The sequence below is a fragment of the Chromobacterium haemolyticum genome, from assembly GCF_002081825.1.
Lineage (GTDB): Bacteria > Pseudomonadota > Gammaproteobacteria > Burkholderiales > Chromobacteriaceae > Chromobacterium > Chromobacterium fluminis.
Map to the genome: position 1 here is coordinate 1 of NZ_MUKU01000040.1, position 48,543 is coordinate 48,543.

At 64.0% G+C, this 48,543-nt stretch carries 47 protein-coding genes and 1 pseudogene; 28 read left to right on the forward strand and 20 right to left on the reverse strand.

What is annotated here, in order from left to right; translation table 11 throughout:
* Positions 1-138: 138 nt before the first annotated feature.
* The 7 genes from B0T39_RS20920 to wecB all read right to left on the reverse strand — a co-directional run bounded on the left by B0T39_RS20920 (position 139) and on the right by wecB (position 8,414).
* Complete coding sequence (locus B0T39_RS20920) at positions 139-924, reverse strand: hypothetical protein (protein WP_081550083.1); 786 nt, start codon at positions 922-924, stop codon at positions 139-141.
* On the reverse strand, positions 921-1,718 hold the full coding sequence (locus B0T39_RS20925) for a YaiO family outer membrane beta-barrel protein (protein WP_176219621.1): 798 nt from the start codon (positions 1,716-1,718) through the stop codon (positions 921-923). Before B0T39_RS20925 ends, B0T39_RS20920 begins: the two co-directional genes overlap by 4 nt.
* A gap of 61 nt (positions 1,719-1,779) precedes the next feature.
* Positions 1,780-3,657: a polysaccharide deacetylase family protein gene (locus B0T39_RS20930; RefSeq protein ID WP_081550086.1), complete on the reverse strand. Its 1,878-nt coding sequence runs from the start codon at positions 3,655-3,657 to the stop codon at positions 1,780-1,782.
* Entirely contained in the window at positions 3,654-4,619 is a 966-nt protein-coding gene (locus B0T39_RS20935) for a hypothetical protein (protein WP_081550088.1), read from the reverse strand. The genes B0T39_RS20930 and B0T39_RS20935 overlap by 4 nt, the downstream gene beginning before the upstream one ends.
* The gene (locus tag B0T39_RS20940; protein ID WP_081550090.1) at positions 4,616-5,629 is read right to left on the reverse strand and encodes a hypothetical protein; all 1,014 of its coding nucleotides are present in this window, start codon (positions 5,627-5,629) and stop codon (positions 4,616-4,618) included. Before B0T39_RS20940 ends, B0T39_RS20935 begins: the two co-directional genes overlap by 4 nt.
* Positions 5,626-7,230, reverse strand: coding sequence for a glycosyltransferase family 2 protein (locus B0T39_RS20945; protein WP_081550092.1), 1,605 nt, complete (start codon positions 7,228-7,230; stop codon positions 5,626-5,628). Before B0T39_RS20945 ends, B0T39_RS20940 begins: the two co-directional genes overlap by 4 nt.
* Positions 7,230-8,414, reverse strand: a complete 1,185-nt coding sequence (wecB, locus tag B0T39_RS20950; protein WP_081550094.1) for a non-hydrolyzing UDP-N-acetylglucosamine 2-epimerase — start codon at positions 8,412-8,414, stop codon at positions 7,230-7,232. The genes B0T39_RS20945 and wecB overlap by 1 nt, the downstream gene beginning before the upstream one ends.
* Positions 8,415-9,015: 601 nt before the next feature.
* On the opposite strand from wecB, the gene B0T39_RS20955 reads away from it, so the two are divergent.
* Positions 9,016-9,486, forward strand: coding sequence for a hypothetical protein (locus tag B0T39_RS20955; protein ID WP_141111334.1), 471 nt, complete (start codon positions 9,016-9,018; stop codon positions 9,484-9,486).
* An 18-nt stretch (positions 9,487-9,504) separates the two neighbouring features.
* Here the strand turns inward: B0T39_RS20955 and B0T39_RS20960 are convergent, their stop codons facing one another.
* Entirely contained in the window at positions 9,505-10,968 is a 1,464-nt protein-coding gene (locus B0T39_RS20960; RefSeq protein WP_081550098.1) for a 2-hydroxymuconic semialdehyde dehydrogenase, read from the reverse strand.
* 268 nt (positions 10,969-11,236) lie between these two features.
* A complete protein-coding gene (locus B0T39_RS20965; protein WP_081550100.1) occupies positions 11,237-12,214 on the reverse strand; it encodes a LysR substrate-binding domain-containing protein in 978 nt (325 codons plus the stop codon).
* Positions 12,215-12,386: 172 nt separating this feature from the next.
* Between B0T39_RS20965 and B0T39_RS20970 the strand changes: the two genes are divergently transcribed.
* From B0T39_RS20970 to B0T39_RS21000, 7 genes are all read left to right on the forward strand, one after another.
* On the forward strand, positions 12,387-13,199 hold the full coding sequence (locus tag B0T39_RS20970; protein ID WP_081550102.1) for a 2-keto-4-pentenoate hydratase: 813 nt from the start codon (positions 12,387-12,389) through the stop codon (positions 13,197-13,199).
* Positions 13,196-14,134, forward strand: a complete 939-nt coding sequence (locus tag B0T39_RS20975) for an acetaldehyde dehydrogenase (acetylating) (RefSeq protein ID WP_081550104.1) — start codon at positions 13,196-13,198, stop codon at positions 14,132-14,134. The genes B0T39_RS20970 and B0T39_RS20975 overlap by 4 nt, the downstream gene beginning before the upstream one ends.
* 10 nt (positions 14,135-14,144) lie before the next feature.
* A complete protein-coding gene (dmpG, locus tag B0T39_RS20980) occupies positions 14,145-15,164 on the forward strand; it encodes a 4-hydroxy-2-oxovalerate aldolase (protein WP_081550106.1) in 1,020 nt (339 codons plus the stop codon).
* A complete protein-coding gene (locus B0T39_RS20985) occupies positions 15,161-15,940 on the forward strand; it encodes a 2-keto-4-pentenoate hydratase (RefSeq protein WP_081550108.1) in 780 nt (259 codons plus the stop codon). Before dmpG ends, B0T39_RS20985 begins: the two co-directional genes overlap by 4 nt.
* A complete protein-coding gene (locus B0T39_RS20990) occupies positions 15,937-16,353 on the forward strand; it encodes a RidA family protein (RefSeq protein ID WP_081550110.1) in 417 nt (138 codons plus the stop codon). The genes B0T39_RS20985 and B0T39_RS20990 overlap by 4 nt, the downstream gene beginning before the upstream one ends.
* Positions 16,354-16,383: 30 nt before the next feature.
* Complete coding sequence (locus B0T39_RS20995) at positions 16,384-16,947, forward strand: 3-hydroxyanthranilate 3,4-dioxygenase (RefSeq protein WP_081550112.1); 564 nt, start codon at positions 16,384-16,386, stop codon at positions 16,945-16,947.
* A 246-nt stretch (positions 16,948-17,193) separates the two neighbouring features.
* Positions 17,194-18,177 (forward strand): amidohydrolase family protein, encoded by a 984-nt coding sequence (locus B0T39_RS21000; RefSeq protein WP_081550114.1) that lies wholly within the window; start codon positions 17,194-17,196, stop codon positions 18,175-18,177.
* 6 nt (positions 18,178-18,183) lie between these two features.
* Here B0T39_RS21000 and B0T39_RS21005 read toward each other — a convergent pair whose 3' ends face one another.
* Positions 18,184-19,092, reverse strand: coding sequence for an aspartyl/asparaginyl beta-hydroxylase domain-containing protein (locus B0T39_RS21005; protein WP_217806305.1), 909 nt, complete (start codon positions 19,090-19,092; stop codon positions 18,184-18,186).
* A gap of 278 nt (positions 19,093-19,370) precedes the next feature.
* Here B0T39_RS21005 and B0T39_RS21010 point away from each other — a divergent pair, with 278 nt between their 5' ends.
* The 4 genes from B0T39_RS21010 (at position 19,371) to B0T39_RS21025 (ending at position 22,748) form a co-directional block, all read left to right on the forward strand.
* Positions 19,371-20,132, forward strand: a complete 762-nt coding sequence (locus B0T39_RS21010) for a dimethylarginine dimethylaminohydrolase family protein (RefSeq protein ID WP_081550116.1) — start codon at positions 19,371-19,373, stop codon at positions 20,130-20,132.
* Positions 20,133-20,376: 244 nt separating this feature from the next.
* The gene (locus B0T39_RS21015) at positions 20,377-21,135 is read left to right on the forward strand and encodes a transporter substrate-binding domain-containing protein (protein ID WP_081550118.1); all 759 of its coding nucleotides are present in this window, start codon (positions 20,377-20,379) and stop codon (positions 21,133-21,135) included.
* A gap of 199 nt (positions 21,136-21,334) precedes the next feature.
* Positions 21,335-22,009 carry an ABC transporter permease gene (locus tag B0T39_RS21020; protein ID WP_081550120.1) on the forward strand — a complete coding sequence of 225 codons (675 nt, stop codon included), beginning with the start codon at positions 21,335-21,337 and terminating at the stop codon, positions 22,007-22,009.
* 10 nt (positions 22,010-22,019) lie between these two features.
* On the forward strand, positions 22,020-22,748 hold the full coding sequence (locus tag B0T39_RS21025; RefSeq protein ID WP_081550122.1) for an ABC transporter permease: 729 nt from the start codon (positions 22,020-22,022) through the stop codon (positions 22,746-22,748).
* Here B0T39_RS21025 and B0T39_RS21030 read toward each other — a convergent pair.
* A complete protein-coding gene (locus B0T39_RS21030; protein WP_081550124.1) occupies positions 22,740-23,213 on the reverse strand; it encodes an Lrp/AsnC family transcriptional regulator in 474 nt (157 codons plus the stop codon). The genes B0T39_RS21025 and B0T39_RS21030 overlap by 9 nt on opposite strands.
* 120 nt (positions 23,214-23,333) lie before the next feature.
* Between B0T39_RS21030 and B0T39_RS21035 the strand changes: the two genes are divergently transcribed.
* Positions 23,334-24,449 carry a succinylglutamate desuccinylase/aspartoacylase family protein gene (locus B0T39_RS21035; protein WP_081550126.1) on the forward strand — a complete coding sequence of 372 codons (1,116 nt, stop codon included), beginning with the start codon at positions 23,334-23,336 and terminating at the stop codon, positions 24,447-24,449.
* A gap of 103 nt (positions 24,450-24,552) precedes the next feature.
* A complete protein-coding gene (locus tag B0T39_RS21040; RefSeq protein WP_081550128.1) occupies positions 24,553-25,563 on the forward strand; it encodes an arginine deiminase-related protein in 1,011 nt (336 codons plus the stop codon).
* A gap of 56 nt (positions 25,564-25,619) precedes the next feature.
* Here B0T39_RS21040 and B0T39_RS21045 read toward each other — a convergent pair whose 3' ends face one another.
* Together B0T39_RS21045 and B0T39_RS21050 are read right to left on the reverse strand one after the other, a co-directional pair.
* Complete coding sequence (locus tag B0T39_RS21045; protein WP_081550130.1) at positions 25,620-25,919, reverse strand: DUF1484 family protein; 300 nt, start codon at positions 25,917-25,919, stop codon at positions 25,620-25,622.
* Between the two features lie 31 nt (positions 25,920-25,950).
* Positions 25,951-26,223 (reverse strand): hypothetical protein, encoded by a 273-nt coding sequence (locus B0T39_RS21050; RefSeq protein ID WP_081550132.1) that lies wholly within the window; start codon positions 26,221-26,223, stop codon positions 25,951-25,953.
* A 446-nt stretch (positions 26,224-26,669) separates the two neighbouring features.
* Here B0T39_RS21050 and B0T39_RS21055 point away from each other — a divergent pair, with 446 nt between their 5' ends.
* Positions 26,670-27,143 (forward strand): hypothetical protein, encoded by a 474-nt coding sequence (locus B0T39_RS21055; protein ID WP_081550134.1) that lies wholly within the window; start codon positions 26,670-26,672, stop codon positions 27,141-27,143.
* A 51-nt stretch (positions 27,144-27,194) separates the two neighbouring features.
* Here B0T39_RS21055 and B0T39_RS21060 read toward each other — a convergent pair whose 3' ends face one another.
* Entirely contained in the window at positions 27,195-28,784 is a 1,590-nt protein-coding gene (locus tag B0T39_RS21060; protein ID WP_439896898.1) for an ABC transporter substrate-binding protein, read from the reverse strand.
* A gap of 597 nt (positions 28,785-29,381) precedes the next feature.
* On the opposite strand from B0T39_RS21060, the gene B0T39_RS21065 reads away from it, so the two are divergent.
* The 6 genes from B0T39_RS21065 to B0T39_RS21090 are packed head-to-tail and all read left to right on the forward strand — an operon-like array spanning position 29,382 to position 35,524.
* On the forward strand, positions 29,382-30,371 hold the full coding sequence (locus B0T39_RS21065) for an iron-containing redox enzyme family protein (protein ID WP_081550138.1): 990 nt from the start codon (positions 29,382-29,384) through the stop codon (positions 30,369-30,371).
* A gap of 9 nt (positions 30,372-30,380) precedes the next feature.
* Positions 30,381-31,382, forward strand: a complete 1,002-nt coding sequence (locus B0T39_RS21070) for a hypothetical protein (RefSeq protein ID WP_081550140.1) — start codon at positions 30,381-30,383, stop codon at positions 31,380-31,382.
* Positions 31,383-31,424: 42 nt separating this feature from the next.
* Positions 31,425-32,915 carry a hypothetical protein gene (locus B0T39_RS21075; protein WP_081550142.1) on the forward strand — a complete coding sequence of 497 codons (1,491 nt, stop codon included), beginning with the start codon at positions 31,425-31,427 and terminating at the stop codon, positions 32,913-32,915.
* Positions 32,899-34,176 carry a class-III pyridoxal-phosphate-dependent aminotransferase gene (locus tag B0T39_RS21080; RefSeq protein ID WP_081550144.1) on the forward strand — a complete coding sequence of 426 codons (1,278 nt, stop codon included), beginning with the start codon at positions 32,899-32,901 and terminating at the stop codon, positions 34,174-34,176. The genes B0T39_RS21075 and B0T39_RS21080 overlap by 17 nt, the downstream gene beginning before the upstream one ends.
* Positions 34,173-35,096 (forward strand): EamA family transporter, encoded by a 924-nt coding sequence (locus B0T39_RS21085; RefSeq protein WP_081550146.1) that lies wholly within the window; start codon positions 34,173-34,175, stop codon positions 35,094-35,096. Before B0T39_RS21080 ends, B0T39_RS21085 begins: the two co-directional genes overlap by 4 nt.
* A complete protein-coding gene (locus tag B0T39_RS21090) occupies positions 35,093-35,524 on the forward strand; it encodes a GNAT family N-acetyltransferase (protein ID WP_081550148.1) in 432 nt (143 codons plus the stop codon). Before B0T39_RS21085 ends, B0T39_RS21090 begins: the two co-directional genes overlap by 4 nt.
* Here the strand turns inward: B0T39_RS21090 and fabG are convergent.
* Positions 35,521-36,294, reverse strand: coding sequence for a 3-oxoacyl-ACP reductase FabG (gene fabG / locus B0T39_RS21095; RefSeq protein WP_081550150.1), 774 nt, complete (start codon positions 36,292-36,294; stop codon positions 35,521-35,523). The genes B0T39_RS21090 and fabG overlap by 4 nt on opposite strands.
* A 39-nt stretch (positions 36,295-36,333) precedes the next feature.
* Positions 36,334-37,215 (reverse strand): LysR family transcriptional regulator, encoded by an 882-nt coding sequence (locus B0T39_RS21100; RefSeq protein WP_254894620.1) that lies wholly within the window; start codon positions 37,213-37,215, stop codon positions 36,334-36,336.
* Positions 37,216-37,691: 476 nt separating this feature from the next.
* On the opposite strand from B0T39_RS21100, the gene B0T39_RS21105 reads away from it, so the two are divergent.
* The 4 genes from B0T39_RS21105 to B0T39_RS21120 are packed head-to-tail and all read left to right on the forward strand — an operon-like array spanning position 37,692 to position 41,200.
* Complete coding sequence (locus B0T39_RS21105) at positions 37,692-38,408, forward strand: ABC transporter permease (RefSeq protein WP_081550152.1); 717 nt, start codon at positions 37,692-37,694, stop codon at positions 38,406-38,408.
* 53 nt (positions 38,409-38,461) lie between these two features.
* Positions 38,462-39,382 (forward strand): glycine betaine ABC transporter substrate-binding protein, encoded by a 921-nt coding sequence (locus tag B0T39_RS21110; RefSeq protein ID WP_081550154.1) that lies wholly within the window; start codon positions 38,462-38,464, stop codon positions 39,380-39,382.
* Positions 39,383-39,392: 10 nt separating this feature from the next.
* Positions 39,393-40,052, forward strand: coding sequence for an ABC transporter permease (locus tag B0T39_RS21115; RefSeq protein WP_081550156.1), 660 nt, complete (start codon positions 39,393-39,395; stop codon positions 40,050-40,052).
* Positions 40,052-41,200, forward strand: coding sequence for an osmoprotectant ABC transporter ATP-binding protein OsmV (locus tag B0T39_RS21120; RefSeq protein WP_081550158.1), 1,149 nt, complete (start codon positions 40,052-40,054; stop codon positions 41,198-41,200). Before B0T39_RS21115 ends, B0T39_RS21120 begins: the two co-directional genes overlap by 1 nt.
* Positions 41,201-41,217: 17 nt before the next feature.
* On the opposite strand, the gene B0T39_RS21125 is transcribed toward B0T39_RS21120, so the two are convergent.
* A complete protein-coding gene (locus B0T39_RS21125; RefSeq protein WP_081550160.1) occupies positions 41,218-41,454 on the reverse strand; it encodes a helix-turn-helix domain-containing protein in 237 nt (78 codons plus the stop codon).
* Between the two features lie 430 nt (positions 41,455-41,884).
* On the opposite strand from B0T39_RS21125, the gene B0T39_RS21130 reads away from it, so the two are divergent.
* Entirely contained in the window at positions 41,885-42,433 is a 549-nt protein-coding gene (locus B0T39_RS21130; protein ID WP_081550162.1) for an NADAR family protein, read from the forward strand.
* Between the two features lie 64 nt (positions 42,434-42,497).
* On the opposite strand, the gene B0T39_RS21135 is transcribed toward B0T39_RS21130, so the two are convergent.
* Positions 42,498-43,505 (reverse strand): class 1 fructose-bisphosphatase, encoded by a 1,008-nt coding sequence (locus B0T39_RS21135; RefSeq protein ID WP_081550164.1) that lies wholly within the window; start codon positions 43,503-43,505, stop codon positions 42,498-42,500.
* Between the two features lie 192 nt (positions 43,506-43,697).
* On the opposite strand from B0T39_RS21135, the gene B0T39_RS21140 reads away from it, so the two are divergent.
* Positions 43,698-44,471 carry a substrate-binding periplasmic protein gene (locus B0T39_RS21140; RefSeq protein ID WP_081550166.1) on the forward strand — a complete coding sequence of 258 codons (774 nt, stop codon included), beginning with the start codon at positions 43,698-43,700 and terminating at the stop codon, positions 44,469-44,471.
* A gap of 34 nt (positions 44,472-44,505) precedes the next feature.
* Here B0T39_RS21140 and gcvA read toward each other — a convergent pair whose 3' ends face one another.
* Positions 44,506-45,399, reverse strand: coding sequence for a transcriptional regulator GcvA (gene gcvA / locus B0T39_RS21145; protein ID WP_081550168.1), 894 nt, complete (start codon positions 45,397-45,399; stop codon positions 44,506-44,508).
* Between the two features lie 216 nt (positions 45,400-45,615).
* Here gcvA and acnB point away from each other — a divergent pair, with 216 nt between their 5' ends.
* Complete coding sequence (gene acnB, locus B0T39_RS21150) at positions 45,616-48,201, forward strand: bifunctional aconitate hydratase 2/2-methylisocitrate dehydratase (RefSeq protein ID WP_081550170.1); 2,586 nt, start codon at positions 45,616-45,618, stop codon at positions 48,199-48,201.
* Between the two features lie 113 nt (positions 48,202-48,314).
* On the opposite strand, the pseudogene B0T39_RS25970 reads toward acnB, so the two are convergent.
* Positions 48,315-48,543 (reverse strand): annotated as a pseudogene (locus tag B0T39_RS25970) (hypothetical protein); the annotation flags it as partial.

Below are 48,543 nucleotides of genomic sequence, written 5' to 3' on the forward strand. Positions count from 1 at the left end.
ATACCACCAGCAGTGTTTGCGGCACGCTATCGCCAGCAGCGGACCACCGAACTATCAAGCAGTACCACTACCATGCAAACCTAGGACTTCTCTCCTTATCGCTGGTATGGCTGGAGGGGGAAGATCAATTCGCCGCCCTTACTCCCAACTCATCGCCCAAGCGTATAGCGCAATCATCATCATGACCTCCATCATCAGGCTGCCCAGTATGAAGAGCAAGGGCATGAACAGCAGAGAACCATAGTGCAGCACCAGAGCGGCGGCGAAATAATGCAGCGGAGCCTCCAGCAGCAGGTAGGCCAGGGAGACCCCAGTGAGGGCAAGCTTGTGCCAGATCGGCTTTTCCAGCACGTGAAAGGTCAGCGCGTGCACCCAGGGCATCAAAAACAGCAAGGTCAGCACAAAGGTCAGACAGGAGCTGTGATATTCGGGAAGAGAATGGTTGAAGGCTGCCGGCAATAGCGCGAAGTACACGCAGGAACAGCCCTGGATGATGACGAACAAGCGCAACAGGTAGCGCACCGGCATGTTTTCCGGGCTGATCAAAAACGACAGCAACAGCAGCAGCAGGCCGATGAGGCCGTTGCCCCACCATTGCCAGAACGAGGGCACCGAGGCCGGCAGGTCCAGCCAAGGCAGCCATAAACCCGGTATTTGCCCGTTTAGTATCTCCAGGCTGGAAAGCTGGGCCGGTACGCCGGTTACCTCTATGCTCCATTGCGTGACGAGCCGCCATAGTGCGAGCGTTTGCGGCAGGAAAGCGAGTAGCAACAGGTTGAACAGCAGCGGGATGCCGATGATCTCCAGCCAGCGAAGACGTTGGAAGGATTCGGTGCGCATGGCCCGGTGCAGGGAGATGAGTTCGCCCCCATGGCCGGTGTGGCGCAGCGCCTTGAAGTGTTTTAGACGTTCTTGAAGGCTCATGGCAGATTCCAGAACACGGCGGTGGTGATGCCGGAGCGATCGTAATAGGGGCTGTGATAGCGTTCAACGGCGGCATGGATGCCCCAATGCTTGCCTATCCACTCCCTCCAGCTCAGTTGATAGAGCTGACTGTCGAAGCTTTGCTTGGGCTGGTCGACCCCGATGGGCATATAACCCTCGCCGCCGGCGTTGACCGCCAGGGTGATCAGGCGCCAGCGGTCGCGCCCATAAGTCACCGCGCCGTAACCTTGCATGGAGCTTACGCTGCCGGGGTTGCTCAAGGTGCGGTGCACGCCGCCTTCCACCACCCAGGGCGCGTCGAAGTAATAGGCCATGCCCAAGGTCAGAATGCGGTCGCTATAGCCCTGGCGATTGTCGTTGTAGGCCAAGCCGAAGGTGGTGACCAGGTTGCGGTTGGGCAGCCATTTGCGGTTGAGAGCCGCGCCGTAGTGGGTGCCTGGCCAGAAGGTGCCGCCGCTGCTGCGTCCCAACTCCAGCCTGCCGTACCAGTCCGGGTTGATGTCGTGGTTCCAGCCGCCGTTCAAGGCCATGCCCCGTTCGCCGAAACGGCTGTCCTGCTCTGCGGTCCAGTCGAAGACGTTGCCGGCGTCGGTCTGCCAGACGCCGGACAGATAGACGCCATCCCAGGCAGGGTTGTCCCCTGTGAGGCGGGAGTGCTGTGCGCCGATCTCGATGCTGCGTGCCCATGAATACGGCTCCGGCGCCGATGGCGGGGCCTCGACCTCGGTATCCGCGAGAGCGGACGCCGTTTCCGGCGTATCAGGGGCCGCCATTTCGTCGGCGCGGGCATGCCCGGCAAGAGACAGGGCCAAAAGGCAGATTTGCGCTAATCGTTTACTGAGCATGGCTGCTCTCCAAAGTGTTGCTCGCTGTTTGCACGTATTCAAATCTAAGGTCCTGCCCGGATCGGGCGGTGACTCTCCAAGCGTCCGGCAGCGCTTCGATATCGGCCTGGCCGGACCGCAGCACGGGCGGCGTTGGGGTTTTGGGCAGCAGCCAGCTTTGCCGCGCCAAGGTTTTTGGGTTGTGCGCGCTGACGCTGATCCAGGAGGCGTCCCGGCCTTCCGCCGGCGCGGCTTGCCACTGGGTCAGTTCTCGTTGGGACAGGAAACGCGACAGGTCCGTCATCGTGTACCAATGAAACACCCCTTGTTTGCCCAAGGTCCGGGTTTGGGCCAGCCATTGGCGGACGGTCTGTTGATAGAAATAAACGCCCGGAGGGTGGAAATAGACTAGGCGCGCCACTCGTTGTTGTACCGCGAAGCGCGTCATGTCCTGCAGCCAAAGCGTCATCTGAGCGCTAGGCAATTTATTGCGCACGGCTTCTTCGAAGGAGGCGATGCCGCCGTTGGCCGATACCGGGAAAGCCCAGGGTCGACCATGCATGTTGGCGGGGTCGATATAGGCTCGGGTGGGCCCCATGGACAGGTCGCCCACGTAGTAATAAGCCAGTACGCCGTGTTGGCGCAGCCAGGCGGTTACCCAGTCCGGATGGTGGCCGTTGGGCGCGGAATACTCGGTGAGCGGTTGTTGGGTGAGTTTTTCAAGGTCTTGCTTGTTATTGGCGAGATAGGGCTCCCATCGTTTGCCGTTATGCTCATTGATGTTGAAGGCGAAGTAGTTGTGCGCCCAGCCGCCGTGTGCGCCGATTTCGTAACCCCGCTCGCTCAAGCGACGAACCCAGTCCTGAGCCCGCGGGTTGTGGGCAAGGTCCATGCCTCGGTGGTCGCCGGGCTGATTGGTGTCCGGCCCGGTGGTGAAATGGACGGAATAAGGGCCTTGCTCGAGAAAACCCAGTTTTTTGAGCAGGTCCAGATAGGGGATGGCGTTGGCGTCGTCGACGTGCCAGTTCATTACCAGGCCGCCGACGCCGTCCGGTACGGAAGCCAACTGGGGCAGATGCAGAACTTGGCTGTTGAAGAAGTTTAGATAGGAGTGCAGCCACAAGCCGTCGGTGCGTATTTTGAGAAAAGTGATCGGCAGGTTGACGAACAAGACCTTGCCGCGGCCATAGTCGCGCACGCCGGCAATCAAGGTGCCGTCCGGCCCTTCGGCCAACACGCGCCCCGGGAAGCGGCCGCGGGTAGCCAAGTAGCTGAAAGCCGCCTGGTCGTAGCCGTAGGTCGAGGCTTGCAGCATGAGGGACTTGCCGTCCGGATAGGGCTGGAAGCGGCCGGGCGTGATGCCGAGTTCGGCGACGGCGGACGGCGGCATCAGCATCAAATCCTTGCGCACCATCTGCTTGCCCAATTCCCGGTACAGCAGATAATCCACGCCCACCAGGCGTGATAGCGCCGGCTTGTCCAAAAAGCGGCCGCCGGCGTTTTCGCTGGCGGCGTCGTAATTGATCCATAAAGCGCCGCCGGCCTGCACATACTCCTCCAGCACCCCGGTCAGCGCCGCGTCGACGTAGCGGTGTATGGTGTCCGGCAAGATGATGCCGCGGAGGCGGGCGCGTTGTTCCGGTTCCATGCCCACCAGTTGGCTGGCGGTGATCTGCATCATCGCCACGCCGCCTTCGCTGGCGGCGTCTTGCCACGCCAGCGCGTATTTGCTGCTGGCCGGTTTGTCCGGCAGCAGCAAGGCGATGAAGGCCTGGGGCGGCGGCGTTTGCCTTGCGCGCCAGCTGTGCCAGATCGCGCTTGCCGCCAGTAGGAGTCCCAGCAGCAGGATGATGAACACCCAGCGGGGACATGATCGAATCTTATTCATTCTTCTAGCCTTTGCTCTTGCTCCGCCGTTGTGGCCAGGCGGTGCTCCAATCCTTGAAAAACCGCTTCCTCCAGCACATTCCAGCGCGGTGTTCCGCGCGCGGGAGCGGCCTTCTGCAACCAGGCACGCGCGGCGTCCTCCCGGCCGTCTCTTAACGCGGCCAGGGCCAGCACGCCCCAGGGAAAGTCCAGCTGCGCCTTGTCCTGAGCAAGCCAGGGCCGGCCTTCGCCCTGCAGCCAGGTGTCGAAGGAGGCTTGCCCCGGCATTGCCGGCATGCCCTCCATTTTGGGGAACAGTTGCGCGGCGGCTTCCGGGTAGAAGGCGACAGGGGGAAGGTCGCGGCTGGCGACGCGCCAGCGTCGGGTTTTCGTCTCCCAAAACGCTTTGGGAAGCGCCACGGCTAACTGCCGCATCCTCCGGCAACTGGCGCCTGTTCTGGCGCAGTCGTCGCGCAGCGCGGCGTAAACTTCGACGTTGTCCATCAAGTAGCCCAGCTTGACGCCCGCGGCATAGTCATAAATGCCGCTGCGGGTTTGCCTCAGCCGCCACAATGCCCGCCTGGCGCGCGCCAGCGATGCCTGAAGCGGCGGGGGCATGTCCTGTTGCCCATACCGCCGGCTCAGCAGGGAAATCCACATGGCCAGCGTGGAGTCGTCGGCGTCGGCGTCGGCCGTTCGGCGCCAGACACCATCCGTCTGGCGCTCGAAGCGGGGAAAGCTGCCGTTGCGTTCCTGCCTGGGTGCCAGCCACGCCACCCAAGCGTCCGTGGCCGGAGCGATGGATAAGCCCAGCTCCTCGGCCGTCAGCAAGGCTTTCATCGCGAAATAGGGGTCGACATGCCGTCCATGCGCTTGCAGCAGAATGGCGCCGTCCTCGTTCTGGTAGTCAGGCAGCTTGAACGCGCCGTCCGCGGCCTGGCTTGTTCCGCAACACAAGGCCAGCAGTAAATAGAGATGCTTCATCGGCCGCGCACCTTGCCGCGGACGCGGGCCCAGATGGTGCCGTGCGCGATCAGGGGCGGTGTTAGCAGCACCAAGCGCGAGGAGACGGTATTGGGCGAATCCGGCGCGCCCAATACCGAATGGGCGCCGATGACGACGAGCCGGTCCGCGACAACAGGGCCCAGCAAGAGACAGTTCTCCCGGCAGACGATGGAGTGATCGGAAACGACGGCGCCGTCCACGACCACCCCGCTGGCCAAGCGAACCGGTCCGCTAGCTTTGACGCTGCCCTCGATCCGGCAGCCGGGGCCGATGCTCAAGCCGCCGCGCACCACCAAGTGTCCGCGCAGCAAACTGTTTTCCGGCAACAGGAAATCGCCGTCGATTACCGTGCGGCGCATTTCCGCGTTAAAGGGGTGGGGGGTTTTCAAGTTTTCGATATTCACCTCCCGCAACAGCTTAGCCGGGGGAGGCTGGCGCGAAGGTTCGCCCATGCGGATGGTTGCCGCTTGAACGCGTTGGAAGCGGACAGGCCCCGAAATGTCCAGCGTGTCCTCGGCCACGGTGCGCCCGAACAACAAGCTGTCCGGCGCGATGCGGATGTTCCGGGCGCCGGCCCAACGTAGAATCGAACTGCTCCGCCCCAGGTTCAGATCGCCGTCGGCCAAGACGCTGCGCAGGATCACGCCCGGGCCGGTGACGACGTTGTCGTCGCAATGGATTTCTTTCAGGAAACTGAAGCGCGCCGGAATGCGCAACTCGCCCGCGGCCAAGACCTCCTCGTCCACGACCGGGCGGTTTTCCGGGCCGATGGCGTCCAGGCGAGCGTTCCAGTCTTGCCGCCGCTCGCCCAAGTCCAGCGTTTCCAGCCGTTGCCGGTAGTTGCGGGCGAAGACATCGGCGGTGCCGGTGTGCAGCCGGTTGATGCCCAGCGCGGAGGCGTCGGTCTTGCGCAGCAACTCCAACAGACCGGGCAAGAGCGGCAGCGCGATCAGCGGCGCCACGCCAAGCACGTAAAGTATGGCCATCATCCCGGCTGTCTCCGATACCGCTTGGTTTTATCCCAATGCAGCGTTCTGTTTTTCTTGAAGGGCTCGACCAGCGACTGCTGCAGCGTGGCTCGGGAAATGGTGACCAGACTGACCAAAAAGCCAAGAATGGCGAAAGGCAAAATACGCAGTCTCTTGCCGTTGCCGTCCAGATAGCAGGCGGCGCCGATCTCGAAAAAGGCAGCGAAATTGCCCATCGCGCTGTAGCAGACCAGGGCCAGGATCAGCAGGAGGCCGGGGGATGGCAGCATGCTGTCGAAAAAGAACAGCACCAAGGTGATGGCCCAGCCGAGCAGCAGCAGCGGGGACATGGCGTAAGTGCCCAACAGCAGGAGCCCGTCCAGTTTTTCCCGCCGCGGCACACCTCGGGTGCTCAGCAGCCGGCCGACATGCCGCGCCAGCGCCTGATTATGGCCGCGCGTCCAGCGCATCAATTGCCGGATGCGAACCGGCCAGCTCTCCGGCACCTCCTCGTAGCACTCGGAGCGGTTGGTGTAGACCGTGAGCCAGCCGCCGATTAGCAAGCGGTAAGTCAAATCGGTGTCTTCCGCCAGTACGTCGTCGTGCCAGCCGCCGACGCTGTTGAGCGCGGCGACGCGGATGCCGCCGACCGTGCCGCCGTACTGCGGCACCAGCTTCATATTCATCCTGGCCTGCTGGTCCACTTGGTAACCGCCCGCGCGTTCCATGTCCAGCATGCGGGTCAACAGGTTGGCGCCCGGGTTCAAGGGCACCACGCGGCCCATCACGGCGCCCACTTCCGGATCGAAGAACGGCGCGATCAATTGTTTGAGCAGGCCGCGGCTTGGCAGGTAGTCGGCGTCGAAGACAATGAACAGCTCGGTGTCGATTAAGGCCGTCGCATCCTTCAGCGCCGCGGCTTTGCCGGGCTTGCCCTGGGTGCGGTGAAACGGCCTGATCGCGTCCGGTCTGCGCGCCGCGATACGGTCTATGATGGCGCGCGTGCCGTCCGTGGAGCGGTCGTTGACGGGCATGATGATCATTTGTCCCGGCGGATAGTCGGACTCAAGCAGTGCCTCCATTGCATCGGCAATCACGGCCTCTTCATTGTGCGCCGCGATGAAAACCGTGACCTTGGGCCATTGCGCCGTTTCAATGTCCAGATAGGGGTGGCGCTGATGGCCGAACAGCCGATTCAAGGTGAACGCCATATGCCGTGCCGCGTACACCACGACCAAGAGCACCACGCCGTACAGTACGAAGCTCAGCGCGCGCAAAGGCCAGATGAAGGGCTGAGCGTTTGTGCGCATCAGCAAGGGGTCATCCTCTTGACTGACGGTGCGATGTCGCGCTTCTTCGATTTGGTCCATGATCAACTGCTGGGTATGGCGCAGATCGACGTTTTCCGAAGCGCCCTTGATGCTGATGGAGGGGTGAGGGGCGGCGGGCGAGTCCGGGTCTATGGGCAAGGCCTCCATGGCGGCCTTGCTGTCCGCAGAAGCGGCCGCAGTGTGGCGGCGCGTCTGATGGCCGGCGGTTTCAGCCTGATCTTTGGCGGACCAGGCCGGCGAACAGCAAACCAGCAAGCTCAGCCAAAGCAGAATGCCTTGCGCCAACTTCATCACTCTTCTCCTTGCAGGGCGGGAAGAGCGACGGCGGCCTGGCTTTCTTTGTCTGCCGACTGCGACAAGGATGAGAGAATGGCGGCGATGCGCCTGCCGGCGCAACCGTCCCCATAAGGGTTGTGGGCCTGGGACATGCTGCGGTAAGCCGCTTCATCATCCAGCAGTTCGCTGGCGTGCTGAACGATAAGCGCCGTTGTGGTCCCCACCAGCTTGGCGGTGCCGGCCGCAAGCGCCTCCGGCCTTTCCGTGGTGTCTCGTGTCACAAGCACCGGCTTGCCCAGCGCCGGCGCTTCTTCCTGTATGCCGCCGGAGTCGGTGATGATGAGGTGGCAGCGGGCCATCAGGTAGACGAAGGGCAGGTATTGCTGCGGGTCGATCAAATGAATGTTGCTCACCTGGGACAGCAGCGCATACACCGGTTTGCGCACATTGGGGTTCAAGTGCACCGGATAGACGATGTCCACGTCAGGGTAACGCTCAGCCAGCCGCACCAGAGCGCGGCAAAAGCTTTCAAACCTTTCCCCTAAATTTTCCCGGCGGTGGCCGGTGACCAGTATCACTCTCGCCTCCGGCCGCAGGAAGGCAAACTCGGAGGCGATGCCGGCCTTGAGGTCCGGCTGTTGTTCCAACTTCTTCACTGCCAATAGCAAGGTGTCGACAACGGTGTTGCCGGTGATGAAGACCCGATCTGGATCAACTTTTTCATTCCGCAGATTGAGGCAGGACTCCTCCGTGGGAGCGAAATGCCAGGATGCCAGAATGCCGGTGACGCGGCGGTTCATTTCCTCCGGCCAAGGCGAAGACAGGTCTCCGGTCCGCAAGCCCGCTTCAACATGTCCAATCGGAATCCGGCGGTAAAACGCGGCCAGGCTGGCGCCAAGCGTGGTGGCGGTGTCGCCGTGAACCAGCACGACGTCGGGCTGGACCTCCTCCAGGACTTTGTCTACAGCGTCCACCAGCCTTGCGGTCAAAGACGCCAAGCCCTGCGCCTGTTGCATCAGTTTCAGGTCGAAATCCGGTCGGATCCCGAAAAAGTCCAATACCTGATCCAACATCTCGCGATGTTGGCCGGTCACGCATACCTTGGACGCCACGCCCGGGCAGTCTTGCAGCGCGTGGATGACAGGCACCATCTTGATGGCTTCCGGACGGGTGCCAAAGATTGTTAGTACGGTAAACATATTATCTCCATCACAGCGATTCACGAGCACACAGCAGGGCTTGGTTTTGTTTGTTTTGTTAAAATCACTATAGTACGGTAGACATATCATATCTATCGCAGCTATTCACAAGCACTTAGCGAAGCTTAATTTTGTTTGTTTTGTTAAAACTACTGATTCACATTGTTTAAACTAAAGTAGCACACCCCCCATAAGAAATAAAGTTAAATATTTGTTTTAATTAAACGGTTTAATATGAGCGCGCTTTGGGCAGCCATTCACAAGCCTGCTGGAGCGCCATTGCAAGCCCCGGTCAGGTGAGTGCGCGCCGGCAAGCAATCCCATTGGATTGCACCTGGCCAAAGCGCTAGTGCAAGAGTCGCGACGGCGATGTGAAACTGCAATGGCATTTCTTTGTTAGCATGTCAGGACGTACGCATGGGGAGCGTTAATCATTTGGGAAGCAGACCTAAAGCGCCGGCGAGCGTGACTGACTTCCACCTGGGGAGAAGGGCCAATGGAAAAGAAGTGCCTAAAATGCGGATACCTGCGCGGCGATTCTCCGCGTGACCAGAGGACCCCGCATTACGCGTGTCCGCTGTGCCAGGCACCTTATCTGGAAATGTATCCGCAACCACTGCCGCGGCAGGAGCTGGAGCCCGTATCCCGGCTCAAATGGACGCATGCGGGCGCGGTAATCATCGTCTTGCTGACCGGCGCGGCGGGCTTGGCGTACACGGTCTGGCCCAGCCAGCAACAGGCGGAGGCCAGGAACGAGGCGGAGCTGAAGGAGGTCGCCGGCGTAGTGCTGCCGGGTGCGGAACAAGCCGCGGGGGAGTTGTGCGGTTCCGAGTCTTTCGCCGGCGGCGCCTTTTGCGCTTGGGCGCCGGCGCTGACGGATGTGGGACGTCAAGCGGCGCTGGTGCGCGACTGCATGGAAGTGACGTCGGTCAGGCTGCACCCCGGCAGTACGAGTCCGGAGCGGCCGGACTTCGCGGTGAGCTGCCGGGACGCCGCCGGGGAAGTGATGGAAATGAGCTTCAACGAGGGGGATTTGGCGGCTGGCGGGGGGGCCGCCGCGCAGGCTAGATGAGAGCGGCGTTTTCCCGCGTCACATCTTGACGCAGACATTGCTGATTTCGGAGTAGAAATCCAGCGAATGGCGGCCGCCTTCGCGGCCGAGGCCGGACAGCTTGCTGCCGCCGAAGGGCGTGCGCAGATCGCGCGCGTACCAGGCGTTGACCCAGACGATGCCGACCTGGACGCGCCGCGCCAACCGGTGGGCTCGGTCCAGCCGCTGGGTCCAAAGCGCGCAGGCCAGGCCGTAGGGACTGTCGTTGACGCGGCGCAGGACCTCCTCGTCGTCGTCGAACGGCGCGATGTGGCAGACCGGGCCGAAGATTTCCTCGCGCACGCAGCGCGCGTGGTCAGGCAGGCCGGTCCAGATCGTCGGGCGCACATAAGCGCCTTGGTCGCGCGCGTCGCCGAACTGCGGCGTTTCGCCGCCGGAGACCACCACCGCGCCTTCCTCGCGCGCCAGCGCGAAATAAGACAGCACCTTCTCGCGGTGCTGGCGCGACACCAGCGGGCCCAGGTCCACGCCGTCCTCGTCCGGATAGCCCAGTTTCAGGCCCTCGGCGCGGGCTTTCAGCGCGGCGACGAAGCGATCGAAGATAGGGCGTTCCACATAGACCCGCTCGGTGCACAGGCAGACCTGCCCGGTATTGAAGAAGGACGAGCGGGCCACGCCGGCCACCGCCGCGTCGAAGTCGGCATCGGCGAACACCACGGCGGCGTTTTTACCGCCCAGCTCGAAGGAAATGTCTTTCACGTCGTCGGCCACCGCCTTCATGATGGCGCTGCCGGTGCGAGATTCGCCGGTGAAGGACACGGCGCTGATTTGCGGCGCGCGGGTCAGGAATTCCCCGGCGGAGCCGGGGCCGAAGCCGTGAACCAGATTGAACACGCCGGCGGGGACGCCGGCATTGTCCATGACTTCGGCCAGCAAGGCGGCCGACGACGGGGTCTCCTCGGACGGCTTGCACACCACGGTGTTGCCCATCGCCAGCGCGGGGCCCAGCTTCCAGGTCAGCAGTAGCAGCGGCAGATTCCACGGCGCGATCACCGCCACCACGCCCAGCGGCTTGCGCACGGTGTAGTTGAACAGCAGGCTGCCGTCGGCTTGCGGGGTTTCGCAGCAATCGTCTACCTGAGCGACAGCGAGGTCGGCGAAAGTTCTGAAATTGGCGATGGCGCGCGGCAGGTCCAGCGTGCGGGCCAAATGCAGCGGGCGGCCGGTGTCCGCCACCTCGGCGGCGACGAAGTCGTCGAAGCGCGCCTGGATGCCGTCAGCCACCTTGTGCAGCAAGGCGGCGCGTTCCGGCGCGCTGTAGCAGCCCCAGGGCCCTTGCATCGCGTCGCTGGCGGCCTGGACGGCGCGAGCCACCTGAGCGGCGTCGGCTTCTACCGCCTGGTTCAGCAGGCGGCCGTCCACCGGGCTGATATTGTCGAAGCGTTGGCCTTCCTCTTCGAATCGGCCATTGATGTACAGCGGCAGCAGGGCGGGGCGGCTCATGGTTTCTATCCTCGTCAACGGGGGGGGGACGCCGCGGTCTTAGAACCTGTTTACGATCTGCTGTGCGTCGGCGATACGGCGTTGAAAATGGTTTCGAAATGCTCATGTACCGTCTGTACACTCCGCTGTCTCAACCGTTTTCGCCTTGTCTCGCCTTAGCTCGCGAGATCGTAAACACGTTCTTAAGGGGCGACGCAATATTGGCGAGTGTAGGAAAGGCGGCCTTGGGCGCGAAAATGAATAAATCGAGTCTTGCTATTCCCCGAGCTTATACCTGATCCGCCGCGTCCAGAGCGGCGGCGGCCAGTTTCAGACTGTCTATCATCTGCCGGGCAGCCGGCGTCAGCGGCTTGTCGGCGCGCACCGAGTAGCCGACGGCGGTGGGCGGCCCCACCTCGTCCAGCGGCAGCACCGCCAGCAGCTTGGCGGCGGCGAAGCGGCGCGCCGCCAGCCGCGGCATCAGGCCCAGGCAGTCCGAATCCACCAGCAGATTGACATTGGTCAGCAGGGACAGCGATTCCAGCAGATTGTCCGGCAGCGGGAGGCCGGCGTCGTGGAAGAACTGCTCGGCCACCAGGCGGGCCGGCGAATCCGGCGGCGGCAGAATCCACGGCCAGTCGCGCAGTTCGGCCAGGCTGGAGGGCGGCGCGGTCAAAAGCGGGTGGTGGCCGCCGGCCACGATGCACAGCCGGTTCAGATAGAGCGGTTGGTGGCGCAAGGGCAGTTTGCGGGTGAGCGGCGCTTCCGGGTCCGGCAGGCGGCCCACCACCAGATCCAGTTCGCCGGCGGCCAGCGCCGGGAACAGATAATCCTGCGGTCCCTCGCGCACGGTGACCAGCAGCTTGGGCGCATGGGCCTTCAGCCGCAGTATGGCCTGCGGCAGCAGGCTGGCGCTGGCGGAGATCTGGGTGCCGATGATGACATGGCCGCAAATGCCGCCCTTGAAGGCGTTGATCTCGTCGGTCAGATAGCGCAGCTCGGCGATCACCGACTTGACGCGCTCGCCCAGCAGCAGCCCATATTCGGTGGGCGTCACGCCGCGGTTGCCGCGCAGGAACAGCACGGTGTCCAGCTGCTGCTCCAGCTCGCGTATGGCCTTGGTCACCGCCGGCTGGGTCAGGTGCAGCTCGCGCGCGGCGCGGGCGATGGACTGGCAGCGCAGCACCCGGTCGAACACCAAGAGCGGCCGCAGCTTGAGCCGGTTCAACACCATATCGTGAACGGAAAAAGGCGTCAGAGGATCCATCGTCGCTCCTGTGAGGTTGGGACGGCGCGGCAGAAGACTATGGCATAACTTTAGGGAATAGCAGAAGCCCGGATATTCATTTTCTCCTTATCGTCGCGCTCCATAGACTGGACGCGTCCCACTGATACGGCCGGTTTAGTCCGCGCCGGAGCGCTTGATTAAGGAGAACGCCTTGAGCCCAGTTTCACCATCCGCACTGCAAGCCGCCGCCGAGCAGCTGCGCCGCGCCGCCGACGCCGGCCAGCCCTGCGCGCCGGTGCGCGGCCTGCTCGGCGAGAGAGACGTCGACGCCGCCTACCAGGTGCAAACGCTGAACGTCCGCCATGCCCAGGCCCAAGGCCGGCGGCTGGTGGGCAGCAAGATCGGCCTGACCTCGGCCGCGGTGCAGCGGCAGTTGGGCGTGGCGCAGCCGGATTTCGGCCGCCTGTTCGCCGACATGGCGGTGTGCGACGGCGAGGAGATAGACAGCCGGCGGCTGCTGCAGCCCAAGATAGAGGCGGAAGTGGCGCTGCTGCTGGGGCGCGATCTGGACCACGACAAGCACACGCTGGCCGATCTGTTCCGCGCGGTGGACGCGGTATTGCCGGCGCTGGAGATTGTGGACAGCCGCATCGCCGGCTGGGATATCCGCATCAGCGACACTATCGCCGACAACGCGTCCAGCGGCCTGTTTGTGCTGGGCAACCGGCCTCGGCGGTTGGCCGACGTCGATCTGCTCGGCTGCGGTATGACGATGGAGTTGCGCGGCGAGCCGGTTTCGGTGGGCGTCGGCGCGGCTTGTCTGGGCAACCCGCTGCTGGCCGCGCTGTGGCTGGCGGACACGATGGCGCGGCGCGGCGAGCCGCTCAAGGCAGGCGACATCGTGCTGACCGGCGCGCTGGGACCGATGGCGCCGGCGAGGGCCGGCGACGTGTTCACCGCTCGCATCCAGGGCTTGGGCGAAGTATCGGCCCGCTTCGCCTCACTTCAGGGAGCCTCCTCATGAACCATTCCGCTCGCGTTAAAGCCGCCATCATCGGTTCCGGCAATATCGGTTGTGATCTGATGGTCAAACTCTTGCGCCACGGCCGGCAACTGGAACTGGCCGCCATGATAGGCATCGATCCCGATTCCGACGGCCTGGCCCGCGCGCGCCGCCTGGGCCTGGCCACTAGCCACCAGGGCGTGGAAGGGCTGCTGGCCATGCCTGGCGCCGCCGACATCCGCCTGGTGTTCGACGCCACCTCGGCCGGCGCCCACGCGCGCCACGAGCGGCTGTTGCGTCCGCGCGGCGTTCGGGTGATAGACCTGACGCCCGCCGCCATCGGGCCCTACGTGGTGCCGGCGGTGAATCTGGACGCGCACCTGGACGCGCCCAACATCAATATGGTCACCTGCGGCGGCCAGGCCACCATTCCGATCGTAGCGGCGGTGGCGGTGGTGACGCCGGTGTTCTACGGCGAAATCGTCGCCTCCATCGCCAGTCAATCGGCCGGCCCCGGCACCCGCGCCAATATCGATGAATTCACCGAAACCACCGCTCAGGCCATCGTTGGCGTCGGCGGCGCGCGTCACGGCAAGGCCATCATCATCCTCAACCCGGCGGAGCCGCCGCTGATGATGCGGGATACGGTGTTTTGCCTGACCGCGCCAGCGGACCGGGACGCCATCGCCCGCTCGGTGGCCGCGATGGCGGACAAGGTGAGCGCCTACGTTCCCGGCTACCGGCTGAAACAGGAGGTGCAGTTCGAGGCGGTGCCGGCGGAAGCGCTGGCGGCCTACCCGGAGCTGGCACAGAGCGGCGGGCTCAAGGTGTCGGTCTTCATCGAGGTGGAAGGCGCGGCCCACTATCTGCCGGCCTACGCCGGCAATCTGGACATCATGACATCAGCGGCGATGGCCTGCGGCGAACGCGTCGCCGCCCGCCTGCTGCAAGCCTGAGGAGCCCGGTATGGACAAACTGTATATTTCCGACGTGACCCTGCGCGATGGCTCGCACGCGGTTCGTCACCGTTATTCGCTGGCCCAGGTGCGCGCCATCGCCGCGGCGCTGGACGCGGCCGGGGTGGATTCCATTGAGGTGGCGCACGGCGACGGGCTGGAGGGTTCCAGCTTCAACTACGGCTTCGGCGCCCATAGCGACGTGGAGTGGATCGCCGCGGCGGCCGAGTCGGTGCGCAACAGCAAGATCGCCACCTTGCTGCTGCCCGGCATCGCCACCGTCCGCGCCCTGCGCAACGCTTACGACGCCGGCGCGCGCATTGCGCGCATCGCCACCCACTGCACCGAGGCCGACATCGCCAGACAGCACATCGGCTACGCGCGAGAGCTGGGCATGGATGCCGTCGGTTTCCTGATGATGTCGCATATGAGCACGCCGCAGCGGCTGGCGGAGCAAGCCAAGCTGATGGAAAGCTACGGCGCTCACTGCGTCTACGTGGTGGATTCCGGCGGCGCCTTGTTGATGCAGGAGGTGAGAGACCGTTTCCGCGCCTTGCGCGACGCGCTGAGGCCGGAAACGGAAACCGGCATGCACGCCCATCACAATCTGTCCCTGGGCGTGGCCAACAGCATCGTGGCGGTGGAAGAAGGCTGTCGCCGCGTCGACGCCTCGCTGGCCGGCCAGGGCGCCGGCGCCGGCAACGCGCCGCTGGAAGTGTTCATCGCCGCCGCCGAGCGGCTGGGATGGAATCACGGCTGCGACCTGATCCGGCTGATGGACGCCGCCGACGACTTGGTGCGGCCCACCCAGGACCGCCCGGTGCGGGTGGACCGCGAAACGCTGGCGCTGGGCTACGCCGGCGTCTATTCCAGTTTCCTGCGTCATGCGGAAACGGCGGCGCGGCAGTATGGCTTGAAAACCCTGGACATCCTGCTGGAAGTGGGACGCCGCCGCATGGTGGGCGGCCAGGAGGACATGATAGTCGACGTGGCGCTGGACTTGCTCAAGGCCAAAGGAGGCGCGGCATGACGGATTTTGTTCAAACCTGCGCCCGCGAACTGGACATCGCGACCCAAACCGGCGAAGCCCTTGATCAACTGAGCGCGCGGCAAGCCTTCGATCTGGCACAGGCCTACCGCATCCAGCAGGCCGGCATCGCGCTGCGTCAGCATCGCGGCGAACGCGTGCTGGGACTGAAACTGGGCTTTACCAGTCGGGCCAAGCGCGTGCAAATGGGCGTGGACGCGCTGATCTGGGGCGAACTGACCGACGCGATGCAGTTGGCGGACGGCGGCGAGCTGAACCTGGCCCGCCTGATCCATCCGCGAGTGGAACCGGAAATCGCCTTCATCACCGCGCGGGATATCTCGCGGCCGCTGTCCCTGGCCGAGGCCGGTCTTGCGCTGGCCGGCGTGGCGCCGGCGCTGGAGATCATCGATTCGCGCTACCGCGACTTTCGTTTCAGCCTGGAGGACGTGGTGGCGGACAACTGTTCTTCGTCCCATTTCGTCGTCGGCCCGCTGAGCCCGCCGGACACGCCGCTGGACAATCTGGGCGTGACGCTGCGCTTCAACGGCCGGCCGGCGCAACTGGGCAGCAGCGCCGCCATCCTGGGCCAGCCGCTGCGCGCGCTGATGGAAGTGTCCGCGCTGCTGCATGCGGAAGGACGCACGCTGCCGGCCGGTTCCTTGCTGCTGGCCGGCGCCGCCACCGCGGCAGAGCCGCTGCGCGCCGGCCTGCACGTCGGCGTGGAGATCGCCGGCCTGGGCCGCTGCGAGTTTGAAACCAGCGGGAGCGCCGCATGAGCACCCAAGCCACCATCGTCAGCGGCAAGGCCGCGCCGCGCGGCCGCTTTCCGCATCTGAAGCGGGCCGGGGACTTCCTCTTTGTTTCCGGAACCAGCTCGCGACGGCCGGACAACAGCATAGCCGGCGCCGAAGCCGACGCCATGGGCGCGACGCGCCTGGACATCGCCTTGCAAACCCGGGCGGTGATCGAGAATATCCGCGACATCTTGGCCACGGCCGGCGCCGGGCTGGCCGATGTGGTTGAAATCAGTGCCTACCTGGTGGATATGAACGATTTCGCCGCATACAACCAGGTTTACGCCGAGTACTTCGACGAGGAAGGGCCGACGCGGACCACGGTGGCGGTGCATCAGCTGCCGCATCCGCATTTGCGCGTTGAAATCAAGGCGATCGCCTACAAACCACTTTAGACGGCGTTGACCACAAGGGAAGGAAGCGCAATGGAATTGCAATACGGCATGCCTCTCAATCTGTTGGATTGGGCGCAAGGAAATCAAAGCCGACTTAAGCCGCCAGTATGCAACGCAGCTATCTGGCCGGACGGCGACTACATCATCAATATGGTGGGCGGGCCGAATACCCGCACCGATTTTCACGACAACCCCACCGAGGAAATCTTCTACCAGATCCAGGGCAACGCCTATCTGGAGATCTGGGACCGCGGGCGTTTCGACCGCATCGAGCTGCGCGAGGGCGACGCCTTCCTGCTGCCGGCCCATGTCATCCACTCGCCGCAACGGCCGGAACCCGGCCTGTGCCTGTTGGTGGAGAAGCCGCGGCCGGCCGGCGAGCACGACAGCCTGCAATGGTACTGTCCGGTTTGCGCCACTGAGGTCTGGCGCTTCTCCAAGCAGCTGGAAAGCCTGGTGGACGACTTGCCCAAGGCTTATCAGCTGTTTTACGCGCGGAGCGAGGACGAACGCCGTTGCCGCCATTGCGGCACCGTGCACCCAGGCAAGGATTACGCCGCCTGGCATGGACTGAGGCAGCGGTCCAACCATTGAGAACCTGTTTAGACCCGCTAACAAACTCCCTGATGCTGCGTTGCCCCGACTTGTCGTACTCATTGCACTGTCTGCGTCGGCGCGCCTTGCCTCAGCCGTAAAACTGAGTTTTGTCAGCGGCTCTTCATTCCTGCTGCGCTTCAGCGGGATGGATTGAAATGGGCGTTGAAAACGCCTTGTTTCGCTTTAGCTCGCGAGCCTTAAACAGGTTCTTGAAGAAACGCCGTTAACTAGAGAAACGCCGCCATGATAGACATCCACTCCCATTTTTTTCCGCGGATCAGCCAGGCCGAGGCGGCCCGGCTGGACCCGCGGCGCGGGCCCTGGCTGGAAACCTCCGGTCGCAACGGGCAGATCATGGTAGGCGACCAGCCGTTCCGGCCGGTGCACGATGCGCTGTGGGACGGCGCGCGCCGGCTGGCCTGGCTGGACGAGCAGGGAGTCGATACGCAGATCATGTGCGCGACGCCGGTGATGTTCGCCTACGCCGCGTCGATAGAACGCGCCTTGCCTTGGGCGCAACTGATGAACGACCGCGCGCTGGAGATGGCCGCCGTTGCGCCGCGGCGTTTGAAAGTCCTGGCGCAAGTGCCCTTGCAGGATATCGACGCCGCCTGCCGCGAAGCCAGCCGCGCTTGCGACGCCGGTCACATCGGCGTGCAGATCGGCAACCACGTCGGCGAGCGGGATCTGGACGACGAGGGCCTGCTGACGTTTCTGGGCCATTGTGCCGCCGAGAACATCCCGCTCTTGGTGCACCCATGGGACATGATGGGCGCCGGTGAGAGGATGAAGCGCTGGATGCTGCCCTGGCTGGTGTCGATGCCGGCGGAAACCCAGCTGGCCATCCTGTCGCTCATCCTGTCCGGCGCTTTCGAACGGCTGCCGGCCAGCCTGAAAATCTGCTTCGCCCACGGCGGCGGCAGTTTCGCCTATCTGTTGGGACGGGTGGATAACGCCTGGGAGCAGCGGGACATCGTGCGCGAAGACTGCCCGCGGCGGCCGTCCAGCTATCTGGACCGCTTTTACGTGGACTCAGCGGTGTTCGATCCCGGCGCGTTGCGGCTATTGATCTCCACCATGGGCGCGGAGCGGGTGATGTTGGGCTCGGACGCGCCGTTTCCCCTGGGCGAACAGATGGTGGGTGGCCTGATCCGCGACACGGTGACGGACGAGGAGGACCGCCAGCGGCTGCTGGCCGGCAACGCGCGGGCCTTCTTCAATCTATAGCGCGGCTCAACTCAGCAGCCAGCCCAGCAACAAGCCGCCGAACAACAGCCATTTCAGCGCGTAATAGCCAAGGCGGCTCTGCGCCTTGATGCGCTTGCCGAACAGCCGCACCGCCTGCACATAGCGGAACAGACGATTGAGCGCGCCGGTACGGTCTCCGTCCTGGTTGGGGGAGCTGGCGGCGCCCAGCAGCAGGCGGCTGATCAGGCGGTTTCCCCAGGCCGCAAGCCGGAAGCGCATTGGGCGCTCGATATCGCAGAACAGGATGATGCGCTGCTCAGTGGTGGCGTTTTCCGCGTGGTGTAGATAGGTTTCGTCGAACATCACCGCCTCGCCGTCGCGCCAGCTGTAGCGTTCGCCGTCCACCTCGATGTAGCAGGCCTCGTTTTGCGGCGTGGACAGGCCCAAATGGAAGCGCACTGAACCGGCGAAGGGATCGCGGTGGCGAACCAGCCGGCTGCCCGGCGGCAAGCTGGCGAACATCGCCGCCTTCACCGAGGGAATGCTTTGCAGCAGCGCGGTCGTGTACGGGCACAGCTTGGCCGCGGACGGGTGAGGCTGGTCGTACCACTTGAGATAGAAGCGCTTCCAGCCGGTCTTGAAAAAGGAATTGAAGCCCAGGTCGTCGTAACGATCGGACGCCTTGATCGCGCCATCGTCGGACAAGGCCAGCGCCTCGGCGCGAATGCGTTGCCAGTTGTCGCTCAACGTCTGTAGTTCCGGAAAGCGCTGCAACGGCAAATAGGGGCGCGCGGGCAGGGTGGAGAACAGGTAGCAAAAGCAGTTGATGGGCGCCATGAAGGTGGAGTGGTCTGTCAATTGCCGCCAGAAGCCCAAGCGTTGACGGCCGCGATAATGGATGTAGACGGTACAAAACGCAAAAAGAAGAAGGATGGAAAGTTTGATATACGGCATTTTTGGGCTAGTCCTTGAAATAATATGCTTAATTTCAAACAAATTCCGGATTTAAACGACTGTCCATTGGTTTAGTTGAGTAGGATGTGGCTGGGCTTGGCGGCTGCCGCGCAAAGCGGCTGCCCTCCGCTCCAAAACAGCCGAAACCGGCTGTCGCCGTCGCCCTATACGACCGACGCGCGCCCAGGGCGCTGCCTAGAATGGTTCGAGCGAGAACGGCCCCGCGCCGTCCCCATCAACCATTCGGTTGCTGGGCCGCCTGATCAAGGAGCCTGCCCATGCATTTCACCCATGCGATCACCCGCCTGCCTGCCGACACCGTGGCCGGCGGTTTGACTACCGCCAACATCGGCGCGCCGGACCCGGCGCTGACTCGCTCCCAATTTCGCGATTACGTGGACATTCTGCTGCGCCTGGGCTTGACCGTCAGCACCTTGCCGGCCCAGCCCGACTTCCCCGACGCCCATTTCGTTGAAGACACTGCGGTATTGATGCCGGAGCTGGCGGTGATCACCCAACCCGGCGCGCCGGCCCGCCGTGGCGAGGTGAGCAGCATTGCGCCCTTGGTGTCCCGCTTCCGCCACGCGGTGTGGATGGACGGCGACGCGCGCATGGACGGCGGCGATGTCTTGATGATAGACAAGCGTTTCTTCGTCGGCCTGACCAGCCGCACCAACGAGGCCGGGATCAGCCAGTTCGCCGCCGCGGTGGAAAAGTTCGGTTATGTCGTCACCGCGGTGGAAGTCAGCGCCGGCCTGCATCTGAAGTCCATCGTCAATTACGTGGGCCGCAACACGCTGATTCTGTCCGAGGACCGCGCCGACGATCCGGTATTCCGCGGTTATCAGCAGATCGTGCTGGCTAAGGAAGAGGAATACGCCGGCAACACCTTGTGGATCAACGATACCCTGATCACGCCAAGTGCTTACCCGGACACGCTGCGCAAGCTGAAGACGCTGGGCCTGCCCATCATCGAGACCGACACCAGCGAAATCCGCAAGATGGATGGGGGCTTGACCTGCATGTCCCTGCGTTTCTAAGAACCTGTTTACGATCTGCTGCGCGTTGGCGATACGGCGTTGAAATCGGCTTCAAAATGCTCATGTACCGTATGTACACTCCGCTTTTTCAGCCGCAACGCCTTGTCTCGCTCTAGCTCGCGAGATCGTAAACACGTTCTAAAAGCAGCGCTGTTTTATTCGCCACCGGCCGCAGAGCCGGGGAGATTCAGAACCTGCCGCCGACGCGCAGCCGGCCATGAACAGGCTTCATAAGGAGAAAAAGATGAGAACCATCCATATCGCGCTTTTGCTGGCGCTAAGCGCAGGCCCTGTACTGGCCAAGGACATCAAGCAGATCCGCTGGGGCGTGGACGGCGGCTACCCGCCGTTCGACGTGCTGGCGCCCAACGGAGAGATCACCGGTTTCGATCCGGACATCGCCAAAGCCGTCTGCGCCGAACTCAAGGCCCGCTGCGTCTTCGTCAAGCAGCCGTTCGACAGCATGATAGCCGCACTCAACGCCAATAAATTCGACGCCGTCATTGCCTCGCTGAATGTGACGGCGGAGCGGCAAAAACAGGTGGACTTCAGCGACAAATACTACGCGTCCGCCTCTCAGCTGGTGGCGCGCAAAGGCAGCCCGTTGCGGCCCACGCCGCAGTCGCTGGCCGGCAAGACCGTGGGCGTGCAGTCCGGCTCGGTGCACGAGCAGTACGCCAAGGCCAACTGGGGCGGCGGCAAGGTGAAGATTGTTACCTACGCCAATCAGGACAACGTCTATCTGGACCTGGCCTCCGGCCGAATCGACGCCGCCTTGCAGGACAATATCCAGGCCGAAACCAGCTTTCTACGCACCGAGCGCGGCAAGCAGTTCGCTTTCGCCGGCTCCAAACTGGGCGAATCCATCCCTGTGGCCATCGCGGTGCGCAAGAGCGATCCGGAACTGAAGGCGGCGATCAACCGCGCCATCGCCGCCATCCGCGCCAACGGGGTGTACGAAGGCGTGCGCAAGAAATACTTCGGCTTCGATATTTACCACTAAGAACGTGTTCAAAGTCTGCGGCGCTTCGTGAGACTTGCTACGGGGATTACTGCTTCGAAATGCTCATGTACCAAACGGACATCCCGCGTTGTTCGCAGTCTTCGCCTTGTCTCGCCTTTGCTCGCTAGGCTTTGCACAGCTTGCATACGTCCGTTTCCCCGGCCGGCGCCCGCCGGCCGTTTCACAAGGAGGACGACGCATGGTGGCGTCCTATTTGCCCCTGTTGCTGACCGGGGCCTGGCTCAGCCTGCGCGTGGCGCTGGCCGCGCTGGGGTTGGCGCTGCTGTTCGGCCTCGCCAACGCCTGCGTCAAGCTGTTTGGTCCGCGCTGGCTGCGCGCGGCGTCCATCGCCTACACCACGGTGATTCGCGGCATTCCGGAACTGGTGATGATGTTGCTGCTGTTCTACGGCGGCGAGAAGGTTTGCAATCTGTTGCTGGCGGCGTTGGGATTGCCTGCGGTGGAGTTCGACAAATTCCTGGCGGGAGTGCTGACCATAGGCTTCATTTTCGGCGCTTATTACACCGAAACTTTCCGCAGCGCCTTCCTGGCGGTACCGCGTGGCCAGTTGGAGGCCGGCGTCGCTTACGGCATGCGGCCGTGGCAGTTGTTCCGGCACATCCTGTTTCCGCAGATGCTGCGCCACGCCTTGCCCGGCATCAACAACAACTGGCTGGCGTTGATGAAGTCGGCGGCGCTGGTGTCGTTGATCGGCCTGGAAGACATGGCCTGGCTCGCGGAGCAGGCCGGCCGCGCCACCCAGATGCCTTTCCTGTTCTACTTCCTGGTCTGCCTGGTCTATTTGCTGTTCACCGCCGCTTCCGGCGGCGTGTTCCGCTGGCTGGGGCTGCGCTACAGCCGCGGCTTGCTCTGAGAGGAAAACCATGACGCTCGACGAAATCCTGGGCGCTTTGCCTGGCTATCTATGGGGAGACGGCGGCCAATGGAGCGGCCTGGCGGTCACCGCAAAGCTGTTTTTGATCTCCGGCGGCTTGGGCATGCTGTTGGCGGTGCTGCTGGCCTTGCTCAGGGTCTACGGCCCGGCGCCGTTGCGATGGGCGGTGGCCGCGTTCAGTTATTTCTTTCGCGGCACGCCCTTGTTCATGCAGCTGATGCTGATCTACTACGGCGTGTCGCAATTCAGTTGGGTGATAGACGGCTGGCAGGCGGAAGACCCGTTCTGGCTGCTGTTTCGCGATGCCACCTTCTGCGCCGTGCTCGCTTATGTGTTGAACACCGCGGCCTACGCCCAGGAGATTCTGGCCGGCGCGCTCGCCGCCTATCCGCGGGAGGAAATCATGGCGGCGGAGGCCTTCGGCATGTCGCGGGCGCGGGTCATACGCCGCATCGTGCTGCCCGGCGCGCTACGGCGCGCGATTCCGGTGCTCAGCAATGAAATGGTGTTTCTGCTGCACGCCACCGCCTTATCGTCCACGGTGACGTTGCTGGACGTCACCGGCGTGGCGCGCGCCTTGTACGCGGCCACTTACGCGCCGTTTTTCCCCTTCCTGATGGCGGCGGCGATCTACCTGGGCTGCACCTTCGCGCTGCTGGCGAGCTTCCGCCAGGCGGAGCGGCGCTGGCTGAAATTTCTGCAGCCGCGCTCAGCCTAGAGGGCCGGCGCTGCGCTTGATCTCCTGCAGTTCGGTGATGGTGATGATCTTGTCGATCTTGAAGGCGGAGCTGGCCAGCCATTGTTCGGCCAGCTCGCGGTATTGCTGGATGTCGCGGCAGCCGATGCGCACCTGAAAATCGAAGCTGCCCGCCACCAGCCAGGCATCCAGCACGGCCTCGCTGCGCTGCAGCTCCTTGATGAAGGCTTGTTGCGACAAGGCGTGATCGGCCAGCGCCACCTGGGCCGCCACAATGACGGGGTAAACCGGCGCCGGCCATTGCACCACGGCGCGGTAGCCGCGGATTACGCCGGCTTTTTCCAGCCGGCGAACGCGCTCCAGGCAGGGGCGCGGTGTCAGGTTGACCTGCTCGGACAGCCGTTGAAAGGACATGCGGCCGTCTTCTTGCAGGGCGGCGAGGATTTTCAGGTCTATACGGTCCAGGCTGGGTTTCTTCTCATTCATGGCGGGCTTCGGGATGGGGTGGGGCTGTCCGCTGATTTGAGCCTTGGCAAGCGGTGGTGTCAAGGCGGCGCGTCCAGCGTGGTTTTGATATTTCAATGACATGGAAAGGGAGGGCGCTTTATGGAAATCGTCAGCCGGGTTTTGCCGCAGGCCAGCATAGGCATGCGGCGCGAACTACTGAGTCTGCACTACGGCCGGCGCGGCGACGGGCCCAAGGCTTATTTGCAGGCCAGCCTGCACGCCGACGAGCTGCCCGGCATGCTGGTGATTCACCATCTGCGCCGGCTGCTGGACCAGGCCGAAGCGGCCGGCCTGCTGCGCGGCGAAATCGTGCTGGTGCCGGCGGCCAATCCCATCGGCCTGGCCCAGGCCCTGTTGCTACAGCAGCCGGGGCGTTTCGAACTGCGCAGCGGCGAAAACTTCAATCGTCGTTTCACTGATTTCCACCCGCTGCTGCACGCCGGCCTGGAGGCCGGCCTTGGCGACGACGCCGACGCCAATCTGCGAACGGTGCGCGCCCGGATGCGCGCCGCGCTGGACGCGCAAACGCCGGTCACGGAACTGGAGGCCTTGCGTCTGGAACTGAGCCGGCTGGCGCTGGACAGCGATCTGGTGCTGGACCTGCATTGCGACAGCCAGGCGCTGCTGCATTTATACGCCGACGCGCCGTTCTGGCCGGCGTTGGAGCCGCTGGCGCGCTATCTGGGCGTGGCCGCGGTGGTGCTGAATGAGGAGCCGGGCGGCACGACTTTTGAGGAGTCCTGCGGCCAGAGTTGGTGGCGGCTGGCCGGCGAACTGGGGCCGGCGCGTCCGCTGCCGCTAGGCTGCGTGGCGGCCACGGTGGAGCTGCGCGGGCAAGGCGACCTGGATCACGGTCAGGCGCGGCGGGACGCGGAGGCGCTGTACGCCTATTTGCAACTCCGGGGCCACATCGGCGGCGGCGCGCCCGCTTTGCCGCCGCCGGTACCCGAGCCGTGGACCTGGCGCGGCATGGCCAGCGTGAGCGCGCCCACGCCCGGCCTGGTGCTGCGTCATTGCGGGGTTGGGGCGGAGGTCAAGCGCGGCCAAGCGCTGCTGGAACTGATAGACCCGCTGGAAAACCGCGTCACGACGGTGCTCAGCCCGGCGGCGGGCCTGCTCTACGTCAGCCACCCGCTGCGCTACGCCCAGGCCGGCATGGAATTGTGCCGCATTCTGGGTCGGGCAGACGCCAGCGCGCGCGTGTCGCTTGCTTGAACGTTAGCGTCATGTTTCCGGCATGGCCGGAACGCGTACTGTCAGTAGAATGATTTGCCGCCCGCGGGCGGCCATGCAACCACCCACCCAAGAGTCGCCTACCATGCAAGCCCAAGCTATCGCCGCCGCAGACGCGCCGCCGCAAGAAAACCTAGAGCCGCTCTGGCTCCGCGCCAGACAAGGCCAACTGGCCCGCGCCGTCGTGATGGTGCGCCCTTACGACTTCGCCTTCAACGAACAAACCGGGGCAGACAACGTGTTCCAGCACCGGCTGCAACTGCCGGCGGCTCAGGTCACCGCGCGGGCGCTGGCGGAATTCGACGCCATGGCGCAGCGGCTGCGCGATCACGGCGTCGAAGTGCTGGTGCTGGAGAAAAGCCCGGACGGCTATCCGACGCCGGACGCGGTGTTCCCCAACAACTGGTTCACCACCAGCGCCGACGGCAGTCTGCACGTCTATCCGATGCACACGCTGAACCGCCGTCGCGAGCGGCGAGTGGAAGAGTTATGCCAATTGCTGCTGAGCCATGGTTACGACGTGGAGCAAGTGGTGTGGGCCGGCCATCCGCTGGAAGAGGAGTTGATTCTGGAGGGCACCGGGGTGATGGTGTTCGATCATCCGCGCAAGCGCGTGTACGCGGCGCGCTCACAGCGCTGCCACCCGGGCGCGCTCTACCGTTACGCGCGCCGGCGCGGTCTGGAGGCGGTACACCTGTTCGACACCGTGGACAGCCGCGGCGTCCCCATCTACCACAGCAATGTGATGATGAGCGTGGGCGAGGGCTTCGCGGTGATCTGTTCCGAAAGCCTGCATCGGCCGGAGCAGCGGCGGCAAGTGCTGAGCGCGCTGGGCGAGCATCACGAGGTGATAGACATCAGCCTGGCCCAGATGGAGCGCAGCTTCTGCGGCAATATCCTGCAACTGCGCGGCGCCGGCGGCCAGCCGCTGATCGCGATGTCCGAGCAGGCCTGGAACGGCTTCACGCCGGCGCAGCAAAGAACGCTGGAGCGCCACGGGCAGCCGGTGGTCAATCCCATTCCCACCATAGAGGCGGTGGGCGGCGGCAGCTGCCGCTGCATGCTGGCCGAGTTGTTCCTGCCGCGCGTCCGCTAGCGGCGGCCCCGGCAACGGCCAGCAAGGCTCTGCGCTGGCCGTGCGGGAGCGAGGGCTTATACCAAACGGTCCAGGCAGCTCAAGCCATGGAGGAGGCGCTGCTGCACTGGCTCCAGCAGCGCCACCGCTTCATCGCTGCTGAACAGCAGCGGCTCATCGCGGCGTTGCAGCAGGGTCAGAATGGCTTGCAAGCCGATATGAGCGGCGCGCAGCTCTATCTGGCTTTGCAGCAGACAGGCGTCCATCTCCGCGCACTGCCGGCCCAGATGGGACAAGAGGGCCTGGTCGGCTTGGGCGTTGAGCAAATCCTGATTCAGTTGCTTCAATTCCTCTATCACGGGTAAGTGGCGTTCCATCGCTATTCTCCTTCCACTTTGGCATGCGCCATTACGTTGGGGACAGGCTCTGCTGTTCGCTTTGGGCCGTGGCGTTGATGTGCTTCAGCTGGGCGGCGTAGTTGTCCAGCACCTCGATGGACAGGCAGGCCAATAGATGCTGATGGGAGGAGGGCGTGGTTTGGGCTTGGATCGCGGTCAGAGTGGACCGTAATTGGGAGAAGCCGTTCAAGGCCAGCGCGCAAGCGTCAAGGGTTTGGGACAGCTGGCGCAGTTGGGCGGCTGGGGGTGGTTTGGCAAAAGTCGAGGGGGAAAAGGGAGTCATTGCGGTCTCCAAGTCAGCGTTGGAAACCTGTCCGGCGATGCTTGGACAGGCGCGTGACAAGGTTGGAAGACCGGTACTCTAGATCAAAGACCGGTAGTTCACGAGGAACTCCCTGCCACGGCCTATCCGAATGGGCACAGCGTGGCAGCAGACGTGCTTGTGCCAAAGCTGACACAAATGAGTCTGCGATCCAGAGTTTTGGGCTTCCAAACCCTGCGCGGCGTGATTGGGCGCTGCGCGACACAAAGGGTACTGAGGCGGGGGTGGAGCGTCAAGCTGATGGTGGTGTGGAGTGTTGAGGTTGGAAGCGTGGCAGTGCTTGCCTTCGATGAGCAGAGGGATTCGCGTATCGAGTGCCCAGCTCAAATCACGCTTGCTTGGCATGTGCCGCCACGGCGTAGCCAAGAAACTGTTAATATCCTCGTCATTTTTTAATAGGGAAAGACATGACGGATATTGGCTTCACCGCTGACCACACTGCGCCGACATATAAATTGAACAGTCCGGCAGCGGTCGCGATTGCAACTTTTATTGGCTCCAGCTTGGCCGGCGCTTGGCTGATGGCGGAAAACTGCAAGATGCTGGGGCAGCGCGATCAGTTGAAGAAGGTATGGGGTTTGGGTGTCGGCCTGCTGTTTGCGATGCTGGCGCTTAGCCTGGTTTTGCCCGACAGCGTGCCCGGCATGGTTTTTACCGTTGCGCAGACGGTGGTCATGCAAATGCTGGCCAAGCAACGTTTTGAGACGGCGCTGGCCGCGCACGGCGCAAGCGGTGGCTCGGTGTTTTCCAAATGGCGAGCCGCCGGCATTGGACTCTTGTTCGCGCTGGCGCTGCTTGCGGTATTGATCGCCATCATCGCCGTGATGATGCAGTTGAGCGGTTTGACGCTATTGGAGTTGCTGGCAGCGGCCGGCATGTAAGCGTGGCCTAGATGGGTTTTAGGGCGCCGCTGGGCGGCGCCCTGTAGAGGCTTACTTGACGCTGACGCCGGTAAACTCGTAATCGCCGAACGGGCTGATCTTGAAGCCGTTCACTTCCTTGCGCATCGGCTGGTTGACGATGGAGTGGGCGATGGTGGTCCACGGCAGGTCGCGTTTGAAAAGGGTTTGCGCCTGCGAGTACAGCTTGGCGCGTTCGGCCTGATCGTTCAGGGTGCGCGCCTTGACCACGAGCGTGTCGAACTCCTTGTCGCAGTAGCGCGAGTAGTTGGAGCCGTTTACCGCCTCGCAGCTGAGCAGCACGCCCAGGAAGTTGTCCGGGCTGGCGTAGTCGCCGGTCCAGCCCATCAGGCCGGCGTCGTGTTCGCCGCGCTTCATCCGCTTCAGGTATTCGCCCCATTCATAGGACACAATCTTGGCCTTGACGCCTATCTTGGCCCAGTCGGACTGGATCATCTCCGCCATCAGTTTGGCGTTGGGGTTGTACGGCCGTTGCACCGGCATCGCCCACAGACTGAGCTCGAAGCCGTTGGGATAGCCGGCCTTGGCCAGCAGCGCCTTGGCTGCGGCCACATTGTAGGGAGCGTTCTTCAGGCTCTTGTTGTAGGACCATAGCGAGGACGGGAAGGGGTTGCTGGCGGCCTGGCCCTGGCCCTGGTAGACCGCGTCTATAATGGCCTGGCGGTTGATCGCCATGTCCAGCGCTTGACGCACCTCGCGTTTTTTCAGCTGCGGCTTGTCCATGTTGTAGCTGAGGTAGCCAATATTGAAGCCGGGCGCGGTCAGCATCTTCAGCTTGGGGTCGGTCTTCATCACCGCCAGATCGCTGGGGCGCGGGTAGGACATGATCTGGCACTCGCCGGCTTTCATCTTCTGGTAGCGCACCGAGGGATCGGTGGCGATGGCGAACACCAGATTGTCCACCTTGACCGCGCCCTTGTCCCAATACGCTTTGTTGCCGGCGTAGCGGATCTGCGCGTCTTTCTGGTAGCGCTTGAAGATGAAGGGACCGGTGCCCACCGGCTTTTGGTTGATGTCGGCGGCGCGGCCGGCCTTGAGCAGTTGGTCGGCGTATTCCGCGGACAGGATGGAGGCGAAGGGCATGGCGATCTTGATCGCCAGGTCGGCGTCCGGCGCCTTCAGCACGAAGCGCACCGTTTGCGCGTCCACTTTTTCCACCGCGCTGACGTTGCTGGCCAGGCCGGTGTCCACCGCGTAGGGGAATTCCGTGTTGTAGGCTTTGCGGAAGGGGTGGCTCTTGTCGAACATGCGCATGAAGGTGAACACCACGTCGTCGGCGTTGAAGTCGCGTGTCGGCTTGAAATAGTCGGTGGTGTGGAACTTCACGCCCTGGCGCAGCTTGAAGGTGTAGATCTTGCCGTCCGGCGAGGCGCTCCAGGAGGTGGCCAGGCTGGGAATGGCCTTGGTCGAGCCTTTTTCAAAACCCACCAGGCGGTCGAAGATGGCGTGGCCGGCGGCATCGAAGGTGGTGCCGGAGGTGAACTGGGCGGAGTCGAAGCCGTCCGGGCTGGCTTCGGCACAGTAAACCAGGGTGCCGGCGGCCTGAACGGATACGGCGAAAGCGGCGCAGCAGGCCGCGGCCAACAGTTGCGGTTGGATCATTTTCATTTCTATTTCCCTATTTGCAGAGCGATGAAGGGCGGCGAGCGCCTTCTTCAAGAGTGCTTGGCAGGCCCTTGAGGGCTTTCTATTTGTCCATCTGTCCAATTCCCGCGGTTTGGCGAACCGGCATGCGTTTGGGTGACATTCAACGCAGGGACGGGCGGCGGAGGAGGGAATGGAAGACCTTGCCAGCATATAGATTGTTCGCCCTGCGTCAATCGTGCGCTGCGGTGCGGCCGCGGCCGTATTCGCAATGCGCCGTTTCAATACAGTCGCCTTATTTTACAAATGGCATTTAAAAACAGTTATTTGTGTCAGTTTTTTGCCGTTTCTGAGGCGCAGCGGCAGGCATAAGATAGGGTTGCCTGCAACAGGGCGTTTTTGTTTTCTCTTAAGCCAAGGAGAGCCAAATGCAAGCCAGCACGCAAGAAGCGGTGGTCGTGGTCAAACCCCGCAATCCGCGTCCGGTCCTGGTACCGGTTCACTTGTAATCGGGTATGGCGGGGCTGCCGTTTCAGGCGCAAAGCCCTGACCGATCCGGATTCCGCGCCGCCGGCTTGCCGGCGGCCGCGCTCATCTTTAAGAGGAGACGTCCTCGTGTCCCATCCGTCCGATCTTCGTTTTTGCCTGAACGGCGATGTGATTTCGCAGACGCCGCTGGTGGTCAAGACCGCCGGCGACGAGGAGTTGGAGATTTCCGCCGGCCTAGCCAACGCGGAGGAGGTCAGCGCGCTGATGGAGCGGCTGGCGCGGGGCTGCAGCCAGTTGGACGCGGAGCGCATCCTGCCGCGGCAATCCGCCGACGAGGTGCGGCGCCTGCTGGTCAGCCTGGAAAACTACGGCGTCATCCGTCCGCTGGCGCCGGCCCGCGGCAAGACCGGGCTGGAGGTGCTGCTGGAGGTGGAGGACCTGTCCAACCGCCTGCTGTACCAGACGCTGTACCGCAATCCGTTCTGGACCCACTGTCAAAACGCCAGCCAGCCGGGCGATATTCCGGAGCGGGTGTTCCACGGCATGGTGATAGAGAACTATCACTTTTTGTTCCGCGAAAGCTATTTCGACGCGCCGGTGCTGTCCTATGTGCCCAATACTCAGGTGCGGCTGGCGATGAACGCTTTCTTCGCCGAGGAATACGGCCACGACGAGCTGCTGTTGCAGGCCTTGAACCGCATCGGCGTCAGCCGCGAGGACCTGGCGCACACCGTGCCCTTGCCGCAAACCATGGCGCTGTGCAATGCGCTGGCGTATTGGTCGCACAATGATCCGCTGTTCTTCTTCACCACGTTGGGCATTCTGGAGGGCAAGGACATCCGTCAGGACTCCTTCCTGGACGCCGCCTACCGCCTGGGCGTGGACGCGGAATTTCTGCGCCCGGTGAAGGCGCACTCGGACATCAATCTGAAGGGCGAGCACGGCAGCCTGACCCGCAAGATCTTCGCGCAGATTCCGGTGGTGGACCAGGAGACGGCGCGGCGCTTGTTGGCGCAAACCCATTTGTTCGTCGAACTTTACGACGCTTTCTACAGCGCGGTCTGGCGGCATTATCTGCACGCTGACACCTTGCTGCGCCGCATCGAGCATTACTGAGGAGGCAATATGCACGGACCCGGCACCCATGATCTGTTCCGCTTTCCGGCGCTGCGGCCCGGGGTGGAAATCCAGCAGCAGGACGGCGGCGTAGCCTTGCTGTACCGCGAACAGTCCTGCGATTTGCAAGTGGCCGACGAAGGCCGTCTGCAATTGCTCGCCCTGCTGGACGATCTGCAGCGCGCGCCGGCCAGCATGTCGGCCTTGCGCGCCGCGCACCCCGAGCTGGCGGGGACGATTCCCGGCCTGCTGGAAGAGCTGGACCGCCTGGGCCTGGTGACCGAGGCCAGCTTTGAATTGCCGGACGACGCGCTGTCCGGCTGCGAATTCAACACCCGGCTGCGCAACCTGGCGCAGAGGGCGATGCGCAAGCGCGGCCACTCCCGGCTGTACGGCATGTTGTCCGACGGCAGCGCGCCGCGCAATGTGTTGATCGGTTACGCGCTGGAGTATTACTTCCTGGTGCGCGCGGCGCCGGGCCTGATCGCTTCGGCGCTGTCGCACGCGGACAGCCGGCAGAACCAGCGCAGCATCCAGCGCTTCCTGGTATCGGAGCTGGATCACGATCAGATGCTGGCCGAGAGCCTGGCCAGCGTGGACATGGAGGTGGAAGGGCTGGACCACCTGCAGCCGCTGCCGTCCACCTTCGCCTTGTGCGCGGCGCTGGGCGTGTTCGCGCGTCAGCATTTGTTGTCGTTCAAGAGTGTGTTGTTTCTGTTCGAAATGCCCGGCGACGAGTTCAACCGCGCGTTGGTGCGCTGTTGCGAGCGCGCCGGACTGGACAAGGGCTTTTGGGAGCCGCTGCTGCGCCACGCCTACCTCAACGACACGCTGGGGCACGACGACATCACCTCCGAACTGCTGCAGGACGTCAGCGCCATCAGCCGCGAGGAGCAGCTGGTGGTGGAGAAAAACCTGGTGCTGACCATAGAAACCATGGCGTTGCAGGACGAGGAAATCGTCGATTACTACAGCCGGCCGGATGCCTTGATGCCGCGGCTCTATTTGTAATCCCCCGCAGTAGTCCTCGAGACGGCAGCCAAGGAGAGAACGATGGAAGCCTGGCAAGTCACCCATTATCGCGCGCCCCACCTAGTGCCCTTCAGCGCTCACCTGGCCGACGACGGCCAGACCGTGGTGCTGGCGGCGGACGCCAAGGAGTATGAAATCCAGTTCTCCGGCGTGGACGGCGGCCGGGTGCTGGACAGCGTGCTGGCCATGGCCAATCCGGACGCGGAGATCTGGTTCGACATCCACGCCGGTTCGGCGCCGTCCTGGCAGCTGTCGCTGGCGGAACAGCTGGACGCCTTGTCGCTGATCCGCGACGCGCCGGCGGACCCGGCGGCGCTGGCGCGGCAACGCAGGCAGTGGGATGCCTTGATCCGGCGCTGCGTCGACAAAATGTTGGCGGCCACCGCCGCGGACGCGCGCGGCGCTTACGCGCCGGTGGTGCTGAGCATGCTGCGCTTGTTGGATGAGCCGGCGCCGCGGGCCGACGCTTTTTGCATTGACGATGTGGGCGCGCCGGAGTGGCGTGACAATTTCGCGCTGCAAACCTTCTACCTGCAAAAGCTGTATCTGGCCGACAACCTCCCGCAGGCGCTGACGCTGTGGCGGCGGGTGCTCAACGGCTTTGCCGACGGCGCCGGCTTTGTCGGGCTCAGCCGCCGGGAGGCTCGCGCGGAGGAAGACCCCGCCAGCGACGGCTTCTACTGCCCGGCGCATCTGGAAGCCTATTTGCTGTGCCTGGCGGACTTGCTGCTGCTGGCGCCCAAGCCTCAGGCGCGGCGTAGGCTGCTCAGCCGCGAGCCGGCATCCACGGTGGACAGCGGCGTCAACTTCATGCGCCGAGCCGAGCAGTTCGCGCTAGACGGCCTGGCCCAACTGGGCGAATCGCGCTACGTAAGCCGGGTGAACGCCGAGGACGCCGGCTTCGGCCCCTTGGTGCAAGGCTTGTTCATCGAGCAATACCACGTCACTCAGCGCTTCGTCGAAATCATCGCGCCGTTGATGACCAAGCGGCTGCGCACCCCGCTGAAGCAACGCGTTTACCGTTACTTCCAAGAAGAACTGGGCCACGAGGTCTACGAGCGCGCCACCTGCGAAGCCTTGGGGGTGCCGCCGGCCTGGCTGGACCAGGCCTTGCCCTTGCCGTTGTTTCAGGCCTATGTCGACGCCTTCACCGTGCTGGGCCGCTACGATCCGATCGGTTATCTGAGCTCCATCATGGTGACCGAGGGCATGCTGGGCGTGGACAATCCGGTGCACGAGCGCCTGGAATCGCTGGTGGAGTTTCGCGCCGACTACCAGCGCGTGGCCAAGCGCCACGACGATCTCAACGTCGAGCTCAACCACGCCGCGTTGTCGCGGTTGTTCTTCCGCGAAATCAGCGCCTTGTCGCCGCAGACGCAGCAGCGCGCGCTGGCCAATCTGGCGTATCTGCTGGAGCTCAATCTGCGGGCGATGGACCAGGTGGCGGATTTTTACGGTCCGCAGCCGCAACTGGCCGTTTGCTCGCTGGACAGCTATGCCGTCGCCGGCTGAGAGCGAGGCGACGCAAACGGCTTACGCGGCCAGCGTCAATCCAGCTTGGTTGGACGTGTTGAGGCAATGCGGGCTGGACGCCCGGCCGCTGGAGGCGGAGGGCTGCTGGCTGCGGCTGGAGGACGGCCGGCGCTGGCTGGACTTCGTTGCCGGCTACGGCGCGGCGGTATTGGGCCATCGTCCGCAAGCCTTGTTGGCCGGCCTGGCCGAAGATCTGTTCGATCCCGCGCCCAATCTCCACCCGCTGGGGTTTTCCGGCTTGGCCGGCGATCTGGCGGCGGAGCTGCTGGCGCAGGCCGGCTTCATCGACGGCAAGGTTCTGTTCGCCAGTACCGGCGCCGAGGCGGTGGAGGGCGCGCTGAAGCTGGCGCGCATGGCCAGCGGCCGCCGGCGCGCGCTGAGTTTCGACGGCGGTTTCCACGGCCTGACGCTGGAAGCCACCAGCCTGGCGGGCAGCGATTTCTGGCGGCAGGGGCTGCCGCGGCGCGAGGACTGCGCGGTGCTGCCCTGGGGCGATCTGGCCGCGGCGGCGGCCGAGTTGGCGCGCGGCGACGTGGCCGCGGTGCTGTTGGAGCCGGTGCAGGGCAGCGCCGGGGCGCGCGCTTGGCGCGGCGAAGCCTTGTCGGAACTGGCGGAGCTATGCCGCCGCCACGGCGCGCGGCTGATTTACGACGAGGCTTTGTCCGGCCTGGGCCGCTGCGGCGCCTGGTTCGCTTACCAGGCGCTGAGCGCGCCGGCGCCGGATGTGCTGATTGCGGCCAAGGGCCTGAGCGGCGGCGTGCTGCCGGTGTCGGCGCTGTTGTTTCGCGAAGATATTTACCAGGCGGTGTTTGCCCGGCCCGGCTGCGCCAAGATCCACGGTTCCACCTTTGGGGGCAACCGGCTGGCGCTGAGCTGCGGACTGCGCATGCTGAGCCTGCTGCGCCAGTTGGACGCACCGGCGCGGGCGCGGGAGCGCGGCGAAGCCTTGCGGCGACGCTGGCGCGAAGCCGGGCTGGAGGGCTTTGAGCTGGAGGGCGTGGGGCTGATGCTGGCGCTGCGCGCCGGCCCGGCGGCGCAAGACCGGCTGGGCGAGGGCGCGGCCGGCCTGCTGTGGTTGCAATTGCTGCAAGAGGGCGTGCTGACGGCGCCGGCGGCGCACGACGCCGCCGCGCTGCGCTTGCTGCCGCCGCTGAACGTGGCGGAGACGGAGTTGGATTTTTTCCAGGAAGCTTGCCGGCGCGCGATCGCCGCGCTGGAGCAAGAGGCGACGACATCATGAAGATAGGACACGTATTGCTGGCGGTGCTGGTGGCGGCCATCTGGGGCCTCAGCTTCATCGTGGTGAAGATAGGCTTGACCGAGTGCCCGCCGCTCTTGCTGGCGGCCTTGCGCTTCGTGGTGGTGTTCGCCGCCGGGGCCTGGTGGTTTTCGCGGCCGTCCTTGCCCTGGCGCTGGTATTTGCGCGCCGGGCTGTGTCTGGGTGTGATCCAGTTCGCCTGTCTGTTCTCCGCCATCAAGCTGGGCATGCCGGCCGGCATCGTGTCGGTGCTGGCCCAGTTGCAGGTGTTCATCACTTTGCTGCTGGCCAGCCTGTTGTTGGGCGAGACGCGATCCCGGCTGCAAAAGGCGGTGATGGCGCTGGCGCTGCTAGGCGTGCTGCTATTGGGTTACGTTCGTTATCATGACGCCTTGCCCTTGCTGCCGCTGGCGCTGGCTTTGATCGGCTCGGCCGGCTTCGCCTGGGGCAATGTGGAGCTCAAGCGGGCCGGCAAAGTGGACATGTTCGCCTTCACCGTATGGATGAGCCTGGTGCCGCCGCTGCCTCTGCTGCTGCTGTCCTTCGCGCTGGAGGGCGGCCCGGCGGCGGCTTGGGCCGCGTTGGCCGGCTTCGGCTGGACCGCCACGCTGGCGCTGTTGTTCCTGGCCTTGATCGGCACGCTGTTCGCGCTGGGCAGTTGGGGCAAACTGCTCAGCCTGTATCCGGCCACGCTGGTGGCGCCGTTTTCGCTGCTCAGCCCGGTGTTCGGCCTGCTGGGCGGCTATCTGATCCTGAACGAGCGCTACGACGCGCTCAGCATCGTTGCGTCGGCCTTGATCGTGGCGGCGCTGGCGCTGAACACTTACGCCGGCAAGCTGGACGCCGCGCGCGCCTGGCTGGCGGCGCGGGTTCAGCCTGGCAAGGGAGCCGCGCCGCGATGAGAAAGCCGGAACTGGACATCTCCACCGACAAGCACAGGCTGGACGTAGCGCTGATCCACGCCTTTCTGCATGATCACGCCCCCTGGGCGAAGGGCATTCCGCGCGCCACGGTGGAGCAGGCGATCGCCGGCTCGCTGTGCTTCGGCGCCTACCTGGACGGCCGGCAGGTGGGCTTTGCCCGCGTGGTGACCGATATGGCCACCTTCGGCTATCTGTGCGATGTGTTCGTGACGCCGGAACATCGCGGCCGCGGCTACGCCCGGCAGCTGATGCGGCGCGTCGCCGCCGAGCCGGCCTTGGCCCGGCTGCGGCGCATCGTGCTGGTGACCTCCAACGCCCACGAGGTTTACCGGCCGTTCGGCTTCGCCGCGCTGGAGCATCCCGAGCGCTATATGGAGTTGCACCGGCCGGATGTCTATCAGGGCTAGCCGGCCAGCGCGTCCAGAGACTCCGGCAAGACCTGGCCGCCGTCGACGATCAGGGTCTGGCCGGTAATGAACCCCGCCTCTTTGCTGGCGAAGAACAAAGCGGCGTTGGCGATGTCGTCGACGCTGCCCAGCCGCCGCAGCGGCACCGCCGCGGCCATCTTGTCCAGGTAGTCCTCTCCCAGCTCGCGCAATCCCTCGGTCAGCACATTGCCCGGCAGCACCGCGTTGATGGTGATGTTGTCGCGCGCCAGTTCCAGGGCCGCGCTGCGCATGAAGCCCAGTTGCGCCGCCTTGCTGGCGCCGTAATGGCTCCAGCCGGCGTAGCCGGTGACGGGACCGGTGATGGAGGAGGTCAGGATGACGCGGCCGTATTCGGCCTGGCGCAGGTAGGGCAGCGCCGCCTGCACGCAGAGGAAGTTGCCGCGCACATTGGTGTGCTGCACCTGGTCCCACTCCTCCGCGCTCATGCTCTCCAGCGGCGCGGACGGGAACACGCCTGCATTGCAGCACAGCACGTCCAAGCCGTTTTGCGTCGCGGTGTCCGCCATCAGGCGGGCGACATCCTCGGGCCGGCCCACGTCGGCAATATGGCCGGACGCGTTCAGGCCTTCGGCGCGCAGGCGGGCCAGCGCGGCGTCCAGCTTGTCCCGGCTGCGGCCGCTAATGGCCACGCGCGCGCCGGCTCGGGCGAAGGCCCGGGCCAGGCCCAGACCGATGCCGGCGGTGCCGCCGGTGATGAGTACGCTTTTGTCCTTGAGCGGGGTCAACATGATGAATCTCCTTGTGGGGGGATGGCGGTGTCGATGGCGTTAGCGCAGCTCGGGGTGGCCGCGCAGCCGCTCCGCCATCAAGTCGATGAAGGTCCGGGTTTTGGCCGAGGCCAGCCTGCCTTCTTGATGCAAGATATGGATGGGCTGGCTGGCGTCGTCGTATTCGGCCAGCACCTGTTGCAATTGACCGGCGGCCAATAGCGGCGCCACTTGGTAAGACAGCAGGCGGGTAAGGCCCAGGCCCGCCACCGCGGCGGCGATGGCCGCCTCGTTGTTGCTGACGGTGAGCCTGGGCTTGAGACGCACGCTCAGCGGTTTGCCGCCGTCGCTGAAACGCCATTCGTGGCTGGAGCCCACGCCGCGAGAGGCGATCAGCGAGTGCCGCTGCAAGTCCGTCGGCGTGTGCGGCGCGCCGCGCTCGGCGAGATAGGCCGGCGCCGCGCAGACCACCCGCCGCACTTGGCCGACGCGCAGGGCGCTCAGGTTGGAGTCCGGCAACTCGCCGATGCGGACGGCCACGTCCACGCCTTCTTCCAGAAGGTTGACCACGCGGTCCAGCAGCAAGGCGTCCACCGTCACCTCGGGATGGCGCAGCAGGTAGTCGTTGATCCCAGGCATCACGTAGCGCAGGCCGAACAGCGCCGGCGCGGTGATGGTCAGCAAGCCGCGCGGCGGCGCATTCCCGCCGGAGGCGGCTTCGTCGGCCTCGTCCGCCGCGGCGATCACGCGGCGAGCGTCTTCCAGATACCGCTGGCCGGCCTCGGTAACGCGCACATGGCGGGTGCTGCGGTTGAGTAGGCGGGCTTGCAGCCGCGCCTCCAACGCCGCCACCGCGCGCGTAGCCGCCGGCGGCGACATGCCCAGTTTACGCGCCGCGCCGGCGAAGCTTTCCGCTTCCGCCACCGCGATGAATACAGTCATCAAATGCAATCGATCCATATTTTTTGCCGTGATTGTTGCAACGGACGAAACAGCGCATTCTGGCTTCGGGGCCGAGCGGCGGCAAGTGGCCGTTGGGACGGCGCGAGCGGGCCCAACGCGCGCGTACCTTATAGGGCTGGGCGAAGGAGAGCGGCCAAATTATCTATTTTGTTTGATGTGAACAAAAAGAAAGATTGCTTTTTCAATGCCTTGCCCTTGCTCTTTAAGTGTTGTCGTGAACATTAGAAAATTTGCATGTTCGATACAAACAGTGTTATAACTTATTAGGTTTTTCATCAGGCGCACACCGCGCCACTCAAAATCGATGGTTTAGCGCCGTCGAGCCTCGCGTTTAAACGCACCTCATGTCCGGCCCGCGCCGGATGTCTATTTACTGGCAGCTCTCTAGTTGTCGCGATCATTACAGCGGATCGCCGTGGCCTTGCCGGCCATTGCTTTCGCCAAGGAGGACGCAGATGCACAAAAGAGCGTTTAGCAAGCGCAGCATGATCGGGCTGATCCTGGTCGCCGTAGCGGCGGCGGGATTGATTTACGGTGTAAGCCCAGCCGTATGGACCGAGTACCGGGAAGATCTGATCTACCTGGGCTGGCAACATCTTTATCTGGTGGGCGTCTCCATGGCGCTGGCTCTGGCCGTGGGCTTGCCCAGCGGCGTGTTGCTCAGCCGCCAGCGGCTGCGGGGCAGCGCCGAGCACTGGATGCAGATTTTCAATATCGGCAACACGTTGCCGCCCATGGCGGTGTTGGCGCTGGCGATGGCCCTGATCGGCATCGGCGACGCGCCGGCCATCGTGGCGCTGTTCCTGGCGTCATTGCTGCCCATTGTGCGCAACACCTACGCCGGCCTGGCCGGCCTGCAGCCGGCGCTGCTGGAAGCCGCCGACGCGCTGGGCATGACCCCGCGTCAACGGTTGTGGCGGGTGGAGCTGCCCAACGCCTTGCCGGTGATACTGACCGGTGTGCGGGTGGCGCTGGCCTTGAACGTGGGCACCGCGCCGCTGGCCTTCCTGATTGGCGCCAGCAGCTACGGCGAGCTGATCTTCCCCGGCATCTATCTGAACAACCATACCGCGCTGCTGCTGGGCGCCGGCGGCACCGCGCTGATCGCGCTGACGCTGGACATGACGCTGGCCGGCCTGGGCCGTCTGGCCGCCGCCCGCGGCCTGGCCTGATTCGAATACCCCCCTGTCGCCCGTTCCGGCGGGCGCTCGCACGGAGGACATCTATGACACAAGCACTTTTCTTCTCGCCCTGGCGCAAGCTGGCGCGCCGCGCGCTGACGCTGGCGGCCTTGCTGAGCGCAGTGCCGGCCTTTGCCGCCGGCCTGGTGTTGGGCAGCAAGAACTTCACCGAACAGCACCTGCTGTCCGATATCACCGCGCAGTACCTGGGCAGCAAGGGTTACCAGGTCACGCAAAAGGCGGACCTGGCGACGGTGATCCTGCGCAACGCGCTGGAGAACCGCCAACTGGATCTGGTGTGGGACTACACCGGCACCGGCCTGATCATTCATCACGGCATCCAGAAGAAAATGAGCAACGAGGAGGCTTACGCCACGGTCAAGAAGCTGGACGAACCCCTGGGGTTGATCTGGCTGAATCCGGCTCCGCTCAACAATACCTACGCGCTGGCGATGAAACGCGAGCGCGCCGAGGCAGAGGGCGTGCGCACGCTGTCCGATCTGGCGCGGCGGGTCAATGAAAACAACGGTTCGTCCAAACGCTGGCAACTGGGCTTCGACATGGAGTTCGCCGGACGTCCGGACGGCCTCAAGCCGATGCAGCAGCTGTACGGCATGGAATTGAGCCGACCGCAAATCCGTCAGATGGATCCGGGCCTGGTGTATAACGCCATCCGCGACGGCTTCGTCGACGCCGGCCTGGTCTACACCACCGACGGCCGCGTAAAAGGTTTCGATCTGGTGGTGCTGCAGGACGATATGGGTTATTTCCCGGCCTACGCCGCCACGCCGGTGGTGCGCCGCGACACGCTGGAGCGCAACCCCGGCCTGGCCGACGAACTGAACAAGCTGGCCGCCTTGCTGGACAACGACACTATGTCCGAGCTCAACGCCAAGGTGGACATCGAACACCGTCCGGTGAAGGAAGTCGCCAGCGAATTCCTGCGCCAGCGCGGCCTGATCTAAAGGAGGCCGCATGGAAACCCTATTGCAAACCTGCCAGTTCATCTGGCAAAACCTGCCGCAAATCGCCGTTTTGGCCGAGCAGCATCTGAGACTGGTGGGCATGGCCGTTGGGCTGGCCGTGCTGCTGGGCGTGCCTTTGGGCGTGCTGATCGTGCGCTTTCAGGCGCTGGCCGGCCTGGTGTTGGGCCTGGCCACCGTGGTGCTGACCATTCCGGCCATCGCCTTGTTCGGCTTGATGGTGCCGCTGTTTTCCATGATTGGGCAGGGCATTGGCGCAGTGCCGGCCATCACCGCCGCCTTCCTGTACTCCCTGCTGCCCATCGTGCGCAACACCCACACCGCGCTGACTCATCTTGAGCCCGGCGTGCGCGAAGCCGGCCGCGGCCTGGGGCTGACCTTCTGGCAGCGCTTGCGCTGGGTGGAACTGCCGCTGGCCACGCCGCTGATCTTCGCCGGCATCCGCACCGCGGTGGTGCTGAACATCGGCGTGATGGCGATCGCCGCCATCGTCGGCGCCGGCGGCTTGGGCACTCTGATATTGCACGGCATCAGCCAGAGCGACATTCGCAAGCTGATTGCCGGCGCGGTGGCGGTGAGCGTGCTCGCCGTCGCGATGGATTGGTTGTTGCTGCGCGCTCAGCGCGCGCTGACCCCGAAAGGAATTCGTTGATGATTGAACTGCAAAACCTCTGCAAGCAATTTACCCAGAAAAACGGCCAGGTCTTCCAGGCGGTGGACAATGTCAATCTGCATGTGCCGGAAGGCGAGATCTGCGTGCTGTTGGGCCCGTCCGGCTGCGGCAAGACCACCACGATGAAAATGATCAACCGTCTGATCGAGCCCACTTCGGGCAAGGTATTGATCAACGGCGAGGACACCGCCGGCATCGACAGCGTGACGCTGCGCCGCCAGATCGGCTACGTGATCCAGCAGATCGGCCTGTTCCCCAATATGACTATTGAGGACAACATCACTGTTGTGCCGCGGATGCTGGGCTGGGACAAGAAGCGCTGCCGCGAGCGCGCGCGCGAACTGATGAGCATGGTGGCCTTGGACCCCAACCGCTTCCTGCAGCGTTATCCGCGCGAGATGTCCGGCGGCCAGCAGCAGCGCATCGGCGTGATTCGCGCGCTGGCGGCCGACGCGCCGGTCTTGCTGATGGACGAGCCCTTCGGCGCGGTGGACCCGATCAACCGCGAGCAGATCCAGAACGAGTTTCTGCAAATGCAGCGCCAGTTGGGCAAGACCGTGTTGCTGGTCAGCCACGACATCGACGAGGCGATCAAGCTGGGCGACCGCATCGCGGTGTTCCGTCAGGGCCGCATGGTGCAGTGCGCCGGTTCCGACGAGATTCTGGCGCGTCCCGCGGACGACTTCGTCGCCAGTTTCGTTGGCCAGGACCGCACGCTCAAGCGCCTGCTGTTGGTACAGGCCGGCGAAGTGGCCGATCAGCAGGAAACGCTAACCGCGCGGCTGGATACGCCGCTGGCGGCCGCTTATGCCCTGATGGACGACAACGACTTGATGCATTTGACCGTGGTGGACGAAGACGGCTTGCCGCTGGGCTTTGTGCGTCGTCGCGACGCGCGCGGCGCGGACGGCGTGTGCGCGGATAAGATCAAGCCGGTGAGCGTGACCGCGGCGGCGGGCGAGAACCTGCGCGTGGTGCTGTCCCGCCTGTACGAGCACAACCTGACTTGGATGCCGGTGCTGGACGGCGACGGCCGCTACAACGGCGAAGTGTCGCAAGATTACATCGCCGGCTATTTGAATTCGGGCCGCACCTCGGCGCGCGGCGCGCGTCAGCCGGCCCGCTGATGCGGGCGGACGGAGAGTCAGACCGACGGCTCTTCGTCCACCGGGTCCGTTTCCCGCAAGTGACTCAGTAAATCGCCTGGCTGGCAGTCCAACTGCCGGCACAGCGCGTCCAGCGTATCCAGGCGCAGGCTCTTGACCTTGCCCAGCTTCAGCAGCGATAGATTGTGTGGCGTAATGCCGATGGCCTGTGCCAGATCCTTGGATTTGATCTTGCGTTGCGCCAGCATGACGTCCAGCGTGATTACGATAGCCATGCCGGTCTCCCCAGGGCTTGTAATGTCTTTTCCAACAGCGGCTTACAGGCTTATGGGGGAAAACATACTCCGCTACGCCGCTTCATGGCAATGCGGACGGTTGCGCTTGCGCTGAGTAGTTTTACCTATGGGCAATCGAGGTGGCCGGTCCTATGTTGGTAAGGCGGTGTTGCATATCCACCGCGCCCGAAATGCGGGCGGAGGCGGCTAAATCATCGCCATGCGGTAATTAATCATTGTTTTTGTCTGTTTGCGTGGAAACCGGCGGATTCACGCGCGGGCCGGCTGCGCGCCGCGCTTGTCTAACCCGGTTCCGGCTCCTTATAGTGATGGCCATGTAGATGTTCAGCGCCGCGGCGACAGCGGACGAAGAGGGGCTCTTGGCATTTTTTGCGGCATATGGCCGCGCAGGAAGTGGAGGACGCGGACCATGGCGATCCGGACAGTAAGCGAGTTGCGTAAGCGGGCGGCGGCCGGCGAAACGTTGGATTTTCTGTTTTTCTGGGGACACAGGCCCAAACACGAGGACGGCGTCTGCAAGAGCTGCCTGAGTCAGTGGTTTCCGGTGGGCTTCGAGCTGGACGGCGTGAGCTACGCCAGCGCCGAGCATTATATGATGGCGGAAAAGGCGCGTTTGTTCGAAGACGCGGAGATCCGGAGCAGGATACTGGCCGCGGCCACGCCGGCCGAGGCCAAGGCCTTGGGACGCCAGGTGCGCGGCTTCGACAGCGCCTTGTGGCAGCAGTGCTGCTGCGAGGTGGTGATGCGGGGCAATCTGGCCAAGTTCGAGCAAAACCCGGCGCTGGGCGATTTTCTGCGCGGCACCGGCGACGCCATTCTGGTGGAGGCCAGCCCGGTGGATTGCGTCTGGGGCATAGGCTGGGCCGAGGACGACCCGCAGGCCTGGCTGCCGGACATGTGGGACGGCAGCAATCTGCTGGGCTTCGCGCTGATGGAAGTGCGCGAGCGTTTGCGCTAGCGCCGGCGACGAGCAAGAAAAAAACCCTGTCAGTTTCGACAGGGGTTTTTCTTTTGGCGCGCGCTTACCGCTGTTCGGCGTGGTAGGCGGTGACGCGTTCCACTTCTTCCTTGGAGCCTAGGAACACCGCCACTCGCTCGTGCAGCTTCTGCGGCTGGATGTCCATGATGCGCTGATGGCCGTTGGTGGCCGCGCCGCCGGCCTGTTCCACCACGAAGGCCATCGGATTGCCTTCGTACATCAGCCGCAGCTTGCCGGCCTGGTCCGGGGTGCGCGCGTCGCGCGGATACATGAAGATGCCGCCGCGGGTCAGGATGCGATGCACCTCGGCCACCATGGACGCCACCCAGCGCATATTGAAATCGCGGCCGCGCGGACCAGTGCTGCCGGCCAGCAGTTCGTCGACATAGCGTTTCACCGGCGCGTCCCAGTGACGCATATTGGACATATTGATGGCGAATTCGCCGGTGCTTTCCGGCACTTTCATATCCGGGTGGGTCAGCACGAAAGAGCCTTGCTCGCGGTCCAGCGTGAAGCCGTGGACGCCGCTGCCGAAGGTCAGCACCAACAGGGTTTGCGGGCCGTATACGGTGTAGCCGGCGGCCACTTGCTCGGTGCCGGGCTGAAGGAAGGCGCCTTCGGTGGCGTGGTCAATGCCATGGGGGCAGCGCAGGATGGAGAAGATGGTGCCCACCGAGATGTTGACGTCGATATTGGATGAGCCGTCCAGCGGATCGAACATCAACAGGTACTCGCCCTTCGGGTATTCGCCGGGAATGTGGTAGGGAAGCTCCATTTCCTCGGAGGCCATCGCCGCCAGGCTGCCGCCCCACTCGTTGGCGTCCAGTAGGTAGTCGTTGGCGATCACGTCCAGCTTTTTCTGCGCCTCGCCCTGGATGTTGCCGGTGCCGGCTTCGCCCAGCACGTCGGCCAGCGCGCCCTTGTTCACCGAATAGCTGATGGCTTTGCAGGCGCGGCCTACGGTTTCGATCAGCAAGCGCAACTCAGGCGGCAGCGTGCCGGCCTTGCGTTGCTGTTCGATCAAAAAGCGGGAGAGGGTGATGCGGCTCATGGCAATCCTTAGCTTTGGGTGGGTGCGCGAAACAAATGCTCGATATGCCGGCTGTGCCGGCTTGACCGCCTCATTATAACGGATAAGCGTCTTGCGGTCGTCATGCCCCCGGGGCGCGGTCGGAAATGACCTGCAGGCGACGCGTGAAACGGCTATGAATAAAATCGGGTTCACGTGGTACGGGGAAAGACCATGGCTAAGGGCTTATTGGCGCTGCTATTGCTGTTGGCGGCTTGGCAGGCGCGGGCGATCACCATTTACACCGAGGACTGGCCTCCCATCACTTTCCAACACAACGGCGTGCCCGACGGCATGGCGGTGGAAGTGGTGCGCGAAATCCAGGCGCGGATGCATGACAACAGCGCCATCGACGTGGTGCCCTGGGCGCGGGGTTATAAGGAATTGCTGACCACGCCGGGAGTGATGCTGTTCACCGTGGGACGGAACGACACCCGCGAAAAGCAGATGACGCTGCTGGGGCCCATTGCCATCTCGCAGACCGTGCTGCTGGCGCGCAAGGGCGAGGCCGCCGGCTTGCTGGCTCTGGGCAACGGCATCTATCACCGGCCGGTGGGCGCTTACCGCGGCAGTATTTTCGCCGACGCGGCGATTGCGGCAGGCTTCATTGAGGTGGACCTGGCGCCCACCCCGCAAATCACCGCGCAGAAGCTGCTGGTGGGCCGCTACGATATGTGGTCGGAGGGCGGTTTCGTCGTCGCATCGGTGCTGAAAGACATCCACCAGCCGCCGGACGCAGTGGAAGTGGTGCGGGTGCTGGAAACGCTGGAGTTGTATCTGGCGTTTTCGCGCGGCACCTCGGCGGCGGAGGTGAAGCGCTGGCAGACCGCTTTCAGCGCCGTCAAGAAAGACGGGAGCTTCAAACGCATCTACAACAGATGGCTGCCGCGCGACGCGGCGCCTATGGACGTCAAGCTGATTGGCTTGCAGCCCGGTTCCGGACATTGATTTCTCCCATGCTCGCGCGGCTTTGAACGCGCGTTCAGGCTGAGTCGGGGCGGGCGGCCTCGCTCTCCAGCCAGCGGCAGAACGCGGCGACGGCGGCGTCCTCCGCCGCCGCGCGCGGCGCCACCCAGCAGTAATCGCGCACCGTGGCCACCGGCGCTGGCAAAGGCGACAGCAGCACGCCGGCGTCTATCTGCGCCTGCGCCATCGGCATGGGCCCCAGCACCACGCCCAGGCCGTCCATCGCCGCCTGCAAGGCCAGCGAGAAACTATCGAAGTGCAGGGCGCTGGCCGGTTTCAGCTCCGGCACCCCGGCCAGCGTCAACCAGCGGGGCCAGGCGGTGGGGCGGGTGTCGGCGTAGAGCAGGGTGTGGCGCGCCAGATCCGCCGGACTGGCGATGGGCGCGGCGGCCAGCAGCGCCGGGCTGCACAGCGGCAGCTCCCATTCCTTCAAGAAGGGCTTGGCGATGTGGCCGGGCCAGTCGCCGGGGCCGCGGCGGATGGCGATGTCGAACGGGCTGTCCAGCCGGCTGATGTCGCGGTCCGATGTGGCCAGGTGCAGCTCCAGTTCCGGAAACTGCTCGCGAAAACGGCTTAGCCGCGGCAGTAGCCAGTACATGGCGAAGGTGGGCGTGGAGTTGATGCTGACCCGGCGCCGGCTGTCCGCTTGCAGCAGCTGGGAAGTGGCGTTGGCGATCAGGTCCAGGCCGTCCTGCACCTGCACCAGATAGCGCCAGCCGGGATCGGTCAGCTTGACCCTGCCGCCGCTGCGCTCGAACAGCGGCACGCCCAGCCAATCCTCCAGCTGCTTGATCTGCTTGCTCACAGCCCCGTGGGTGACGAAGAGTTCGCCGGCGGCGGCGGAAAAGCTTTCCAGTCGGGCCGCTGCCTCAAAAATACGCAGGGTGTTGAGAGGGGGGTAAGTGCTCATGTTGTGATTTTAACTCACAATCTATGTTGCGATAACTCGTTTGAAAGCGGACGGCTAACAGCGTAATCTTCAAGCATGAAATCAAGGCTGCGCCAATGGGCGTCGCAGCGCGGCCTTGGTGGCCGCAGCCATAGCCTACCCCATTGTCCCGCAGCGTCGGTGTTCCGGCCTTGCCGGGGACGCTGCCAACAACCCAAGCCATAAAGGTCCAAAGTCATGCTGGAAGCTTACCGTCAACACGTGGCCGAGCGCGCCGCGCTGGGCATTCCGCCGCTGCCGCTGTCCGCCAAACAAGTGGAAGCGCTAGTGGAACTGCTGAAAAACCCGCCCAAGGGCGAAGAAAGCACCCTGGTTGAACTGATCACCCATCGCGTGCCGCCGGGCGTGGACGACGCCGCCAAGGTCAAGGCTTCCTTCCTGGCTGCCGTGGCCGAGGGCGACGCCCAATCCCCGCTGGTCTCCCGCGAGCTGGCCACCCAGTTGCTGGGCACCATGCTGGGCGGCTACAACATCAAGCCGCTGATCGACCTGCTGGACGACGCCGCCGTGGCCCAGATCGCCGCCGACGGCCTGAAGAAAACCCTGCTGATGTTCGACGCCTTCCACGACGTGAAGGAAAAAATGGACAAGGGCAACGCCTTCGCCAAGCAGGTGGTGGAATCCTGGGCCAACGCCGAATGGTTCACCAGCCGCCCGGCGGTGGCTGAGAAAATCACCGTCACCGTGTTCAAGGTCACCGGTGAAACCAATACCGACGACCTGTCCCCGGCGCCGGACGCCTGGAGCCGCCCGGACATCCCGTTGCATTACCTCGCCATGCTGAAGAACGCCCGTCCCGGCATCACTCCGGAAGAAGACGGCAAGCGCGGCCCGATGCAGTTCATCGAAGACCTGAAGAAAAAAGGCCATCTGGTCGCCTATGTCGGCGACGTGGTGGGCACCGGCTCCAGCCGCAAATCCGCCACCAACAGCGTGATCTGGGGCACGGGCGAAGACATTCCCTACGTGCCGAACAAGCGCTTCGGCGGCGTGTGCCTGGGCGGCAAGATCGCCCCCATCTTCTTCAACACCCAGGAAGACTCCGGCGCGCTGCCGATCGAAGTGGACGTGTCCAAGATGGACATGGGCGACGTGATCGACATCTACCCGTATGAAGGCAAGATCGAGAAGGCCGGCCAGAAGATCGCCGACTTCGCGCTCAAGTCCGAAGTGATCCTGGACGAAGTGCGCGCCGGTGGCCGTATTAACCTGATCATCGGCCGCGGCCTGACCGGCAAGGCGCGCGAAGCGCTGGGCCTGTCGGCGTCCACCGAGTTCCGTCTGCCCAAATCCCCGGTGGATTCCGGCAAGGGTTTCAGCCTGGCTCAGAAAATGGTTGGCCGCGCCTGTGGCCTGCCGGAAGGCCAGGGCGTGCGCCCGGGCACTTACTGCGAACCGAAGATGACTACCGTCGGCTCGCAGGACACCACCGGCCCGATGACCCGCGACGAACTGAAAGACCTGGCCTGCCTGGGCTTCTCCGCCGATCTGGTGATGCAGTCCTTCTGCCACACCGCCGCTTATCCCAAGCCGGTGGACGTGAAGATGCACAAAGAACTGCCGGCCTTCATTTCCACCCGCGGCGGTGTGTCGCTGCGTCCGGGCGACGGCGTGATCCACAGCTGGCTGAACCGCCTGCTGCTGCCGGACACCGTGGGCACCGGCGGCGACAGCCACACCCGTTTCCCGATCGGCATCTCCTTCCCGGCCGGCTCCGGCCTGGTGGCCTTTGCCGCCGCCACCGGCGTGATGCCGTTGGACATGCCTGAATCGGTGCTGGTGCGCTTCAAGGGCAAGATGCAGCCGGGCGTGACCCTGCGCGATCTGGTCAACGCCATCCCGCTGTACGCGATCAAGCAAGGCCTGCTGACCGTGGCCAAGGCCGGCAAGAAAAACGCCTTCTCCGGCCGCATTCTGGAAATCGAAGGCTTGCCGGACTTGAAGGTGGAGCAAGCGTTCGAGCTGTCCGACGCCTCCGCCGAACGTTCCGCCGCCGGTTGCACGGTGCATCTGGACAAAGCGCCGATCATCGAATACATGACCTCCAACATCACCCTGATGAAGACCATGATCGCCAACGGCTATCAGGACGCGCGCACGCTGGAGCGCCGCATCAAGGCGATGGAGGCCTGGATCGCCAATCCGCAGCTGCTGAAGGGCGACGCCGACGCGGAATACGCGGCGGTGATCGAGATCGATCTGGCCGACATCCACGAGCCCGTCGTGGCCTGCCCGAACGACCCGGACGACGTGAAAACCCTGTCCGACGTGGCCGGCGCCAAGATCGACGAAGTGTTCATCGGCTCTTGCATGACCAATATCGGCCACTTCCGCGCCGCCTCCAAGCTGCTGGAAGGCAAGCGCGATATCCCGGTGAAACTGTGGGTGGCGCCGCCGACCAAGATGGACGCCGAACAGCTGACCGCGGAAGGCCATTACGGTACTTTCGGCACCGCCGGCGCGCGGATGGAAATGCCGGGCTGCTCGCTGTGCATGGGCAACCAGGCACAGGTGAAGGAGGGCGCCACCGTGATGTCCACCTCCACTCGCAACTTCCCCAATCGTTTGGGCAAGAACTCCAACGTTTACCTGGGTTCCGCCGAACTGGCCGCGATCTGCTCCCGTCTGGGCCGCATCCCGACCAAGGAGGAATACATGGCCGACATCGGCGTGCTCAATCAGAAGGCCGGCGAAGTTTACCGCTATATGAACTTCAACGAGATCGCCGACTATCAGGAACTGGCCGACACCGTGAAGGTGTAAGCAAATCAATGATTTGATTGTCGGATCCCTGGCGAGGTGTCCGGGGTGTATCATTGGATACCCCTAGACATACCCCCAAGAAAATACCCCGCGCCAGCGGTAATGCCGTTCACTTAGCGGATCGAACTTGTTTGATCGGGTAACGGGACGGCTGCTTTTTCACAACGGCGAGGGCATTCACGCCCTCGCCGTTGTTTCGAAAGTAGCAATTCACCCAAGCGCTCGCGCAGGCGAAGCAGCCGCGCCGGCAAGGTGCCGGGGCTGCTGATTGCTAGCCAGCTCCACTCGTAGCGCAAATAATGCAGCGCCGTCGTAAAGCTCAGATCCGTCGGTCTGACGCTG

Bases quoted from the DNA above. Each gene is read 5' to 3' on its own strand.
- B0T39_RS21030 (WP_081550124.1), bottom strand. From the start codon at position 23,213: ATGAATGAGAAGAAACCCAGCCTGGACCGTATAGACCTGAAAATCCTC.
- B0T39_RS20990 (WP_081550110.1), top strand. From the start codon at position 15,937: ATGAGCACCCAAGCCACCATCGTCAGCGGCAAGGCCGCGCCGCGCGGC.
- B0T39_RS20985 (WP_081550108.1), top strand. From the start codon at position 15,161: ATGACGGATTTTGTTCAAACCTGCGCCCGCGAACTGGACATCGCGACC.
- B0T39_RS20960 (WP_081550098.1), bottom strand. From the start codon at position 10,968: ATGAGCCGCCCCGCCCTGCTGCCGCTGTACATCAATGGCCGATTCGAA.
- B0T39_RS20935 (WP_081550088.1), bottom strand. From the start codon at position 4,619: ATGAAGCATCTCTATTTACTGCTGGCCTTGTGTTGCGGAACAAGCCAG.
- B0T39_RS21135 (WP_081550164.1), bottom strand. From the start codon at position 43,505: ATGAGCCGCATCACCCTCTCCCGCTTTTTGATCGAACAGCAACGCAAG.
- B0T39_RS21100 (WP_254894620.1), bottom strand. From the start codon at position 37,215: ATGACTGTATTCATCGCGGTGGCGGAAGCGGAAAGCTTCGCCGGCGCG.
- B0T39_RS21125 (WP_081550160.1), bottom strand. From the start codon at position 41,454: ATGGCTATCGTAATCACGCTGGACGTCATGCTGGCGCAACGCAAGATC.
- B0T39_RS21120 (WP_081550158.1), top strand. From the start codon at position 40,052: ATGATTGAACTGCAAAACCTCTGCAAGCAATTTACCCAGAAAAACGGC.
- B0T39_RS21020 (WP_081550120.1), top strand. From the start codon at position 21,335: ATGGTGGCGTCCTATTTGCCCCTGTTGCTGACCGGGGCCTGGCTCAGC.
- B0T39_RS21000 (WP_081550114.1), top strand. From the start codon at position 17,194: ATGATAGACATCCACTCCCATTTTTTTCCGCGGATCAGCCAGGCCGAG.
- B0T39_RS21050 (WP_081550132.1), bottom strand. From the start codon at position 26,223: ATGACTCCCTTTTCCCCCTCGACTTTTGCCAAACCACCCCCAGCCGCC.
- acnB (WP_081550170.1), top strand. From the start codon at position 45,616: ATGCTGGAAGCTTACCGTCAACACGTGGCCGAGCGCGCCGCGCTGGGC.
- B0T39_RS20965 (WP_081550100.1), bottom strand. From the start codon at position 12,214: ATGGATCCTCTGACGCCTTTTTCCGTTCACGATATGGTGTTGAACCGG.
- B0T39_RS21005 (WP_217806305.1), bottom strand. From the start codon at position 19,092: ATGCCGTATATCAAACTTTCCATCCTTCTTCTTTTTGCGTTTTGTACC.
- B0T39_RS21130 (WP_081550162.1), top strand. From the start codon at position 41,885: ATGGCGATCCGGACAGTAAGCGAGTTGCGTAAGCGGGCGGCGGCCGGC.
- B0T39_RS20995 (WP_081550112.1), top strand. From the start codon at position 16,384: ATGGAATTGCAATACGGCATGCCTCTCAATCTGTTGGATTGGGCGCAA.
- B0T39_RS21015 (WP_081550118.1), top strand. From the start codon at position 20,377: ATGAGAACCATCCATATCGCGCTTTTGCTGGCGCTAAGCGCAGGCCCT.
- B0T39_RS21090 (WP_081550148.1), top strand. From the start codon at position 35,093: ATGAGAAAGCCGGAACTGGACATCTCCACCGACAAGCACAGGCTGGAC.
- B0T39_RS20940 (WP_081550090.1), bottom strand. From the start codon at position 5,629: ATGATGGCCATACTTTACGTGCTTGGCGTGGCGCCGCTGATCGCGCTG.
- B0T39_RS21025 (WP_081550122.1), top strand. From the start codon at position 22,020: ATGACGCTCGACGAAATCCTGGGCGCTTTGCCTGGCTATCTATGGGGA.
- wecB (WP_081550094.1), bottom strand. From the start codon at position 8,414: ATGTTTACCGTACTAACAATCTTTGGCACCCGTCCGGAAGCCATCAAG.
- B0T39_RS20925 (WP_176219621.1), bottom strand. From the start codon at position 1,718: ATGGCGGCCCCTGATACGCCGGAAACGGCGTCCGCTCTCGCGGATACC.
- B0T39_RS21045 (WP_081550130.1), bottom strand. From the start codon at position 25,919: ATGGAACGCCACTTACCCGTGATAGAGGAATTGAAGCAACTGAATCAG.
- B0T39_RS21075 (WP_081550142.1), top strand. From the start codon at position 31,425: ATGGAAGCCTGGCAAGTCACCCATTATCGCGCGCCCCACCTAGTGCCC.
- B0T39_RS20945 (WP_081550092.1), bottom strand. From the start codon at position 7,230: ATGAAGTTGGCGCAAGGCATTCTGCTTTGGCTGAGCTTGCTGGTTTGC.
- B0T39_RS20975 (WP_081550104.1), top strand. From the start codon at position 13,196: ATGAACCATTCCGCTCGCGTTAAAGCCGCCATCATCGGTTCCGGCAAT.
- dmpG (WP_081550106.1), top strand. From the start codon at position 14,145: ATGGACAAACTGTATATTTCCGACGTGACCCTGCGCGATGGCTCGCAC.
- fabG (WP_081550150.1), bottom strand. From the start codon at position 36,294: ATGTTGACCCCGCTCAAGGACAAAAGCGTACTCATCACCGGCGGCACC.
- B0T39_RS21080 (WP_081550144.1), top strand. From the start codon at position 32,899: ATGCCGTCGCCGGCTGAGAGCGAGGCGACGCAAACGGCTTACGCGGCC.
- B0T39_RS20920 (WP_081550083.1), bottom strand. From the start codon at position 924: ATGAGCCTTCAAGAACGTCTAAAACACTTCAAGGCGCTGCGCCACACC.
- B0T39_RS21010 (WP_081550116.1), top strand. From the start codon at position 19,371: ATGCATTTCACCCATGCGATCACCCGCCTGCCTGCCGACACCGTGGCC.
- B0T39_RS21110 (WP_081550154.1), top strand. From the start codon at position 38,462: ATGACACAAGCACTTTTCTTCTCGCCCTGGCGCAAGCTGGCGCGCCGC.
- B0T39_RS21085 (WP_081550146.1), top strand. From the start codon at position 34,173: ATGAAGATAGGACACGTATTGCTGGCGGTGCTGGTGGCGGCCATCTGG.
- B0T39_RS21070 (WP_081550140.1), top strand. From the start codon at position 30,381: ATGCACGGACCCGGCACCCATGATCTGTTCCGCTTTCCGGCGCTGCGG.
- B0T39_RS21105 (WP_081550152.1), top strand. From the start codon at position 37,692: ATGCACAAAAGAGCGTTTAGCAAGCGCAGCATGATCGGGCTGATCCTG.
- B0T39_RS21040 (WP_081550128.1), top strand. From the start codon at position 24,553: ATGCAAGCCCAAGCTATCGCCGCCGCAGACGCGCCGCCGCAAGAAAAC.
- B0T39_RS21055 (WP_081550134.1), top strand. From the start codon at position 26,670: ATGACGGATATTGGCTTCACCGCTGACCACACTGCGCCGACATATAAA.
- B0T39_RS21140 (WP_081550166.1), top strand. From the start codon at position 43,698: ATGGCTAAGGGCTTATTGGCGCTGCTATTGCTGTTGGCGGCTTGGCAG.
- B0T39_RS20955 (WP_141111334.1), top strand. From the start codon at position 9,016: ATGTATCCGCAACCACTGCCGCGGCAGGAGCTGGAGCCCGTATCCCGG.
- B0T39_RS21115 (WP_081550156.1), top strand. From the start codon at position 39,393: ATGGAAACCCTATTGCAAACCTGCCAGTTCATCTGGCAAAACCTGCCG.
- B0T39_RS20930 (WP_081550086.1), bottom strand. From the start codon at position 3,657: ATGAATAAGATTCGATCATGTCCCCGCTGGGTGTTCATCATCCTGCTG.
- B0T39_RS21060 (WP_439896898.1), bottom strand. From the start codon at position 28,784: ATGATCCAACCGCAACTGTTGGCCGCGGCCTGCTGCGCCGCTTTCGCC.
- gcvA (WP_081550168.1), bottom strand. From the start codon at position 45,399: ATGAGCACTTACCCCCCTCTCAACACCCTGCGTATTTTTGAGGCAGCG.
- B0T39_RS21035 (WP_081550126.1), top strand. From the start codon at position 23,334: ATGGAAATCGTCAGCCGGGTTTTGCCGCAGGCCAGCATAGGCATGCGG.